General features: G+C 42.9%; 34 protein-coding genes, 2 pseudogenes and 1 riboswitch. Of the genes and pseudogenes, 30 read left to right on the plus strand and 6 right to left on the minus strand.

Features of this window, described 5'->3' with window-relative positions; genetic code table 11:
- Positions 1-167: 167 nt before the first annotated feature.
- Complete coding sequence (locus FTU39_RS11580) at positions 168-362, minus strand: DUF3565 domain-containing protein (RefSeq protein WP_070155853.1); 195 nt, start codon at positions 360-362, stop codon at positions 168-170.
- A 116-nt stretch (positions 363-478) separates the two neighbouring features.
- Here FTU39_RS11580 and gshB point away from each other — a divergent pair, with 116 nt between their 5' ends.
- The 8 genes from gshB (at position 479) to lpxC (ending at position 9838) form a co-directional block, all read left to right on the plus strand.
- Positions 479-1423 carry a glutathione synthase gene (gshB, locus tag FTU39_RS11585; RefSeq protein WP_180052209.1) on the plus strand — a complete coding sequence of 315 codons (945 nt, stop codon included), beginning with the start codon at positions 479-481 and terminating at the stop codon, positions 1421-1423.
- Between the two features lie 319 nt (positions 1424-1742).
- Positions 1743-2846, plus strand: coding sequence for an undecaprenyldiphospho-muramoylpentapeptide beta-N-acetylglucosaminyltransferase (gene murG / locus FTU39_RS11590; RefSeq protein WP_096901644.1), 1104 nt, complete (start codon positions 1743-1745; stop codon positions 2844-2846).
- A 3-nt stretch (positions 2847-2849) separates the two neighbouring features.
- Positions 2850-4298: a UDP-N-acetylmuramate--L-alanine ligase gene (gene murC, locus FTU39_RS11595; protein WP_096901645.1), complete on the plus strand. Its 1449-nt coding sequence runs from the start codon at positions 2850-2852 to the stop codon at positions 4296-4298.
- A 56-nt stretch (positions 4299-4354) separates the two neighbouring features.
- The gene (locus tag FTU39_RS11600) at positions 4355-5284 is read left to right on the plus strand and encodes a D-alanine--D-alanine ligase (protein WP_004974232.1); all 930 of its coding nucleotides are present in this window, start codon (positions 4355-4357) and stop codon (positions 5282-5284) included.
- 2 nt (positions 5285-5286) lie between these two features.
- The gene (locus FTU39_RS11605; protein WP_004974235.1) at positions 5287-6141 is read left to right on the plus strand and encodes a cell division protein FtsQ/DivIB; all 855 of its coding nucleotides are present in this window, start codon (positions 5287-5289) and stop codon (positions 6139-6141) included.
- Positions 6142-6208: 67 nt separating this feature from the next.
- Complete coding sequence (ftsA, locus tag FTU39_RS11610; RefSeq protein ID WP_004974236.1) at positions 6209-7471, plus strand: cell division protein FtsA; 1263 nt, start codon at positions 6209-6211, stop codon at positions 7469-7471.
- Positions 7472-7630: 159 nt separating this feature from the next.
- On the plus strand, positions 7631-8812 hold the full coding sequence (gene ftsZ, locus FTU39_RS11615) for a cell division protein FtsZ (RefSeq protein ID WP_004974238.1): 1182 nt from the start codon (positions 7631-7633) through the stop codon (positions 8810-8812).
- 123 nt (positions 8813-8935) lie between these two features.
- Positions 8936-9838, plus strand: coding sequence for a UDP-3-O-acyl-N-acetylglucosamine deacetylase (gene lpxC, locus FTU39_RS11620; protein WP_004974240.1), 903 nt, complete (start codon positions 8936-8938; stop codon positions 9836-9838).
- Positions 9839-9935: 97 nt separating this feature from the next.
- On the opposite strand, the gene FTU39_RS11625 is transcribed toward lpxC, so the two are convergent.
- On the minus strand, positions 9936-10376 hold the full coding sequence (locus FTU39_RS11625; protein WP_004974242.1) for a DciA family protein: 441 nt from the start codon (positions 10374-10376) through the stop codon (positions 9936-9938).
- A 106-nt stretch (positions 10377-10482) separates the two neighbouring features.
- On the opposite strand from FTU39_RS11625, the gene FTU39_RS11630 reads away from it, so the two are divergent.
- The 10 genes from FTU39_RS11630 to recJ all read left to right on the plus strand — a co-directional run bounded on the left by FTU39_RS11630 (position 10483) and on the right by recJ (position 24234).
- Positions 10483-11166 (plus strand): M23 family metallopeptidase, encoded by a 684-nt coding sequence (locus tag FTU39_RS11630; protein ID WP_096901653.1) that lies wholly within the window; start codon positions 10483-10485, stop codon positions 11164-11166.
- Positions 11167-11534: 368 nt separating this feature from the next.
- Positions 11535-14237, plus strand: a complete 2703-nt coding sequence (gene aceE, locus FTU39_RS11635; protein ID WP_180052210.1) for a pyruvate dehydrogenase (acetyl-transferring), homodimeric type — start codon at positions 11535-11537, stop codon at positions 14235-14237.
- Positions 14238-14239: 2 nt separating this feature from the next.
- Positions 14240-16240, plus strand: coding sequence for a 2-oxo acid dehydrogenase subunit E2 (locus tag FTU39_RS11640; RefSeq protein ID WP_180052211.1), 2001 nt, complete (start codon positions 14240-14242; stop codon positions 16238-16240).
- A gap of 98 nt (positions 16241-16338) precedes the next feature.
- A riboswitch (yybP-ykoY riboswitch) is annotated at positions 16339-16498 on the plus strand.
- Between the two features lie 72 nt (positions 16499-16570).
- On the plus strand, positions 16571-17146 hold the full coding sequence (locus FTU39_RS11645) for a TMEM165/GDT1 family protein (protein ID WP_004974251.1): 576 nt from the start codon (positions 16571-16573) through the stop codon (positions 17144-17146).
- 185 nt (positions 17147-17331) lie between these two features.
- Positions 17332-18129, plus strand: coding sequence for an MBL fold metallo-hydrolase (locus FTU39_RS11650; RefSeq protein ID WP_004974253.1), 798 nt, complete (start codon positions 17332-17334; stop codon positions 18127-18129).
- A gap of 106 nt (positions 18130-18235) precedes the next feature.
- The gene (locus FTU39_RS11655) at positions 18236-18601 is read left to right on the plus strand and encodes a YkgJ family cysteine cluster protein (protein ID WP_004974255.1); all 366 of its coding nucleotides are present in this window, start codon (positions 18236-18238) and stop codon (positions 18599-18601) included.
- A 328-nt stretch (positions 18602-18929) separates the two neighbouring features.
- On the plus strand, positions 18930-20396 hold the full coding sequence (gene guaB, locus FTU39_RS11660; RefSeq protein ID WP_004974257.1) for an IMP dehydrogenase: 1467 nt from the start codon (positions 18930-18932) through the stop codon (positions 20394-20396).
- 120 nt (positions 20397-20516) lie between these two features.
- Entirely contained in the window at positions 20517-21848 is a 1332-nt protein-coding gene (glmM, locus tag FTU39_RS11665; RefSeq protein WP_131261207.1) for a phosphoglucosamine mutase, read from the plus strand.
- A gap of 12 nt (positions 21849-21860) precedes the next feature.
- Positions 21861-22517 carry a pyridoxamine 5'-phosphate oxidase gene (gene pdxH, locus FTU39_RS11670; RefSeq protein ID WP_096901662.1) on the plus strand — a complete coding sequence of 219 codons (657 nt, stop codon included), beginning with the start codon at positions 21861-21863 and terminating at the stop codon, positions 22515-22517.
- 13 nt (positions 22518-22530) lie between these two features.
- Positions 22531-24234 (plus strand): single-stranded-DNA-specific exonuclease RecJ, encoded by a 1704-nt coding sequence (gene recJ / locus FTU39_RS11675; RefSeq protein WP_180052212.1) that lies wholly within the window; start codon positions 22531-22533, stop codon positions 24232-24234.
- Positions 24235-24292: 58 nt separating this feature from the next.
- Here the strand turns inward: recJ and FTU39_RS11680 are convergent.
- The 3 genes and pseudogenes from FTU39_RS11680 to FTU39_RS11690 all read right to left on the minus strand — a co-directional run.
- Positions 24293-24799: pseudogene (locus FTU39_RS11680) on the minus strand (putative porin); the annotation flags it as partial.
- 1 nt (position 24800) lies between these two features.
- Positions 24801-25763: an IS30 family transposase gene (locus FTU39_RS11685; protein ID WP_131261203.1), complete on the minus strand. Its 963-nt coding sequence runs from the start codon at positions 25761-25763 to the stop codon at positions 24801-24803.
- Positions 25764-25928: 165 nt separating this feature from the next.
- Entirely contained in the window at positions 25929-26705 is a 777-nt protein-coding gene (locus FTU39_RS11690; protein ID WP_004974263.1) for a putative porin, read from the minus strand.
- Between the two features lie 571 nt (positions 26706-27276).
- On the opposite strand from FTU39_RS11690, the gene prfB reads away from it, so the two are divergent.
- The 5 genes from prfB to FTU39_RS11715 all read left to right on the plus strand — a co-directional run bounded on the left by prfB (position 27277) and on the right by FTU39_RS11715 (position 32010).
- Positions 27277-28372 (plus strand): peptide chain release factor 2 gene (gene prfB / locus FTU39_RS11695; RefSeq protein WP_180052213.1). Its coding sequence is split into 2 segments (ribosomal slippage): positions 27277-27348 and positions 27350-28372, totalling 1095 coding nucleotides; the frame shifts between segments, so codons are not numbered across the junction.
- A gap of 157 nt (positions 28373-28529) precedes the next feature.
- A complete protein-coding gene (locus tag FTU39_RS11700) occupies positions 28530-28829 on the plus strand; it encodes a helix-turn-helix transcriptional regulator (RefSeq protein WP_019837093.1) in 300 nt (99 codons plus the stop codon).
- Positions 28830-28849: 20 nt separating this feature from the next.
- Positions 28850-29929 carry an alkene reductase gene (locus tag FTU39_RS11705; RefSeq protein WP_131261202.1) on the plus strand — a complete coding sequence of 360 codons (1080 nt, stop codon included), beginning with the start codon at positions 28850-28852 and terminating at the stop codon, positions 29927-29929.
- An 84-nt stretch (positions 29930-30013) separates the two neighbouring features.
- Entirely contained in the window at positions 30014-31294 is a 1281-nt protein-coding gene (locus FTU39_RS11710; protein ID WP_167846399.1) for a 3-deoxy-D-manno-octulosonic acid transferase, read from the plus strand.
- 2 nt (positions 31295-31296) lie between these two features.
- A complete protein-coding gene (locus FTU39_RS11715; RefSeq protein WP_154320190.1) occupies positions 31297-32010 on the plus strand; it encodes a 16S rRNA (uracil(1498)-N(3))-methyltransferase in 714 nt (237 codons plus the stop codon).
- On the opposite strand, the gene FTU39_RS11720 is transcribed toward FTU39_RS11715, so the two are convergent.
- Positions 31984-32970 (minus strand): mechanosensitive ion channel family protein, encoded by a 987-nt coding sequence (locus FTU39_RS11720; RefSeq protein ID WP_131261199.1) that lies wholly within the window; start codon positions 32968-32970, stop codon positions 31984-31986. The two genes, FTU39_RS11715 and FTU39_RS11720, sit on opposite strands and share 27 nt — an antisense overlap.
- Positions 32971-33438: 468 nt before the next feature.
- Here FTU39_RS11720 and acs point away from each other — a divergent pair, with 468 nt between their 5' ends.
- The 7 genes and pseudogenes from acs to FTU39_RS11750 form a co-directional block, all read left to right on the plus strand.
- Entirely contained in the window at positions 33439-35382 is a 1944-nt protein-coding gene (gene acs, locus FTU39_RS11725) for an acetate--CoA ligase (protein WP_104852713.1), read from the plus strand.
- Positions 35383-35575: 193 nt separating this feature from the next.
- Positions 35576-37036 (plus strand): DUF3375 domain-containing protein, encoded by a 1461-nt coding sequence (locus tag FTU39_RS11730; RefSeq protein WP_180052214.1) that lies wholly within the window; start codon positions 35576-35578, stop codon positions 37034-37036.
- A 10-nt stretch (positions 37037-37046) separates the two neighbouring features.
- Positions 37047-37880 (plus strand): DUF4194 domain-containing protein, encoded by an 834-nt coding sequence (locus tag FTU39_RS11735; RefSeq protein ID WP_179988743.1) that lies wholly within the window; start codon positions 37047-37049, stop codon positions 37878-37880.
- Complete coding sequence (locus FTU39_RS11740) at positions 37868-41245, plus strand: ATP-binding protein (protein ID WP_180043483.1); 3378 nt, start codon at positions 37868-37870, stop codon at positions 41243-41245. The genes FTU39_RS11735 and FTU39_RS11740 overlap by 13 nt, the downstream gene beginning before the upstream one ends.
- Positions 41238-41807: a DUF3322 domain-containing protein gene (locus tag FTU39_RS13880; protein ID WP_257224484.1), complete on the plus strand. Its 570-nt coding sequence runs from the start codon at positions 41238-41240 to the stop codon at positions 41805-41807. The genes FTU39_RS11740 and FTU39_RS13880 overlap by 8 nt, the downstream gene beginning before the upstream one ends.
- A 10-nt stretch (positions 41808-41817) precedes the next feature.
- Positions 41818-42435, plus strand: a complete 618-nt coding sequence (locus tag FTU39_RS13885) for a DUF2220 domain-containing protein (RefSeq protein ID WP_257224485.1) — start codon at positions 41818-41820, stop codon at positions 42433-42435.
- A gap of 76 nt (positions 42436-42511) precedes the next feature.
- Positions 42512-42609: pseudogene (locus FTU39_RS11750) on the plus strand (adenylosuccinate lyase); the annotation flags it as partial.

Consider the following 42609-nt stretch of genomic DNA (forward strand, 5'->3'; position numbering starts at 1 on the left):
CAGCTTGCTTCAAGATACTCATGATCAAGCTGTCTGAATACTTAGATGTTTTCATAGAAAATCTCCTTAAATCAAGGTTATTCGATTTTCTACTTTTAAACTCAATTATTTTTAGGGAGGATTACCGTATGAAGAGGGTATGAATAACACTGAGTATCTAAGCGTATTCACTCAGTCTCCTCCTCACACTTCTTACACTCCAGCATCACCCCCAACTTTTCCTTGCGCCCTTGCTCTGTGATTACCCACGGGCGGTTTTGCCACGGTGGATTATGCCGCACATGCTGCCCATGACCGCAGGCCAAATCTGCGACCCAATCATTTTCTTCATCTAAATGAAAACCAATAATCGCTTGTTGCATCGCATACTCCTAAGTGCATGATGATCGTGGATAAAGCGTTACGAAAATTGCAGCAAAACCAAAGCCAAACTCCGCTATACTTTTGCTTATTCAATTCTTCAAAAGAGCACCGAAATATGCGCGTACTTGTTGTGATGGATCCCATCGAAAGTGTCAATTTGAAAAAAGACTCAACCATGGCGATGTTATGGGCGGCAAGCCGTCGTGGGCATACCTTGGGCTATGCATTACAGCAAGACTTATATATTGATCAGGGCAAGGCATTTGGTCTGATTGCATCGCTCAAAGTCTTTGAAGATTATAACCATTATTACGAATTGGGCGAAAAACGCAAAGAATCCTTAGCTGATTATGATGTCATTCTCATGCGTAAAGACCCGCCTTTTGACATGAATTTCGTTTATACCACATATATTTTAGAGCAAGCTGAACGCGAAGGCGCATGGATCATCAACAAGCCGCAAAGCCTGCGTGACTGTAATGAAAAGCTGTTTGCGACTCAATTCCCAGAACTACAAGTTCCGACATTGGTCACTTCACAACAAAGCCTGATTCGTGAATTTATTCAGCAACATGGTGATGTGATCGTTAAACCGCTCGATGGCATGGGCGGCATGGGAATTTTCCGTTTGTACCAAGATGGGGTCAATATTGGCTCAACCATTGAAATTCTGACCAACAACGGCACTCAGCCAATCATGGCGCAGCGCTATATTCCAGAAATTGTAGATGGTGATAAACGCATCCTCATGATCAATGGCGAACCTGTGCCTTATTGCTTGGCGCGTATCCCACAAAATGGCGAAGTGCGCGGCAATTTAGCTGCAGGTGGTTTAGGTGAAGCACGTCCATTGACTGAAAATGACAAGGCCATTGCAGCCAAAGTCGGGCCATACTTACGCGAAAAAGGCCTGGTTTTTGTCGGACTAGATGTGATTGGCAACTATGTCACTGAAATTAACGTGACCAGTCCAACTTGTATTCGTGAAATTGACGCACAGTTTGGCACATCTATAGCCGATGATTTATTTGACGTACTCGAAGCAGGTCGTCCCAACTAAGTTTGGGCTTTATGCTCACTGTATCAATACAAAAGCCGTTTTCTATTTGAAAGCGGCCTTGTTTTTAGAGACGTGGATACAAAAAACAACTTAAACACTTTGCAAAATAGATCAATCAAAGCAGGTAAAATTGAATAAAACTTAACATTTTCCGTAGATTAATAATAAAACTAGTTTAAACTTGAAAATCTGTAGAAAAAAACAATCAAGCACTTGGTGAAAAAAAGTAAATAACCTTTAAAGCCCATGCGTTTGTGATTACAATTGATAGCTTATACAAGATTTTTATTTGCCTTATTTTGAGTTGAAGAATTAAACCGTGACTGACGCACAGCAACAACAGCCTAAACATGTCATGATGATGGCCGCAGGTACAGGTGGACATGTTTTTCCCGCTTTGGCCGTCGCAAAACAATTACAGCAACAAGGGATTCAAGTGTCATGGTTGGCGACCCCAACGGGCATGGAAAATCGTCTGCTTAAAAATCATAATATCCCAATTTACCAAATTAATATTCAAGGTGTACGTGGCAACGGTTTGATCCGTAAACTGGCTGCACCATTTAAAATTTTAGGCGCAACGCTCAGTGCTGTGCGTTACATGAAGCAATTAAAAGTTGATGCTGTTGCAGGTTTTGGTGGTTATGTGGCAGGGCCGGGTGGCTTGGCAGCACGTGCTTTGGGTATTCCTGTGCTGATTCACGAACAAAATGCAGTTGCGGGTTTTACCAACACTCAATTGTCACGTGTGGCAAAAACCGTGTGTCAGGCTTTCCCAAATACCTTTCCAAACAGTAACAAAATTGTCACCACAGGCAACCCTGTTCGTGAAGAAATCACTGCGACCTTAAGCCCTGCATGGCGCTATCAGGAACGTGAAAAAGCAGGCTTGCCAATTCGTATTTTAATTGTGGGTGGTTCACTAGGTGCACAAGCCTTAAATGAATGTGTACCTGAAACGTTAAAGCAACTAAATGTCGCTTTAGATGTTTATCATCAATGTGGGCAAAACCATGCCGAAGCGACGCAGGCACGTTATGCACACAAGCCTGACCATTTACAGGTTGAGGTACAGCCTTTTATTGAAGATATGGCCAAAGCCTATAGTGATGCCGATTTAATTATTTGTCGTGCGGGCGCACTCACGGTAACCGAGGTCGCGACTGCAGGTGTTGCAGCAGTATTTGTACCATTGCCTAGTGCGGTGGATGATCACCAAACTGCCAATGCCAAGTTTTTAGCCGATCTTGGTGCAGCAAAAATCTGTCCGCAAGCCAGCATGACACCTGAAAGTTTAACAACATTATTAACCCCGTTAATGAATCGTCAATTGTTGTCTGAAATGGCGGTCAAAGCCCGTCAGCAGGCGCAGCCTGATGCAACTCAACACGTGGTTCGTCTTATTCAAGCATTGTTCGAGTAAAATATGTCTCCATCTACACCCGCTGATCAAGCGAAAAAATTAATCAAAGTGCCTGAAATGCGCCGTATCAAACACATTCATTTTGTGGGTATTGGTGGCGCGGGGATGTGTGGTATTGCCGAAGTCTTGAAAAACCAAGGCTATAAAGTGTCGGGTTCAGACATCAAAGCTTCAAAAACCACAGCGCAATTAGAAGAAAACGGCATCAAGGTTTATATTGGGCATGCGGCAGAGAATATTAAAGGCGCCAATGTGTTGGTGGTGTCTACTGCAATTGACCCAGAAAACCCAGAAATTAAAACAGCAATTGACACCCGTATTCCTGTGGTGCGTCGTGCTGAAATGCTGGGCGAGTTGATGCGTTACCGTCATGGTATTGCAGTCGCGGGTACACATGGTAAAACCACCACTACCAGTTTAATCACCTGTATGTTGGCCGAAGAAAACATGGATCCAACTTACGTGATTGGTGGTTTGCTAAACCGTACTGGGGTCAATGCAGCATTGGGTGCTAGCCGTTATATCGTGGCAGAAGCCGATGAATCTGATGCATCGTTCTTATTCCTAGAGCCAATGGCGGCTGTGGTGACCAATATTGATGCCGACCACATGGACACCTATGGTGGTAGTTTCGATACCTTAAAAGATACCTTTATTCAATTTTTGCACAAACTGCCATTCTACGGTTTGGCTGTGGTGTGTGGTGATGATGCCAATATTCGTGAAATCATGCCGCGTATCGGGCGCCCTGTATTGACCTATGGTTTTAATGAAGACAACGATATTCGTGCCGTTGATGTTGATCAAGACGGTATGCGCACACACTTTACTGTACTGCGTAAAGACCGCGAACCGTTACGCGTGACGGTGAATCAACCGGGGCTGCATAACGTATTGAATGCCTTGGCTGCAATTGGAATTGCCACCGATGAAGGCGTTTCTGATGGTGCAATTTGCCGTGCTTTAGAAGGCTTTAGCGGTGTCGGTCGTCGTTTCCAAGTACAAGGTGAGTTTGCGGTAGCAGACGGCAATGTGAAATTGGTAGATGACTACGGACATCACCCGAAAGAAGTGGAAGCCACCATTAAAGCTGCGCGTCAAAGTCATCCTGATCGCCGTTTGGTGATGTTGTTCCAGCCACACCGTTTTAGTCGCACCCGTGACTGTTTTGATGACTTTGTGGAAGTGTTGTCACAAGTCGATCAATTGTTATTGCTCGATGTTTATCCTGCGGGTGAAAAACCAATTGTTGGCGCAGATAGCCGTACTTTGGCACGCAGTATTCGTTTGCGTGGTCAGGTTGAGCCAATTTTGGTCGATCCAAATGACGGCAACCTACCGAATATTGTGAAACAAGTGTTACAGGCCAATGACTTGTTATTGACCCAAGGTGCAGGTAATGTGGGGGCGATTTCAATCGAGCTTGCACAAAACCATTTATATTTAAAATAATCACAACCTGTGATGTTTGAATTTGATCGACCAGTTTAAAGTTTAAGGATATAAACGTGTCAAATGCTTCAAAGTTCGGCAAAGTTGCCGTGTTATTGGGTGGAAAATCTGCTGAGCGTGAGGTTTCTCTAGACAGCGGTCAAGCAGTACTCGAAGCACTGCTACGTTCTGGGGTCAATGCAGAAGCATTTGATCCACAAACACGTAGCGTGACCGAATTGGTCAATTATGATCGTGCCTTTATTGTGTTACACGGGCGCGGTGGTGAAGATGGTCAAATTCAAGGTGTTTTGGAATGGTTGAATATTCCATACACGGGTACGGGCGTGCAAGGTTCAGCCATTGGCATGGACAAAGTGAAGACCAAGCAAATTTGGCAAGGTTCTGACTTGCCAACTGCGCCATATCGTATTGTTAGCAAAGATTCCAATATTGAAGACGTGGTTGCCGAATTGGGTTTACCACTCATCATCAAGCCTGTACATGAAGGTTCAAGTATTGGCATGAGCAAAGTCGAAAAAGTAGAAGACTTTGCCGATGCTGTAGCGAAAGCAACTGCACATGACGCTATTGTTATGGCTGAAAAATGGATTACAGGACGTGAATTTACCATCGTGCTGTTAAATGGTCAGGCTTTACCGATTATTCGTTTAGAACCACCGAAAGATGTGGCGTTCTATGATTATGAAGCCAAATATCAACGTAATGATGTGCAATACGGTATTCCGTGTGGTTTAAGCACTGCCGAAGAGCAACAGTTACAAGCTTTGGCATTACGTGCCTTCCAAGCCGTGGGTGCAAGTGGCTGGGGTCGTATTGATGCCATGCAAGATGAGAACGGCAATTTCTGGCTATTGGAAGTGAATACCGTGCCGGGAATGACCAGCCACTCTTTAGTTCCGAAAGCGGCAAATGCAGTCGGCTATAGTTTTGATGAGCTGTGTGTGGCAATTTTGGCACAAACCCTTACAGGTGAAGCACACTAAATATGGCTCAACTTCCTGCATCCTTGCGCCGTAAACGGGCAGCGATTACCTCGATTCATGACAAACCGCCAACAGCCAAAGAAAAGCTGATTCATTTTGGCGGTTGGGTAATGCTGTGCGTTGCGGTGCTCGTGTTGGCAGTGGGTGCGTACGGGCTATACAAAGTCATGACCGATGCACAAATTGCCAAGCTAGATGTAGTGGGTACACGTTCAGATGCGGAACACCGCCAAGTGATGACGCATGTGAACCCTGTAATGACCAAGAACTATTTCACCTCTGACCTAGAGCAAATCCGCGATACCGCTTTGGAGTTGTCTTGGGTAGATCGAGTGGTGGTTTCACGTGCGTGGCCGAATGCTATTCGTGTGCGGGTTATGCCGCGTCATCCAATTGCACGTTGGGGGACAGGTCGTTTGCTCAGTGACAGCGGTGAAGTCTTTACCGAGGTCACGCCACAAAATAATCAACATTTACCGTTATTACACGGGCCAACGCATCAATCTAAAATGATGATGCGTCGTTATAATGAAATTAACCAATTATTCTTACCCGTCAACGATCGTTTAAAAGAACTATATTTAACAGAACGTATGACGTGGTTTATGCAGTTTGATTCAGGTCTACGTGTTATTGTAGATAAAGATCAAACCATGAGTAAGCTGCAGCGCTTGGGGCATCTTGCACAAAGTGATTTGAAACCTGTATGGTCTAAAATATCCGCCATCGATTTGCGTTATCGCAATGGTTTAGCCATTCAATGGAAAAACTCAATTCCGCCAAAAATTGCAAATGGTCACTTTGTTGTAACGATTGATGACACAAGCATTGCAGAGGGAATAAGAGCAAAGCCATAATATTGGGCTTTAAAAAAATAGAGGCATTAAGCCATAAATTAAACATACTGGTAATGGTAGTGAATAAATGAGTGAAGCTGTTCCCTCGGTTGTTGCGATTGACATTGGGACGCACAAAGTTTCAGTTTTGATTGCTAAGGTCCATGCGCCAGACAATATCCAAGTCATTGGTATGGCCACCGCACGTAATCGAGGCATGAGTAAAGGAAAAATTGTCAGTCTCGATAAAGTGATTACTGCAATTAAAAATGCCGTGCAAGAAGCAGAAGATATGGCGGAATGCCGTGTGCATTCGGCATGGATTTCTATTCCTAGTGCAGAACTAAAAAGCTTTTATGCTTCAGGTCGCACACCTATTGAAAGTAGTGATCACACCATTACCACCAGTGAAGTGGTACGCGCATTGGACTTGGCCAAAGCCAGTCACCTCACCTCAGACCATTATTTGGTGAGCGCAGTACCACTCGGTTTCGATTTAGATGATTCGGGTGAATGGGTACAAAACCCAATTCGTATGTCAGCACATAGCATGACGGGGCATTATCAATTGATGATGTTGCCTATTAGCACCATGCAGAATTTAGACCGTGCTTTAAAAGGTGCCAATATTGGTGTCGAAAAAATGGTGGTGTCAAATTTAGCCACTGCAGAAGCCAGTCTGCTTAAAGATGAAAAAGAATACGGTGTGTGTCTGGTAGATATTGGCGCAGGTACGACCAGTATTGCAGTTTATTTAGATGGACGTTTGGCCTTGGCACACACTTTGCAGCGTGGTGGTGAGCATGTCACCCGCGATATTGCAGCGGTGTTACAAACCACAACTGAAGAAGCTGAACGGATTAAGCTATTGTATGGCTGTGTAGATATGAAAGTGGTCAAACCTGATCACATGATTCAGATTCAGGGCATTGATGGGCCGCAAACCATTAGCCGTATTGAACTGGCGGAAATCATTATTGCGCGTTATGAAGAAATTTTTGCACAAATTCGTCAGGAACTCGAAAAGAGCGGTGCCATTCATGGTTTATATCATGGTGTGGTTTTGGCGGGCGATGCCTCACAAATTGAAGGCATGATCAGCTTGGTACGTCGTATGTTGGGTGTTTCGGCACACTTGGGGAATCATCCTTCACAAGTTTATGCCGATGAACCGCATCAGGCCGCCTTACGCCGTTCACAATATGCAACAGCTTCAGGCTTATTGCTTTATAGTCAAAACTATACTCAAGACACGATTGTAGAACATGAAGACCCTGAAACCTTATCGGTTTGGGGGCGTGTCGGACGGGCATGGTCTGGCTTGAACGAAAAGTTAAAATCTATTTTTTAGTTGAGTTTTTTGGGAATATTGTTAGGAAGTTGTACGGATCATCACTGGTACTTGACAAGCCAGAAGTTGAACAGCATTCTTAAAAATAATTTTTATGAAGATCAAGGCAGTATACGGGCTTAAGTGACTGCCAATAACGTATTAGGAAATCTAAAGGTCATGGCCTCATTTGAATTTATAGATGATCAAACCGATAGCAACGGTCAAGCCCGTTTCACTGTGTTTGGTGTGGGTGGTGCAGGTGGTAACGCTGTGCAGCACATGCTTGAGTCGGATATTCAGGGTGTAAAATTTGTTTGTGCCAATACGGACAAACAAGCATTGGATCGCATGAATTCGCAATTCAAAATCCAGCTAGGTGAGCAAAGCACACGTGGTTTAGGCGCGGGCGGTGATCCTCAAGTGGGTCAAACTGCAGCGGAAGAAAGCCGCGAGCTGATCTGTCAGCAACTTGAAGGCACAGACATGGTGTTTGTGACTGCAGGGATGGGCGGTGGTACAGGTACAGGTGCTGCGCCAGTTGTGGCTGAAATTGCCAAAGAAATGGGCATTTTGACTGTTGGTGTGGTGACTACGCCATTTAACTTTGAGGGTAAGCGTCGCTTACTTTCTGCGGAAAAAGGGATTGCGGCATTAGAACAGCATGTAGACTCTTTAATCATTATTCCAAACCAGCGTTTAATGAAAGTTTACCGCGACATTTCAATGAAAGATGCGTATAAAAAAGCCGATGACGTTTTGTTGAACGGTGTACGCAGTATTTTTGATTTGGTGGTACGTCCAGGTCACATCAACCTAGACTTTGCTGACTTGAAAACTGCGATGAGTACGCGCGGTTATGCGATGATGGGTGTTGGTTCAGGTCGTGGTGAAAACCGTGCGCGTCAAGCGGCTGAACAAGCGATTCGTAGCCCATTGCTCGATAGCGTAACCATTGCCAATGCCAAAGGCTTGTTGATTAACGTAACGGGTGGTGATGATGTGACCTTCGGTGAAATCGAAGAGATCATGGACGTGATTCATCAACTTTCAGATACCGAACAAACCCAAGTATTCTACGGTACGGTATTTGATCCTGAAGCGCGTGACGAAATTAGCGTGACTGTTATTGCTACTGGTTTAGCGCGTAACACAGGCGATACACCAGAGCCTGCAAAACGCACCGTGACACAAACCACTTCTGCAGCACCAACAGCGGCAGTAGAAGAAGATGATGTGCCTGCAATTCAGCGTCAGCAGGCAGAAACTGCGCCTGCAATTAGTGCGACAACAACATCAGGCTCTGCGCGTCCAACGCCAATGAGTATTCAAGACTATTTGAAAAATCAGCAGCGTAAATAAGCCAAGATCCTCAATTTCATTGTGTGATCGGGAAAAGGCAGTTTTAAACTGCCTTTTTTGTTTTTTATCAATGGCTAAATATGCTAACGTATAGCGGTTTTAAAATTTAGATGAATTGAGAACATGCTGAAACAACGTACCCTACAACGTGTCGTCAAGGCGAGCGGTATTGGTCTGCACAGTGGTCAAAAAGTATTGATCAACTTTGTGCCGCATCATGCCGATGGGGGAATTGTGTTTCGTCGTATCGATTTAAATCCGCCTGTCGATATTCCAGCCGATGCCATGCTGATTCAAGAAGCATTTATGTGCTCGAATTTGGTTCAGGATAATGCCAAAGTTGGCACTATTGAGCATGTTATGAGTGCAATTGCAGGGTTGGGCATTGATAACTTGATTATTGAAGTGTCTGCCTCTGAAGTGCCCATTATGGACGGCAGTGCAGGGCCTTTTATTTATTTGTTGATGCAGGGTGGTTTAAAAGAACAGGATGCTGCGAAAAAGTTCATCAAAATTTTAAAACCTGTAGAAGCTTTAATTGACGATAAACGTGCGGTGTTCAGTCCGCATGAAGGTTTTCAGCTCAATTTCACCATCGACTTTGATCATCCTGCCTTTAAAAAAGAATATCAGTCTGCCACCATCGATTTTTCTACAGAAACCTTTGTCTATGAAGTCAGTGGCGCACGTACTTTTGGCTTTATGAAAGATTTGGACTATTTAAAAGCCAATAATTTGGCTTTGGGTGCGAGTTTAGATAATGCCATTGGGGTAGATGATACAGGCGTGGTCAATGAAGAAGGTTTGCGCTTCTCGGACGAGTTTGTACGGCATAAAATTTTAGATGCTGTGGGGGATTTGTACTTGCTTGGACATCAAATTATTGCCAAGTTTGATGGTTATAAATCAGGACATGCCTTAAATAATCAGTTATTACGCAATGTTCAGAGCGATCCAAGCAGTTATGAAATTGTAACATTTGATGACATAAATTCTTGCCCGATCACTTTTGTGCATGTGACATAAGTCATTGTCTTTTCTTACTACGTTATAATGTAACAACAATAATATGTGAATTTCATCACAAATTTGAGCACGAGTTTTTGGTGTTTTCTGCAAACAATTATTTTTTATTGCTTGCCAAACGTAACAAAGCTTGGCTAAGCTTAGGGTCGCTCACAAAGTCAGCAGCACCTCGTAACATATCTTGAGTTTCTGGACTAAGTGTTCTTAAAGGCTTTTCGCTTTTTGGGGGCGTTTGAGATTCAACTCTTAAACGAACTTGAATTTTTTGTATGTCTTTCAGTTCATGCAGTTGTGACAGTTGAGTAATGTATTGCTTTTGCAAATAAGCAAGTTGACTGACCATCGCTTGATTCGTTCCAGTAATGGTTAAGACACCTTGTTGATAACAAACCACCTGCCATTGCTCTGGTTGCGGCAGTAAAGGTTGAATAAGTTTGCCAAGTTTCTGCCATGCAGCAACTTGGGTTGAGAGAAACGTTAGGTTTCCTGTTTTTATGTGTTTTCTTGTTTGTTGAAAGAGATTCACAGGTTCGGACATACATCATTCCTTCATGTTTATGCCCTAATCTTATGCGCTCCTTTCAGTAGATATCAAGGAAGAGATCACAAGGAACTTCAAGTAAGAACAGTTAAGAGGTTTTTTTATGCATTCGCGCCGTATTTTATTAGCGTTTTCACTGGCAGCTTCGGCAGCATCTGTCGCATTTGCTGATTTAGTTGAGTTAGATTCTCAAAATTCATCGACTGATCGTATTGAGCAATTAACCCGCACCTTGTCACAAGGTTCTTATACAGAAACACAAGACATTGATGTTCCTGCACAAACGCAGATGACCGTTAAGCTTCGTGAAAAGACTACAGAATTAAACAATGCGTCTTTAGCAAAAAAATACGGTACCAATACCAGCACCCGTTTTGCTTCTTCAAATCCTTATGCTTGGTTAGTGTCACATCCATTACCAAATGCACGTATTAGCTCGAACTATGGCGGTCGTGTCATGAGTGGTCGTGCTGAAAACCATTCAGGCTTAGACCTTGCTGCACCAAGCGGTACTCCAATTTATGCGACTGGCCCAGGTATTGTGACCAAGTCAGGCTGGGGCACAGGTTATGGTCAATATGTAGAAATTAACCATGGCAATGGTTATATCACGCGCTATGCACACGCTTCACGCTTAATCGCACGTGTAGGTGACCGCGTTGAAGCAGGTGAACATATTGCCAACGTAGGTTGTACAGGTCGTTGTACAGGTCCTCACTTACATTATGAAGTAGTGAAAGATGGTCAACGTAAGAACCCTTCTACCTATTTAGCAATGTTGCCGTAATGTTTTGGCTAGAAATTCATGCTCTAGCCACACTCACTGTAAACTACACGCGAACTACAAATTAAAACATGAAATTAAAGCGGCAAAGGACGCTTTTCTTTATACTCACGTTTTAGCTTTTAGCGAAATCTAGTGAGACATTTCAGACATCAACTTATCACCTAAAAAAATAATAACACGCAGTATCTGCTTTATTGTATAAAAAACCGCCTAAATTGGCGGTTTTTTGTTACTTGCTGTAAGAAAGTGTCAATCACTATTTATTTTCTAAATAGTATGCAGGATACGCATTTAAGATTAGCCATATCTACTAAAGTCTAAATTATGATACATATAAAGCATACGATTAGGCTTAGGAATAGTGAATTATGGCGTTTTACGGTGATACGGACTCACAAGAAACCCAAGAATGGCAAGACGCCTTTGATGCTGTGTTACAACATATGGGTACTGAACGGGCAGCATTTTTACTCGAAAAACTGTACCAACGTGCAATTGCAAAGCATGTACCCATTCAGCGATTAAATACTCCTTACCTCAATACCATTTCAGTGGAAGAACAACCTGCCATGCCAGGCGATCAGGATATGGAGCGTCGTATTCGCGCCCTGATTCGCTGGAATGCGTTGGCAATGGTATTGCGTGCCAATAAAACAGGTGATGATTTAGGTGGTCACCTTGCAAGTTTCGCATCTTCAGCCACATTATATGATGTTGGTTTTAACCATTTCTTCCGTGCCAATAGTGATCATTTTGGCGGTGATATGATCTACTACCAAGGTCACTGTGCACCCGGTATTTATGCCCGTTCATTTTTAGAAGGGCGTTTAACCGAAGATCAATTGAATAATTTCCGCCGTGAAGTGGGCGGTAACGGTTTACCTAGCTATCCACATCCTTATTTAATGCCTGACTATTGGCAGTTCCCAACGGTATCGATGGGTCTGGGTCCAATCATGTCAATTTATCAGGCACATATTCAAAAATATTTAATGAACCGCGGTTTAATTAAAGAAGAAGACCGTAAAGTCTGGGCATATCTAGGCGATGGTGAAATGGATGAGCCAGAAAGTTTGGGTGCAATTTCACTGGCAGGTCGTGAAAAGCTAGATAACCTGATTTGGGTGGTGAACTGTAACTTACAGCGTTTAGATGGCCCTGTACGCGGTAACGGTAAAATCATTCAAGAACTTGAGTCGTTATTCCGTGGCGCAGGTTGGCGCGTGATTAAAGTGGTCTGGGGGCGTCATTGGGATGCTTTATTGGACAAAGACGACACAGGTGCATTAAGAGCCATCATGGAAGAAGCGGTGGATGGCGATTATCAGCGCTTGCAAGTGAAAGGCGGTGCATACGCCCGTGAGAAATTCTTTGGTAAATATCCTGAAGCCAAAGAATTAGTCAAAGATTTAAGCGATGAAGATATTGATAATCTGAACCGTGGCGGTCACGACCCGTACAAAGTATTTGCGGCGTATGCAGAAGCGACCAAAGCTAAAGGTCAGCCAACGGTCATTTTAGCCAAAACCGTCAAAGGTTATGGTTTGTCTGATGAAATTGAAGCGGTGAACAAAACCCACCAAATCAAAAAAATGCAGTTGGATTCTTTAAAATATGTACGTGACCGCTTCAACTTGCCATTTAGCGATGAGCAACTTGAAGAAGTGCCGTTCTATCGTCCAAGTGAAAATTCGCCTGAATTGAAATATATGAAAGCGCGTCGCGAAGCGTTGGGTGGTTATTTGCCTGCGCGTCGTAAAGACAGCGAAGCTTTACAAATTCCTGAATTATCAGTTTTCGATTCAGTCTTGGCAGGTTCAGGTGGCAAAGAACAATCGACCACTATGGTGATGGTGCGTTTGATTTCTGCCCTGCTCAAAGAAAAAGCCATTAAAGACCGTGTGGTACCCATTGTACCCGATGAAGCACGTACTTTCGGTTTAGAAGGCATGTTCCGTCAACTGGGTATTTATGCCGCACATGGGCAAAAATACACCCCTGAAGACCAAGAACAATTGATGCATTATCGTGAAGCCAAAGACGGTCACATGCTGCAAGAAGGCATTAACGAAGCAGGTGCAATGAGTGCTTGGGCAGCTTTGGGTACCAGTTATTCGACCAATAACTTACCAATGATCCCAATGTATATGTATTACTCCATGTTTGGTTTCCAACGTATTGGGGATATTGCATGGGCGGCAGGTGATGCACAGGCGCAAGGTTTCTTGTTGGGTGCCACTGCAGGACGTACCACACTCAATGGTGAAGGCTTGCAACACCAAGATGGTCACTCGCATATTTTAGCCAATACCATTCCAAACTGTGTGTCTTATGACCCATGTTTTGGTTATGAGCTTGCCGTGATTGTGCATGATGGTTTGCAGCGCATGTATGTCAATCAGGAGCGCGTGTTCTATTACCTCACTGTAATGAATGAAAACTACGAGCATCCTGAAATGCCACAAGGTGTGGCAGAAGGCATTAAGCGCGGTATGTATTTGCTGCAGGAAGATGAAAAAGCCACGGTTCAATTGCTGGGTTCAGGCGTGATTTTGCGTGAAGTCATCAAAGCGGCGAAAATCTTGCGTGAAGAGTATCAAATCCACTCGAATGTCTACAGTGTGACCAGTTTTAATGAATTGGCGCGTGATGGTATGGCGTGTGAAGAATACAACCGTTTGCATCCATTGGCTGAAGAAAGCAAAGAGCCGTGGATCTCACAACAGTTACGTGGCAAAGATGGCATTGTCGTGTCTGCTACCGATCACATGCGCGCCTATAGCGAGCAAATTCGCGGTTACTTGCCAGACAATCGTCCATTTGTTGCCTTAGGTACCGATGGTTATGGTCGTTCCGATACCCGCGGTAACTTGCGTAGCTACTTTGGGGTCGATGCAGCACATATTGTGGTAGCCACCTTGAAAAAACTGGCTGATGAAGGCGAAGTCGATGCGCGTTTGGTCAAAGATGCAATCTCGACATTTGAGTTAGATACAGATCGTCCTGTCGCGTGGGCACCGCAAGCGGTTCCTGAAGTACAAGCGGTTGCTGACTACAAAGAGGAGCACTGATCATGCAAATTCAAACGCCTGATATTGGTGTCGATAAAGCCACTGTTGCAGATATTCTTGTTAAAGTTGGCGACACGATTGCAGTTGATGACAGCATTGTCCTGTTGGAATCAGACAAAGCTTCTGTTGAAGTACCCAGCACCGCTGCAGGGGTAGTGAAAAGTATTTTGGTACAACAAGGCGATGAAGTGACTGAAGGTGCGGTGCTGATTGAGCTAGAAACAGAAGCTCAAACCGCAGTTGCTACAGAAGTTGCTGCACCGCAAGCCGAAGTGGACGCGGCACCGAAGCAAGATGCTGAACCAGTGGTCGCTGCAGCACCAAGCTCAGCGACATCAAACACTGCGCAAGAAGTAGATGTACAAGTACCTGACATTGGCGTGGAAAAAGCCGTTGTTGGGGAAATTTTAGTACAAGTGGGCGATGCGATTGATGTGGATCAAAGCATTATTGTGGTGGAGTCGGACAAAGCTACAGTAGAAGTGCCAAGTACGGTGTCGGGTACAGTTACCGCTATCCAAATCAATACGGGTGATACCGTAAAAGAAGGTGTGGTGATTCTGAAAGTGAAAACCGCCGCTGCTGCAGTCACACAGGTGGAAACACCTCAAGTGGCATCAGCAGAAGCGGCTGCTGCAACAGCGAGCGCAGCAACTGCATCTGCACCACAAACAACAGCATCAGCACCACAAACAACAGCATCAGCACAGGTTGAAGTCGCAGTGCCTGATTTAGGGGTCGATAAAGCCACAGTGGCAGAAATTTTGGTACAAGTGGGCGATACGGTTGCTGCTGACCAAAGTTTGATTGTGGTGGAATCAGACAAGGCTACGGTAGAAGTGCCAAGTACTACTGCAGGCGTGATTCAAGCGATTCATGTAGAATTAGGACAAAGTGTTGCGCAGGGCAATGCATTAGTGACGATAGTAACTGCAAGCGCAGCTGCACCAACAGCAGTTGCAGCAGCTCAAGTTGCCTCTGCACCAAGTACATCGCCAGCAGTCAGTGCTGCATCTACAGCACAAAGCACGACAGTTGCAGCAAGCGCGCATACGAATGTAGACAAATTGAGTAAGGCGCAACATGAAGCCAATGCAAAAGTGTATGCAGGCCCTGCTGTGCGTAAACTGGCACGTGAGTTGGGTGTTGTTTTAGCAGATGTAAACGCCACTGGCCCACATGCGCGTGTACTCAAAGAAGACTTGAAGGCTTATGTCAAAGCGCGTCTTACTGCGCCGCAGACTGTTCCTGTCGCTGCTACAACACAGCAAGTTACAGGTTTGCCAAAGCTACCTGACTTTAGTGCATTTGGTGGTGTGGAAGAAAAAGATTTGACGCGCTTACAACAAGTGTCAATTCCGCAATTGTCCCTGAACAATTACATCCCACAAGTCACGCAATTTGATTTGGCCGATATTACCGAGCTAGAAGCGTGGCGCGGTGAATTGAAAGCCAACTTCAAAAAAGAAGGTGTCAGCCTGACCATTTTGGCGTTCATTGCCAAAGCAGTAGCGCATTTGCTGAAAGATGAGCCATATTTCGCTGCGCATCTGGCAGACGATCAAAAGTCTGTGCTGCTGCGTAAAGAAATCCACATGGGCATTGCGGTGGCAACCCCCGATGGTTTAACCGTGCCTGTACTACGTAATCCAGATCAGAAATCGATTAAACAAATTGCGATTGAACTGGGTGAGTTGAGTCAAAAAGCGCGTGATAAAAAGTTGTCGCCTAAAGATTTACAAGGTGCAAACTTTACCATCACCAGTTTAGGTTCGATTGGCGGTACGGCATTTACGCCGTTGGTGAACTGGCCGCAGGTTGCGATTTTGGGTATTTCACCAGCGACCATGCAGCCTGTCTGGAATGGTGAAGGCTTTGATCCGCGCTTGATGTTGCCATTGTCATTGTCGTATGACCATCGGGTAATTAATGGCGCAGATGCAGCACGTTTTACCCATAAACTGACCCAGTTGTTGGCAGATATTCGTAGCTTGCTGCTCTAAACTCAGAAAAGCTTTATAAAACCCTGCTGCGGCAGGGTTTTTTGTCACTGCCGTTATTCGGCTAAATTTGCTTAACCGCAGTATTCCGTTTAGAATAGCTGTACTTCATTGGGGAGTAGCCGCTTTTTACTAATTTCTGTTTCAACTGAATGCAGTAAAAAGGTGATGGTCAACATATTTGTTCCACAGAACATGGTCATCATAGCAAAGAACCAAGTCTGCTTTTTCAAGCTTTCTTTTGTTGGCAAGACCTTTGATTTATCACTCTGCAGATTTTGGCTAGCAGGAGGGATAGGTCATTGGTATGTGTGCTAGCCAGAGAAAAACATCATGTATGAATTCCTCATCTCGACTGCCATTGTCGCCTTAGCCGAAATGGGTGATAAAACCCAACTATTGGCTTTATTACTCGCGGCACGTTTTCGTAAACCTGCTCCAATCTTGGTTGCTATTTTACTGGCAACACTCATTAACCACGGACTTTCTGCAGTTTTAGGGCAGTGGATTACCACGGTACTTAGCCCAGAAATTTTATTGTGGATTTTGTCTTTAGGTTTTATTGGCATGGCGATTTGGATGCTTATTCCAGACCAGCTAGATGATGAAACTGAAAGCATCAACAAGTGGCAAAAATACGGTGTATTTGGCGCGACCTTTGTATTGTTCTTTTTGGCAGAAATTGGCGATAAAACTCAAATTGCCACAGTGGCTTTAGCCGCACGTTATGACAGCGTGTTTTGGGTCATGCTTGGAACCACTTTGGGGATGATGCTGGCCAATGCACCTGCGGTATTTATTGGCAATAAATTAGCGACCCGATTGCCAATTGCTTTAATTCATAAAATTGGTGCACTGATTTTCCTAATTATTGGTGTGTCGACTTTGGCGCAACATTATTTATTCTAAATTATTCATTAAAATGCATAAATCTTGAGCAAACTGCTCGGGATTTATTTATGTGAATGGTACTGCAATTCACTGATATTTCAGATAATCTGAGCCATTTTATTTATTGTAACTTTCCATAAATAGCTATATGTTATTCAATGATAGAAAATCTATTTTTAAAATGAAAAAATTGGGGATTGGTTATGGCATTTGACCGTACAACATCGCAGGTCTTATTTGATAATGGGACACATAAATGTATTAGTTTTACCAGTTTGGTCAAAGGTGAAGGTGTTCAGGCCAACCAATTTCTGATCATTGATAATAACCGTGCCGCAGTGCTAGACCCGGGTGGCGACCTGACCTATGTACCACTGACCATGGAATTAAACAAATATACCCGTTTGACCAATCTTGACTATGTCATGGCATCGCACCAAGACCCAGACATCATCACTTCAATGCCACGTTGGTTGGTCTATACCGAAGCAAAAATCGTAGCATCAAAATTGTGGGCGCGTTTCTTGCCGCACTTAAGCTCATCTTTTATGAGTGATCGTATGAAAGGCAACTGGCTAGATCGTTTGGTGGAACTGCCAGATGAAGGTCAGGCAATTCCTTTGGGCGAGTCTAAAATTATTGCTGTGCCTGCGCACTTCTTGCACTCTGTTGGTAATTTCCAGTTTTATGATCCTATCGCCAAAATTTTATTTTCTGGTGATATGGGTGCGTCAATGGTGGAAGATGCTTCAATTCCATTGACTGATTTTGCTGCGCATATTCCTGCGATGAAAGGCTTCCATCAGCGCTATATGTGTTCCAATAAAGTGATTCGCCTCTGGGTGAATATGGTACGCACCATGGACGTTGAAATGATTGTGCCGCAACACGGTACGCCATTTGTGGGCAAAGAACAGGTGAATCAATTCTTAGACTGGATTGAAACACTGGAATGTGGCGTCGATTTGATGGACGAACACGTTTTTAGCTGCCCTGAATAAGCGACAAAAAAAGCTGAAAAAACTGTAAAAAAAACTTGAGTGCAAAAACAACTTTTTTTAAGATTTTCGCCCAAAAACGATTTTTTTGATGACGAGAACTTAACGAATGTTGTCTCAAGTACCTACAGCAGATGCCTGCTTAAGCTGCGGCGCGTGTTGCGCTTATTTCCGTGTTTCATTTTATTGGGCTGAAGGCATGAATATGCCTGAGCACTACACGGAACCAGTAACAGCAGTCTATTCATGCATGTGTGGTACCAATCAGAGTCAGCCGCGTTGTGTCGCTTTAGAAGGTGAAGTTGGACAGCAAGTGAGCTGCGGGATTTATGAATTACGCAGCAGCTCTTGTAAAGAAGTGCAAATTGCCGATGATCAATGCAATAAAGCACGTCGTGCGCATAACATGATTCCATTTGTGCAAGTCGATCCAGCCATTTCTGTGAATGATGATGACTTCGATCAAGTGGTTTAATGGTGCTTTAAGTTGTTGATCGCAATCCAGATTGAAAAAGCAAAGCTGCGGCTTTGCTTTTTTTTACGGCTAATTTTGGATAAATAGCCAATCATGGTTCACATTGAAGCGGCTTTATCTGCCTGAAAAATGAAACATCGCAAGTTTTAAACCTGCACGGCTAAAAAGCAAACTAAGGATGAAAACTTCAATTTTTAGATGAAAATTACCGATTTTTTCATGTCGCATCCCCCAGAAGGGCAGAATAAAAAATATTTCTTAGAGAACAAATGAAATTTGTGCCCAGATTTGTTTATAATGGCTCACGGAAATTACCAGTGAGACTGTTATGCTGACCATCGTTCAAGAAGCGTTAACCTTCGATGATGTCTTATTACTCCCTGCCTATTCTACTGTTCTCCCAAAAGATGTCTCCTTAAAGACACGTTTTACGCGCGGCATTGACCTGAATATTCCTTTGGTTTCAGCAGCAATGGATACGGTGACTGAATCTCGTATGGCAATTGCGATGGCGCAAAACGGTGGTATTGGTATTTTGCATAAAAACATGGACATCGTTGCGCAAGCAGCCGAAGTGCGCCGTGTGAAAAAATTTGAAGCGGGTATGGTGAAAGACCCAATTACCGTAACGCCTGAAACTACAGTACGTGAATTGATTGCGCTGACTCAAGCCAACAATATTAGCGGTGTACCTGTGGTAAAAGATGGCAAAGTTGTCGGTATTGTGACAGGACGTGATACACGTTTTGAAACCAACCTTGAGCAACCTGTCAGCAACATCATGACAGGTCAAGATCGTTTAGTGACAGTACGCGAAGACGAATCTAAAGAAAACATTCAAGCTTTATTGCAACAGCATCGTATTGAAAAAGTCTTGGTGGTGAATGACCAGCAGGAATTAAAAGGCTTAATTACGGTCACTGATTTCCGTAAAGCAGAATTGTATCCAAACAGCTGTAAAGATGACTTAGGTCGTTTACGTGTGGGTGCTGCAGTGGGTACAGGCGCAGAAACACCAAGCCGTGTAGAAGCATTGGTTGAAGCAGGTGTCGATGCGATTGTGGTTGATACTGCACACGGTCACTCTGCAGGCGTAATTGAGCGTGTACGTTGGGTAAAAGCTAACTATCCACAAGTTCAAGTAATTGGCGGTAACATTGCAACTGGCGATGCTGCTTTGGCATTGTTAGATGCAGGCGCAGACGCAGTGAAAGTGGGGATTGGCCCAGGTTCAATCTGTACCACACGTATTGTGGCAGGTATTGGTATGCCGCAAATCTCTGCAATTGACGCTGTTGCCAATGCATTGAAAGAACAGATTCCATTAATTGCCGATGGTGGTATTCGCTTCTCTGGTGATATGGCCAAAGCGATTGGTGCAGGTGCAAGTACCATTATGGTGGGTTCATTGCTTGCTGGTACTGAAGAAGCACCGGGCGAAGTTGAATTCTTCCAAGGTCGTTACTACAAAGCATACCGTGGTATGGGTTCATTGGGTGCAATGGCGGGTGCAACAGGTTCTGCAGACCGTTATTTCCAAGACTCGAAAGCAGGTGCAGAAAAACTTGTACCAGAAGGTATTGAAGGTCGTGTACCGTACAAAGGCCCAATGGGCAACATCGTGCATCAGATGATGGGTGGTTTACGTTCATCTATGGGTTATACAGGTTCTTCAACCATTGAAGATCTACGCCAAAATGCTAAATTCGTGAAAATTACTGCAGCAGGTATGCAGGAATCTCACGTGCATGATGTGACGATTACTAAAGAAGCGCCGAACTATCGCGTTGGTTGATATTTAGTAGCATTTTCAAATAAAAGCCGTCATCAATGTGACGGCTTTTTCATTTTTGGTGTAAAGTAACTCGCAGTAAAAAAGTGATGATAAAGATCACCCCTAAGAAGTGAGAACAATATGAGTTATTTTGGTACAGACGGCATTCGAGGGAAGTTTGGAGAGTTACCAATTACACCTGATTTTGCATTAAAACTAGGTTTTGCAGCAGGTAAAGTTTTAAAAAAACACACCAAAAAAAATAAACCTATTGTGGTATTAGGTAAAGATACACGTCTTTCAGGCTATATTTTAGAAGCAGCATTACAGGCAGGTTTAAATGCCGCAGGTGTCTATGTGCATTTGCTCGGTCCATTGCCTACGCCCGCTATTGCGCACTTAACCCGTGCCCTGCATGCCAGTTTAGGCATTGTGATTTCAGCATCGCATAATCCGTATTTTGATAACGGGATTAAATTTTTCTCGGGCGAAGGGAAAAAGCTGCCAGATGCCTTGCAAGAAGAAATTAACCAAGAATTGCAGCAAGAATTAAAAATTGATGATACGGCCAACTTGGGTAAAAGCGTTCGTGTTAAAGATGCCAATGGGCGTTACATCGAGTTTTGTAAATCGACCTTTCCATATCATTTAGATTTAAATGACCTCACCATTGTGGTCGATTGCGCCAATGGTGCTGCCTACAATGTTGGCCCTGCGGTATTCCGTGAATTAGGTGCGAAAGTGATTGCCATTCACAATGAGCCAAATGGTTTAAACATCAACGAAAATTGCGGCTCAACCCATCCTGAAAGTTTGCAAAAAGCAGTGCTTGAGCATCAGGCGGACTTGGGTGTTGCATTTGATGGTGATGCAGACCGTGTGATTTTGGTGGATAGTCAAGGCAAGCAAATTGATGGTGACCACATTTTATATATTCTTGCCACACAAGGCTCGAAAAAACCTGCAGGTATTGTTGGGACGTTAATGAGCAATATGGCGCTGGAATTGGCGTTAGAAAAAGCCCAAGTACCATTACTCCGTGCCAATGTCGGTGACCGTTACGTGCTACAAGGTCTGGAAGAAAATGGCTGGGTTATTGGTGGTGAGCCATCGGGGCATATTTTGACTTTGGACAAGAGCACCACAGGTGATGCAATTATTGCTGCCTTGCAAGTGTTAACGGTGATGGTCGAACAAAATAAAGCCCTACATGAATTGGTGGCAGATTTTAAACTGTTGCCAAATGTGCTGGAAAACGTGCGCTTAGCAAATATGTTTGATCCGTATACCGTTCCTGCCTTGGTGGAAGAGTTTGACCGTGCTACGGAACAGCTGAAAGGTCGTGGACGCTTATTGATTCGTAAATCGGGCACTGAACCTGTGATTCGTGTCATGGTGGAAGGTGATGATTTGGCTGAAGTGAAGGCAATGGCGAAAGATTTAGCAGATGCTGTACGTCGTCATGCCGTCTAAAGGGAGTAAATCGTGAGTGATTTAATTAAAGATTTAAGTGAGCTGCGTTTAAGTTACCAAAAAGGTGAATTGCTAGAAGCACAGGTCAGTGCCAATCCGCATATTCAGTTTTTGAATTGGTTTAACCATGCCTTAGAAGCCAAGCTGCATGAACCGTATGCGATGTCATTGGCGACTGCCAATGCGCAAGGTCGTCCGCATGTGCGTACTGTGTTGCTGCGTGGAGCCACCGAAGCAGGCTATGACTTTTATACCAATTATGACAGTCAAAAAGGGTTGGATTTAGCGGCCAATCCTTATGCTGAATTGTTATTTTACTGGCCTGAACTGGAACGTCAGATTCGTGTCAGCGGTTATGTCGAAAAAATTGATGAGCAAGAATCGACAGCGTATTATCACAAACGCCCACGTGACAACCAAATCGCTGCGCATATTAGCACTCCGCAAAGTGGTGTGATTGCCAGCCGTGAAGAACTACAGGCGCGTTTCCAAGACTTGCATGCCCAAGTGGGCGATCAATCTGAATTGCAAAAACCTATATTTTGGGGCGGTTACCGCTTGCAGCCTGATTATTACGAATTTTGGCAAGGCCGTCCGAACCGTTTGCATGACCGCTTAGCTTATGAAAAAATTGAAGGTGAGTGGAAACTACAACGCTTGATGCCTTAAATCACTGGAAATTATGTCAAAAATTCTAATAAAGCAAAGACCTTTACTTACACGCCCTGAAAACTTTCAGGGCGTCTCTACATTTGTTGCCCAAATTTTAGCGCGCCGTGGCGTTGCGTCTGAGCAGGAGCTGGAACTTAAACTGAAGCACTTGCTTGCTCCAAGCATGAAAGGTCTACCAGAAGCAATTCAGCTGATGGATCAGGCGATTGATCAGCAGAAAAAAATTGTAATTGTGGGCGATTACGATGCCGATGGCGCGACCAGTACCACACTTATGATTTTGGCATTGCGCGAAATGGGCGCACACGTGCAGTATTTAGTACCTGACCGTTTTAAATATGGTTATGGCTTAACCCCCGCCATTGCCGATTTGGCTTTTGAGCGTTATGCACCTGATTTATTAATTACGGTAGATAACGGAATTTCCAGTCATGAAGGTGTGGAGCGTGCGCAAGCTTTGGGGATGCAGGTCATCATTACCGATCATCACCTCACAACGAAAGCCACCCCAAATGCAGAGGCTGTGGTCAATCCAAACCAATTGGGTTGTGATTTCCCAAGTAAAGCCTTGGCAGGTGTGGGTGTGGCATTTTATGTGTTGGCGAACTTATCCAGTCAGCGTAAAAAACAGGGCAAATCTGCTGCAAATTTAACGCAATATTTAGATTTGGTGGCTTTGGGCACCTATGCCGATGTCGCTAGTCTGGATTATAACAACCGTATTTTGGTGGATGCAGGCTTGAAACGGATACAGCAGAATTTATGTCGTCCTGGGATTAGCGCATTGCTGGATTTGGCAGGACGTGAACCCGCACAGCTCAAAGCGCAGGATTTGGGTTTTGTCTTGGGGCCACGTATCAATGCTGCAGGGCGCATGGAAACGATGGATATTGGAATCGAGTGTTTACTGGCAGCGGATATGCAAAGTGCTTATGCTTTGGCGCGTCAGTTAAATGCTTTGAATCAGGAACGCCGTCAGGTTGAAGGGCAAATTAAACAGGATGCGCTGGCAGAGTTGGAAAAGCTGCAGTTAGATCAAAGCGATTTACCGCATGCCTTGATCATGTTTGAAGAACATTGGCACCAAGGTGTAATTGGAATTGTTGCAGGACGCTTAAAGGAACAGTTTCATCGCCCTGCGATTGTATTTGCTGCCGATGAAGATGGTGAGCATATTAAAGGCTCTGCCCGTTCAATTGAGGGGATTCACATACGTGACACTATAGAATTGGTTGCAGAACAATATCCACATTTGGTTAGTCATTTTGGTGGGCATGCAGCTGCGGCAGGTTTGACCATTAAAAAGGCGCACTTTGCAGAATTTAAACAGGTCTTTGAACAGATCATTGCGCAAATGGATGCAGATTTATTTCATGCTGTGCTGTGGACAGATGGTGAATTGCCGCAAGAGGCTTTTCATTTACACACGGTGGATTTATTGCAGCAGTTGGCACCGTGGGGACAGAAATTTCCGCAGCCAGTGTTTGAAGGGCGGTTTAGAGTAGTCGATTTTAGATGGTTGAAGGACAGTCATTTAAAATTGCGTTTGGCATTGGACAATGGACAAGTGGTTGATGCGATTGCGTTTGGTGCTAAAGATAAATTTGAATTTAACCCGATGCGGGATGATGTGCGTTTGGTTTATGAGTTAGAGCGCAATGTGTTTAATGGCAATGTGAGTTTGCAGTTGCAGATTGTGCATTTGGAGCAGTAATCCAAATAAAAAAATCCGCTCAAATTTGAGCGGATTTTTTTGCTTTTAATGTAAGGGATTAGAAGCGGAATGTACCATTGATGCCGTAAGAGTCCGCACCATCAGTTGTCGTGTAATTCACACCTACAGCAAATGCTGGGGTAAAGAATTTTTGTGCACGTACATTAAAGATAGTATCAAAATCTTCTTCTGTTGAATCTGCAAAAGAAACACCAACGCTTAAAGTTGGGTCGATATAAAGGTCTGCACCTAGACGATATACTGTTTCATCTGCAAAATAGGTTGCACCTTCAAAATTAGTATAATAGTTACCAATTTGAGTGACATATTTTGCGCGAAGTGTTGCAATAGTATCATCTTCAGCAGTCCAAACATTTGTAAAGCTGTTGATAAAACCGATTTGGCTTGCTTGGATTGGGTCAATATTTTCTTTTGCAACACCAGCTGCTAATAACAAACTATTGATTGGTAAATAACCCACTTCCAGTGCATAACCTGTGTTGTCTGCCGAGATCGAATCTTCATCATCTTCGATTGTAATTTCAGAACGGTTTAATTTGGCGGATTCAAGCGGCAAGTGCAACAGTATAAAAACCAGACATAACTTCACTCGGTGTATACCAACCTAGGGTTTTTCTAGGACGATGGTTGAGTGCAAATTCTATCTGCTCTATTTGTTCGTTTGACACGTCATCAAACGATGATGATTTTGGCAGATATTGCCGGATTAAACCATTCGTATTTTCATTTCTAGCTCGCTGAATAGACTTGTAAGGATCAGCAAAATACGTCTCTATGCCAGCATCAGTAATTCTTTTGTGTTCGGAAAATTCTTTGCCATTATCAAATGTCACACTATAAGCATGGCTCATTTGTAAACGATCTAATGCACAAGTAATCGTTTTAGAGGATTCTCTCGTTGACCCTAAATGAACAATATGTACATACAGGCTCTTTCGATCAACGAGAGTCAATAAAGCACCTTTATGATGTTTACCAATCACCGTGTCACCTTCGAAATCTCCTAAACGTTGTCGTTGATCAATGACCTGGTCTCGGTAGTGAATACTTGTTTTATCAATGATTTGCCCCCTACGATCCGTGTTTTTGTAACCGCGTTTTCGATATTTCTTCTGATGCCTTAAGTGTAGATGAAGTTTACCACCTTTTGATTTATCTTGATAAATGTACTGGTAAATCCACTCATGTGAAGGTACATCCAGCCAACCGCGTTGTGTTAAAGCACCTGAAATTTGTTCTGGTGACCAGTCCAAACCAATCAAATAATCAATATAAGCGAAGGCAAATGCTGTCATTGATGATGAAGGACGGTACCGTCTTTGACTTGCAAATTTAGCTGCCTGTTGAGCTCTATATCCACGTTGCCCAGTATTTCTTTTTAATTCACGGTAGATGGTTGATCGTGAACGTCCTAACTCCCGAGCAAGGGTAGCGATTGAACTTTTACTTTTCAAAGTAGCATAAATTTCGTATCTTTCATCTTGAGAAAGTTGGGTGTATTTCTTCATTGTGTGCTTTCCAATTGCGGGTTGAAAAAGTCTAATGATTCTATGAATACACCTAACTTTTTCAACTAACTACAAATGTGTTGCACTTGAGATTTGAATCTGCGGGGCGTAAAAAAGCACCCTTCCGAAGAAGGGTGCTATTTGAGTAAGGAATTAGACTTAAGCTTAGAAGCGATATTTCGCAGCGACACCAAAGCGGTTGTAGTCAGCATTACCAACTTCACCAAAGCCTACACGACCTTCCAAACTGACTTGTGGTGTAAAGAATTTACGTGCACTCACACCAAACTCATCATTATCGTTGATATCGTTGCTGTAATAATCGACACCTACACTTAGCGTTTTATCAATGAAGTAATCCGCAGCAAGATTGTATTCATCGAGATCACCAAAAGCAGCACCTGCTTCAAGGTTGATGTCTTTACCATTCGAAAGTGTAGTTACGTATTTAGCACGTAAAGTCGGGTCTACACCATCATCACGGTCATTATCCCAACCTTTAAGACCTGCTGCGATTAACAAGCCTGGTGCTGGTAAATAACCAACTTCTGCACCATAGGTGGTTAAATCATTGTTTAGGTCATCATTGTCTTTCAAGTCATGACCGCTCACATTACCACTTAAGTAAAAGTCTGAATTCGGTACAAAGTACTCTGCACCTACGCCGTAAGTATGCGCTTCATTGTCGCCAACTTCGTCATATTGGTATTTGGCATTTACGTTGCTAGCACGATCAAGGAACGCTGCTTCTGCCAAAGGTGCATTACGGGTTTGTACAGGGTTAAAGTAATAAGTACCATCTACACCGAATGAACCGCTTGAACTGCCGTTGTCTGGATCAATCAGTCCTGCTGATGCACCAATTTCAGCTTGATATGCGTTCGCAGTACCAGTGATAGCCAAAGCTGAAAGTAGGGCTGATGCGATTGCTAATTTTTTCATGGAAAGTACCCCTCTGAAATCTGGTTAACAGTTAAACTTTTTGTTACAGCTTTTAGTCTAGGCGAAAAAAAATCAGCGTCAATCACAGGAAAGTTACCGCATTGTTTCAAGCGTAAGTTTGTGTAATTTTTTTTATTTAAGTGATTGAAATAAAAATGAAATAATTAAATGTTTTGTTTTATTAAAACTATGTAGGTTTTGTGAATTTTACTAAATTTGATCATTAAATCATCAAACTTGTTTCATCTTTGTTTTATTTGGCGGGTTGAAGCAATTGCCATACACCACTTTTTAAGCATGTTTTCAGCTGAATGTGTCAGGCAAAACATTAGCGCGATAGATCAGCCATTAAGATAAATATCCGTGTTAATCGTGCATGCTATTTTAGGTTGGATATCATCAGGCTTTCACTTTAAAAGTTTAAAGCGATCTTTATTTTTAACCACATTTAGCATTCAACTTATAAAAGCTGAAAAGTTATGCTGGAATTTACAGCAGGATAGAAATGCCAGAACATGTCTGTGCTACAATTATCAGTTAATAAGCTTCATTGTTAATTGAGAGAATTTACGTGGAAATTAATCCTTATCTAAACCAATTAAAAGACTTGAACGAACGTGGTCAAATACTACGGGGGTATCTTTGACTACGATCTGAAAAAAGAGCGTTTAGAAGAGGTTCTCCGCGAGTTAGAAGATCCTGCAATCTGGAATGATCAAAGTCGTGCGCAAGCCATGGCCAAAGAAAAGGGCGAGCTTGAAAACGTGATTCATGTTCTAGAAGGTTTGGCGACCCAGTTAGAAGATGCCCAAGCCATGCTGGATTTAGCCGTTGAAGCCGATGATGAAGATTTATTGGTGGATGTGCAGTCTGAATTGACTTCTGCAGAAGAAGAACTGGCGAAATTAGAATTCCGCCGTATGTTCAGTAATCCAATGGATCCAAACCCATGCTATGTTGAAATTCAGGCAGGTTCGGGTGGTACAGAAGCACAAGACTGGGCATCGATGCTGTTGCGTATGTATATGCGTTGGATTGAACGTCACGGCTTTAAAGCAGAATTGATGGAAGAGTCGGATGGTGATGTAGCAGGGATTAAATCTGCGACTATTCGCGTTGAAGGTGAATATGCGTATGGTTGGTTGCGTACCGAATCGGGCGTGCATCGTTTAGTGCGTAAATCGCCATTTGACTCAGGTAACCGTCGTCATACGTCATTCTCTGCGGTGTTTGTTTCGCCAGAAGTTGATGACAACATTGAAATTGATATTAACCCTGCCGATGTTCGTACCGATACTTACCGTGCTTCAGGTGCGGGTGGTCAGCACATTAACAAAACTGACTCTGCGGTACGTTTAACCCACGCACCTACAGGTATTGTGGTGGCATGTCAGAACCAGCGTTCGCAACACGCCAACCGTGACCATGCGTGGAAACAGTTACGTGCTAAGTTGTATGAACTGGAAATGAGTAAACGTAATGAGGCGGCTCAAGCTTTAGAAGACTCGAAGTCTGATATTGGTTGGGGCAGCCAAATTCGCTCTTATGTATTGGATGATTCACGTATTAAAGACTTGCGTACAGGCGTGGAAACTTCAAATACAGGTGCGGTTTTAGATGGTGATTTAGACAAGTTTATTGAAGCCAGTTTAAAGCAGGGTCTATAAGTTACGGTCTGTAAGATCCTAATGAGCCTGCCCAATTCAGTGAAGTTGCTTAAAAAATTATATAAATCGTAAAAAAACGATATTAATATCGAAAAAATACGATATATTAAAAGCAGCTGCTGAATTGGGCTTATATTTACGAATATGTGTCTGAATGATGGATGTCGATTTAATCTTTAAAGCCTTAGCCAATCCTACCCGTCGGCAAATTTTAGAATGGTTAAAAGCACCAGAACAATTTTTGTCGGTAGATGAGTGTGGCGACTTTAAGCGTGGCGTATGTGCAGGACACATTGAGCGTTTGGGCAACGTGTCGCAATCGACCATGTCAAATCATTTATCGGTACTGCAACAGGCAGGTCTTATTCGTGCAGAAAAATATGGACAATGGTCGTATTTTTCTCGTAATGAAGCACTCATTCAGCAATATGTCGAATATTTAAAACACTCACTTTAACTGTGAGATTAGAGGCAAAAATGGCTGAATTAGACTCTCCTTTAGTTTTGGGTGATCTGCATCTAAAAAACCGTGTGGTGATGGCACCTTTAACCCGTAGCCGCGCCAGCGATGACCGTGTTCCAACGCCAATGATGGCAGAATATTATGCACAGCGTGCCAGTGCAGGTTTGATTCTTTCAGAAGCAACGGTAATTTCTGAAGAAGCCAATGGTTATTTAAATACCCCAGGATTGTTTACCGATGCTCAAGTGCAGGGTTGGAAACTCGTTACCGATGCCGTGCATGCCAAAGGTGGTTTGATTGTGGCGCAACTGTGGCATGTAGGTCGTGTTTCACATCCAAATTTACTCAATGGCGCAACACCAGTATCGGCAAGTGCGGTACAACAAGCGGGTTATGTCAGTTTGTTGCGTCCTAAACGTGAATATGTGTTGCCACGTGCCTTAGAAATTGCAGAAATCCACACCATTACCGAGCAATATAAACAAGCCGCCATCCGTGCCAAAGAAGCAGGATTTGATGGGGTAGAGTTGCATGCAGCCAATGGTTATTTGATTGATCAATTCCTGCAAAGCAAAACCAACCAACGTGACGATGAATACGGTGGTTCGGTTGAAAATCGTGCGCGTTTCTTGTTAGAAGTGATGGACGCCTTAATTGAAGTCTGGGGCGCAGGTCGAGTCGGTGTGCATTTAGCACCACGTGGCGATGAGCACGACATGGGAGATGATGATCCACGTGAAACCTTTGGCTATGTCATGCAGCAATTGGGGCAGCGTAAAATCGCCTTTTTCTTTACCCGCGAATATTTAGCCGAAGACAGCATTTCCCAAGAAATGAAAGTACGTTCAGGCGGTGTGCCATATATCGCGAACATGCGTTTAAGTCGTGCTGATGCCGTGGAATTATTGGCTTCGGGCAAGGCCGATGCGGTGTCATTTGGTAAGGCGTATATTGCCAATCCAGACTTGTATGAGCGTTTATTGGCAGATGTACCTTTAAACGAACTCAAGCTGGAAAACATGATTGGTACAGCCGTTGCAGAAGGCTATATCGATTATCCAACTTTGGCGGAAACACAACACGCTGTAGAATAAAAGCCAGTATAGCGCCACATGCAATTAACATGCGCGTGTGGCTCTGTTATATTTTGCCGATAATCTTTCTTTGGGGCGCATCTTTTGGCTACTCCATTTTGGTATAACGCAGCCTTGGCGCTGTTAAAACCGATTTATCAGTCACGTATTCGTAAACGTGCCGAACATCCTGAGCAATTACAACAAGAACTGCTTGAGCGTTTTGGCCCATTTCAGCCTGCTAAAAATTTACATGCCATTTGGTTTCATGTGGTGTCGGTGGGAGAAACCAATGCCGCGCAACCTCTAATTGAACATTATTTAAAAGCGGGGCATCCTGTTTTAGTCACCAATACCACCAAAACAGGGCAGGCACGCGCCAAATCATTATTTTTAAAAGCACCGTATTTAGATTTATTTCAAGCTGTGTATTTACCTGCCGATCAGGTACATTTAATTCGTGAGTTTTATCAGAAATATCAGCCTAAATTATTGGCACTGGTCGAAACAGAATTGTGGCCTAATTTGATTGATCAGGCGCAGCATTTTCAAGTCCCGTGTTTGTTGATTAATGCGCGGCTTTCGGAAAAATCGGCCAAAGGTTATGCCAAAGTTAAAGGATTAACTCGCGGCATGTTGCAAAAATTGCAGCAACTTTTGGCGCAAGACCCTGCCACACAGCAGCGTTTTATTGCATTGGGGATGCCTGCCGAGCGTACAAAAGTGGTGGGTAATATTAAATTTGATATTACTGCACCAGAAGATTTTGTAGAGCAAGCCGCGCAGTTGCAACAGACATGGCAATTGGTACATCGCAAAATTATTACCCTTGCCAGTACCCATGCGCCTGAAGAACAGCAATTATTGACTGCACTGAAACCTTATTTCGCACAGCATCCTGAACTGTTATGTATTGTTGTGCCGCGCCATCCAGAGCGTTTTGATGAAGTGGCTATGCAGGTACAAAAACTGCAACTTAATATGCAGCGCCGTAGCTTGGCTGAAGCGATTCAACCTGAAACACAAGTGTATTTAGCCGATAGCATGGGTGAAATGTGGTTGTGGTACGCCTTAAGTCAGGCCTGTTATGTCGGTGGTTCGCTGAATGAACCTGGCGGTGGGCATAATATTTTAGAGCCTTTGGCCTTAAATGTCGCCACGGTATTGGGCAAAAATTATTTTAACTTTCAAAGTATTGTGGATGAGTTTGTTGCAGCAGAAGCCGTGTATGTGGTCGAAAATGCTGAACAAGCTGTAAATACGTTAACGCAATTGTTGTTTGAACCTGCGTTACGTGCACAGCTGAATCAAAATGCTCAAGTGATTATGTATAAAAATCGTGGCTCTTTGACTGAGCATATTCACGTGATTAATCAGTATCTTTAAATATGAATATCGTTTTGCTTGACCCTCGGCAGACCACAAATGAAGTGTGGTCTATTAGCGCCCAGCGCCAAGTGCAGCATTTACACACGCATGTCGGTGTACAAGTCGGTGACACCTTGAAAGTCGGGATTCGCGGTGGCAAGCGTTATTTGACCGAAGTGGTGGACGTTAGTGAGCAGCGGATTCAAGTCAAAGCCCTGTATGAAGAAGCTGTACCGAAAAAACTGCCTGTGACCCTGATTGTGGCTTTACCACGCCCTAAAGTATTACGTCGTTTAATTATGGATAGCGTGACGCTAGGTGTGGAAAAAATTATTTTACTGCACAGCTATCGAGTCGATAAAAGCTATTGGCAAACGCCTTTTTTACAGCAGTTGGATCAATATGTGACGTTGGGTTTGGAGCAAGCAGGCGATACCATTGCACCTGAGATCCAACTTTATAAACGCTTTAAACCCTTTGTGGAAGATGTTTTGCCCGGTTTGATTTCTGCCGATTGTTCTGCTTATGTGGCGCATCCTTATACCGATCAAGCTATGCCACATGCCATCCAACATCCATGCAGTATTGTGATTGGCCCAGAAGGTGGATTTATTCCCTACGAAATTGATTTGCTCGAAAAAAACGGCTGCCAAGCGCGGCACTTGGGCAACCGTATTATTCGTACTGAAACTGTGATTGCTTATGTTTTAGGGCGTTTGTTTAGTGCGGGCTGAATCATCTTCATTGACTGCTGCATCACCACGATAAACTTTCACTTCCTGCACAGGATAAGGAATCGAAATGTGATGTTCGGCAAACGCGGCAATCACCCGTTCCTGCACTTCACTGATGGATGCTGAAGTGGTGGTTTCCGTCGTATTTACCCACCAACGCACATTTAAATTAATCGAAAAATCGGCCAAGGCAGTGACATTGACGCTAAATGCAGGTTGGCTCAAGATTTTTATGTCACGGTCTAAAATGGCCAAAATAATATCTTTGGCTTTTTGTACGTCATCTTCATAACCAATACCGACCACAAACTCGCAACGACGACGGGTATAAGCCGTATTGACCGTTACGGCACTGGTATACACCGTAGCATTTGGAATCACGATTCGACGCCCATCGGGAGAGCGCAGGAAGGTGGCACGAATCTGAATATCTTCTACCGTACCTTCCATATTATTCACGATGATGTCATCACCAATTTTAAATGGTTCTCCAATCAAAATGAGCACACCCGATAATAAATTCTGGAAAATATCTTTAAAAGCAAAACCAATTGCCACGGAGCCTAGACCTAAAGCACTCATCAGTTGGCTTGGGGTAAAACCTGGAATTGCAATCACCATCGCAATTAGAAAACCAAAGAAAATAATTGCAGAGCTACCGACCCGATTCAGCACCAAAACCAAATTTTGTCGGGTATAGGAACGATTGTTCAGGGTCTTGCGAATAAACCATTTAAACAGTCGGGCAAGCAGCCAAAACAGAATCAGCACCACGGCTGCAATCATCAAATACGGCACACGTTCCCAAAATCCTTCCATAATTTTGTCGATGGTGGAGTAGGCGTCATTGTACTTGGCCGTATGATTGATCACGGTTTGCGTGGTTTTTTCAGTGGCTTCCTGCAACAGCTGACTGGTGTTTTCAGAAACTTCACTGAGTGAGGGTTTGGATTCTGCCACGATAATTCCGAATTCAAAATGAAGCGACTATTTTGCCTGAAAAACTCAATTTGGTTAATGAGCAATGCTTACTTGCCAGTATTTTAGACAACTTGGATAGAAGTGATGAGCGTACTATTTTGTAGCATTTAAACTGCGAGTTGTATGTGGTTTTATCTGTAAGACAGGGTCGCAGGTATGAATGATTGGCTGCGTAAAAAAATGTTAATACTCACGGTTATTAGACGATATTTTCTTTAAAAATAATGCAATGCGCAGTACAGTGGAATGTAAACCTGAAAGTATGAATGCAAGAATATGGCATTCGATCAACGCTTTGGCATGCTATTGTTTGTATAAAATTTATGCGACTAAAGCCGAATGGTGAGCCATAAAAAAGAAAGTTCATACTGTGAATATGCAGAAATAATAATCAATAACGTGGCATACATCTCGTGATGAGATGCAAGAACATCAAGGAAGTAGCAGATGAAAGACGTATATCCTGTTCCAGATGAATTTAAAAAGACTGCCCGCACCACTGAGGCAGAATATTTTCAACGCTATCAACAATCTATAGATGACCCTGATACTTATTGGGCAGAGCAAGCCCAACGCTTAGATTGGATTAAACCTTTTACTCAAGTCAAAAATACCAACTTTGACCCCGAGCATTTTAAAATTGAATGGTTTGCCGATGGGCAACTGAATGTCAGTGCCAATTGCTTAGACCGTCATTTAAAAGAACATCCGCATAAACCTGCAATTATTTGGGAAGGAGATCATCCTTCTCGACATAAAGTGGTTTCTTTTGCTTCCTTGCATGATGAAACCTGCCGTTTTGCCAACGTACTGAAAAAGAATGGGGTGCAAAAAGGGGATCGGGTGGTGCTGTACATGCCAATGGTTTCCGAAGCTGCGATTGCCATGCTGGCCTGCGCGCGAATTGGTGCAGTGCATTGTGTGGTTTTTGGCGGTTTTTCTCCCGATGCTTTGGCTAGCCGAATTGAAGACTGTCAGGCCAAGTTAATTGTCACTGCAGACTCGGCCATGCGTGGTGGCAAGCCAATTTATTTAAAAGCCAATGTTGATGCCGCTCTAAAAGTAGCAGGTACCGACTGTGTGCAAAATGTGATTGTGGTGCATCGTACAGGGAATCCGATTGAGATGTTACCTGAACGCGACTTGTGGTATCACATGGAAATTATGTCGGTCAATGACATCTGCCCACCCGAGCCGATGAATGCCGAAGATCCACTATTTATTTTATATACCTCGGGTTCGACTGGAAAACCCAAAGGCGTTTTGCATACCACAGGCGGTTATTTGACCTATGTGAACAGCACGTTTCGAGAAGTCTTTGACCTGAAACAGGATGATGTGTTTTGGTGTACCGCAGATGTAGGCTGGATTACAGGGCATTCTTATGTCTTATACGGGCCATTGTCGAATGGTACATCTACCGTGATGTTTGAAGGGGTGCCGAACTATCCAAGCTGGGCGCGCACAGGGCATATTGTCGATAAACACAACATCACCATTTTATATACCGCGCCGACTGCCATTCGCGCCATGATGCGAGAGGGAGATCGTTTTGTACGTGAAAGTGACCGCAGCAGCTTGCGTTTACTTGGTTCAGTCGGTGAGCCAATTAATCCTGAAGCATGGAACTGGTATTACAACGTAGTAGGTGAAGGACGTTGCCCAATTGTAGATACATGGTGGCAAACCGAAACTGGGGGCATATTAATTTCAGCATTGCCGGGTGCAACGCCACTGAAACCCGGTTCGGCAACCCGCCCATTATTTGGCGTGCAACCTGCTATTGTCGATGCCGAAGGTAATGAACTGGAAGGCGCGACCGAAGGCAATTTAATTATGAAAGATTCATGGCCAGGGCAAATGCGCGGTATTTGGGGCGACCCTGCACGTTTTATTGAAGCGTATTTTTCGACCTATCCGGGTGCGTATTTTACAGGAGATGGTGCACGCCGTGATGAAGATGGCTATTACTGGATTACAGGGCGTGTGGATGATGTCTTGAATATTTCGGGGCACCGTTTAGGTACTGCGGAAATTGAAAGTGCCCTAGTAGCGCATGAAGCTGTGGCTGAAGCGGCAGTGGTGGGTATGCCCCATGAGATTAAAGGACAGGGGATTTGCACCTTTGTAACTTTGCAAGTTGGTACACCCGAGTCAGAGGAATTGCGTGAAGAATTAGTCAATTGGGTTCGCAAAATTTTGGGGCCTGTGGCAACGCCTGATGCGCTGCATTGGGCACCTGCTTTACCTAAAACCCGTTCAGGTAAAATTATGCGCCGTATTTTGCGGAAAATTGCAGCGAATGAATTGGATAGTTTAGGAGATACTTCGACTTTGGCTGAGCCGCAAGTGGTGGAGCATTTGATTGCAACGGTGTATGGGGAGAGGTAGGTTAAGGTTACTGTCACTGTACACAAAGAAGTTAGATAAGGTTTGTTTTTTTATTTTTTTCGATGAAGTAAGGTGATTGTTTATATCATCTTACTTTATGCGACAACTCGTGTCGTCTTGCTTGGTAATTTGCTTGGGTGATTAAAAAATAACTGTAGAATAAATAACCATCATACAGATGATGTGGAATGGCATGAATATTCTAGGGTTACAGGCCAAGTATCGGCGTTTATATCATGAAAACTCAATTTGGAAATTATTAAGAGCAGATAACGCACCACATATTTTAGCGTTCATTGTTGACTTATTTGCAGAACAAAATGAAGTCCCTTATGGCCGTGCAAGAAATGTCTTGGATGAGTTGATTAAATCTAGTCGTGAGCAGGGTATTTGGCAGACAGAAAATAATGCAGCGCATTATTTAAATCATTGGATTCATTCAGGCTGGCTCAGAGAAATAGATGGCAAGCTGAGTAAAACGGATATTAGCGAAACCGTATTACGTTTTTGTCAGGGCTTGGATGAGCGAGCAACCCATACCACAGCATCACATTTAAGAATTGTGCAGGATGCGGTTCGTGATTTTGTGGTCGCATTGAGTGAAAATATTGAAGAACGAGTGGAGTTGCTCGAACAAAAAAAATTAGTGATTCAAAATGAAATAGATGCTTTGTTGGCGGGTGTTGTTACACAATTAGAAGAATCAGAACAAAAAGAAAGAATACGAGAAATTTATCAACTTGCTTCCATTCTTACAGGCGATTTTAGACGGGTCGAAGATGAGATTCGTCTACGAGATAAAGAGTTGCGTCTAGATATGATTAGTGGTGCTTATTCACGTGGAGAAGTATTGCTGAGCTTAATGGAAAAAGAGCAGTTGCTTGCTCAAAGTGATGCAGGCAGTGCTTTTGATGGGTTTTGTCAATTACTTCAGGATCAAGATCGTTCTACTGAGTTTAGAGAGCAGTTACGCAGTATTTTGAATCATCCTATTGCACAACAATTAAGCGAATCTCAACGTAAATATTTAGGTCAGTTAATGCGTGAGTTAGGACGCGAAAGTAGCCGAGTTTTCCAAGTCCGACGTCGTACAGAAGAAGGTTTGAGAGCTTATATTGAAAGTGGTGCAGCATTGGAAAACCGTTTGATTGATCAGTTTCTGTCGGAATTAGAAAAAAATGCAGTGGCGTTGTTGCAATCAGAGTGTGATTTAAAAACAGAAGTACAAGTAGATTTAGCCGTGGGTTCCATTCAGCTGAATTCGCCTGAAAGTCTTGCTTTAAAAAGTCCCACAGAACATATGGATACGCGTAAGGTCGAAGAGCAACAAAACAAGACTGAACCTAGTGATCAGATGCTGAAGTACTTAGACAGTGTACGGGTTCGTGCTGTTGCTGAAAAAGTATATCAAACGCTCGCACAGAAAGGGGTGATGAGTATTGCCCACTTAACACATGAACATCCTTTACAAGCGGGGCTTGAAGAACTTGTTGCTTATTTGCGTATAGCAAAAGCCATTAAAGCACCACAAATGCAGCATACCGAGCAAGTTGAACTTAAGGATCGTTCAGGTGTGCATTTGCAGGCCAGTATTCCAGTGTATTACTTGAGTGCAGATTTATTTCCCAAAAATATAGATGAGTTGGCGCTTTAAGGAGATCGAGATGCAATCAGAAAATAAGATACAACAGCATGACAATTTCTTTGAAATGGTACGCAGACCATCTTCAAATTCAGAAAAAAATATAGATATACACGCTAATCAGCCTGTAGAAAATTTGTCCCCTACAGCTCGAGCAGAGGTACAACATGCAGATAATCAAACAGAGATGGAGCATGCTCAGGATCGTGATACAGATGCGCTTATGCCACATGTAGCCCGACGGGTATTGGTCTATCTCATGCGTCAAGGGGTTATTCTTGCAGCAGAAAACTTAAAACTTTTTGATTTATTGTGCCGATATGAAGCGGAAATTCGTAGACATTTGGCAGAGGTTTATATCCAGTTGGTTTTGGATGCCAAGCAAGGGGTGGCTTATATCATCAATCTCAAAAGTATTCAGGATGAACAGGAAGATGAGAACCAGCCTTTGGATGATTTTCCTGTACTGATACGAAAACGAACTTTGACTGTATATGACACCTTAATTTTACTTATTTTGCGGAAGTATTATCAGGAGCGGGAAACTGCGGGTGAGCAAAAAATTATTATTGATGTTGAGCGAATCCAGAGCAGTTTAATTCCATTTATTCCTTTAACGAATCATGACAGCAAAGATCGTAAAAAGCTAAATGCAGCATTAGAAAAATTTATTGAGAAAAAAGTATTAACGGGACTGCGTGGTGAAGAAGGGCGTTATGAAATTACGCCAATTATCCGCTATGTCGTGAATGCCGAGTTTTTACAAAGTTTATTATCTGAATATCAACAATTAGCAGCAAAGGCCAAGTTGCAGCAATCCGAACAAGAATATGGAGAATCATCATGCAAGAAATGACCCTCTCAACTTTATTTGCACAAGGCCAAATTCGCTTGTCAGAAATTTCAGTATTTAACTGGGGCTCCTTCCATAACTTGCATACCGCACGTATTGATCCTGAAGGGACACTTATTACGGGAGATAATGGTGCAGGTAAATCTACCTTTATTGATGGTTTAATGGCATTGTTACAACCTGCAAGTAAAGCTAGTTTTAACGTAGCAGCTGCGCAGGGCGATCGCTCAGACCGTACATTACTCTCTTATATGCGTGGTAGTTTTGGTTCAGAACATGATGGGGCTGGAACGCGAGTAAAAAATAAGCGTGAAAAAGCAGTGACAACAGCATTAAGAGCGCTATATACCGCTGATGACGGTTCGATGATTACTTTAATTGGATTGTTTTGGGTTGGACAAGGTCAACATTCGCTGAGTGAAGTGAATCGTTTATATATGATTGCAAGTCGTAATGTGCAACTGACTGAAGTGTTAGAAAAATTTGCAGACGGTAATACTCGCCAGCTAAAACAACATTTTAATCCTAAAACAGATGCACGCGTGCATTATTTTGATAGCAAATTTGAAGACTATCAGGAGATGTATCGTAAATATTTATTTATGGATAATAAAAATGCACCTGCGTTGTTATCACGTGCTTTAGGCTTAAAGAAAATTGATGATTTGACTAAATTAATTCGCGAGTTGGTTTTAGAACCAAGCCAGGTTCGTGCTTTGGCACAGACTGCAGTAAATGAGTTTGCTGACTTAGAGGCAAACTATAAGCATTTGGTAGATGCGCGTGAACAAGTCCTACATTTACAGAAATTACCTGAGTTAGCTGTTCAAATAACAGCGTTAACTCTGCAACTGAATAATCTACAGCTCGAAAAACAAGCTTTTCCTGCATATTTAGGTGAATTGTATGTTCAGTTTTGGACTGAAAAAATACATCAGCTGGAGCAAGAGATACAGCGATTACATACGCAGTTTAAGCAATTAGAACAACAAGAACATGATGCGGAAAAACGACAAGAGCGCTGCCATGAAGACTATTTACAAGTAGGCGGTAATCGGATTGAAAACTTACAAAAAGAGCTAGAACTGATACAGCGTCAGTTAAAGCAATTAACCATAGAGGCATCGCGCTATCAGGAAGATGCTCAGCAATTACAATTGCAAGATGATTTAACCGAGCAAAATTTAATTGATAACCAAAAAATAGCCCATGAGCAGCTTCTAAATATTGGGCAAGAGAAAACCCAACGACAAGATGAGTTTGCTCAAGTCAGTAGCAAATACGCACAAACGCAACAGCAACTGAAAGAAACTCAAAGCGATATTCAGGAAATAGAAACCAGACCTAATAGTAATATTCATGATGTACATTTATTGCGTTTAAGAGATGAGCTTAGACAGCACTTAGATTTTGATGAACATGAATTAATGTTTATTGGTGAGCTCATTGATGTAAAAGAGGCTGAAAAAATCTGGCAAGGCGCAATTGAACGAGCATTAGGTGGTTTAAAAACAACGTTATTGGTGCCGAAAGATCGTTATTCGATGGTCACTCAATGGGTGAATGCGCGTCATAATAAAACCCATGTGCGTTTACAGGTGATCCATCTTGATGCTACAGAAAGTGTGTATTTTAAAGAAAATGGTTTTCTGCGGAAATTGGTTTGGCGAGAGCATCCATATCGTGATTGGTTAAAACAACATCTGCTTCGCTTTGATCTGCAATGTGTGGCAGATACAACAATCATGAATACAACGCCTTTTTCTATGACACAACAGGGCTTAATTCATCGTGAGCAAGGTCGTTTTGAGAAAAAAGATCAACAGCGGATTGATGATCGAAAAATTTGGTGTTTGGGATTTTCCAATACTTCACGTTTAAATTTATTAAAGCATGAAGCGAAACAACTTGAGGTACAGTTGGAACAGTATGCCTTGAGTGTTGCACAATCGCGTAAGGTGTTAGATCAGGTAACACAGCATAAGAGTTTGTGGGAGCGAATGTTACGTTACCAATGGGATATGATAAATATTCCTTATTGGACAGAGCGCCAGCAACAGACCAGCAATGACTTGCAGCATTTACAACAGGCAGATACCAATATTGAACAAGCTCGACAACGTTGGGAGCTTGCAAAAGAGGAATTAAAACAACTACAGGAACAGAAAGGGCAGTTACAACACACTTGGGGGCAACTCAAACAGAAACTCAGTGATGCAGAAAAACAACAACAACAAGCGCAAAAGGCAGCAAACCAAGGTGTCCCAGAACAAGCCAGAGAACTGTTGCTACAGCGTATAGGAGAAACACCTCGGTTGGAGGATGCTTATCTTACTGCTGTGGAAAAAGAGCTAGAGCGTTTAATTGAACATACCAGCAACCAAAATACCTCAGCAAAAAATAGCGCAACGTACATTATTGGTCAGTTTCGTGGCAAGGATAAATGGTCACATATTGCATTACAACGTGAATGGGCAGTTGGTTTGGCCGCATTGGATGATTGCGTTGCCTATTTTCATGAACTAGAAAAGGAAGGTTTGCCTGCCTTAGTTGAACAGTTTGAACAGCGTCTGCAAAAACATACCATGCAGTCTTTAAGTGTGATTCAGAATCGCCTTGAGGCAGATAGAGAAGAAATTACTGACCGTATTGCCATAATTAATCAGGTTTTACGGCGTACAGAATTTAAGTCTGGCAGCTATCTAAGACTAGGATACAAAAAGGAAAAGTATCCACACGTCATAGATTTTGAGCAAAAACTAAAATGGGTCGTATCTAGTATTAATAGTATTGAATATGAACAACGTTTTAAAAAGTTAGCTGAATTAATTTCTATTTTAGAAAAAGCGAGTAACTCGGTTACAGCGCATACTTTTGAAAGCCAGCGTTTACTTGATCCTCGTCATCAAATGTCTTTCTATGCAGAAGAAGTCGATTTGGCTACAGAAGAAATACGAGATGTTTTGGAGTCATCGAGTGGTAAATCTGGCGGAGAAAAAGAATCATTTGCTGGAACCATTGTGGCAGCGAGTTTGGCTTATGTATTAACACCAGACGGCTATGATTATCCAATCTACAGTACAGTGTTTTTAGATGAAGCTTTTTCAAACACAGCTGAAGCGGTTAGTCGTCGAGTACTCAAAGTATTTAAGGCGTTGAAAATTCATGTCAATTTAATCACACCTTATAAAAACTTGAATTTAGCGCGTGAGTCAGCACGTTCTTTATTAATTGCCGAGCGTGATATTGAGAAACATGAAAGTCATTTATGTGAAATTACTTGGCAGGAAATTGATGAAAAAATGGCGCAAAAACAACAGCAACTGCATAGAGAGGCACAACAGTTTGGGGTGCAGTTAGATGCCTAAAATTGAGAAGTGGGGATTACTTCCAAATACCGTTTTGGGTATTTTGCATAAAAAAGAATGGGAAAATCGTCGAAATTTAAAGCAGCGGTTGTTAAATCAACGTCCTTTTCCAATCGAAATTTCACTGAAAGTGCCCACAGACCAACAAGCTAGAGATAATTTGGGTCATTTTCATGCTTTTTTTAAAGCGTGGACAGATTTTGCTTATCCTGAACTGGTTGAATGGCAAGAACGGCAGTATCGACAACTTTCAGAACAACGTGTTCCAGTAAAGTTACGAATTTTTTCTTTACAGCAGCTTACTGAGCTTTTAGGAACAGAGCAACAACTTGAAAACTGGTTGGATAAAATATCCAGCTTTTTGAAGCAGTCTTTTGTGCATGATCGTCATCAGCACCGTTTATTTCAAACTTTAATTCATCATTTAGAGCAGATAGAACGCTATAGCCAACAAGAATGGCAATGGTTGATTCAGCTGATTGAACAGCTGAAACCGAATATGGGGGGCAGGGCTTTATTTAAGGGCCTTGCCATTAAGCGCTGTAAACACGAAGTTTCTTGAGCAGAACTTATTGCTGACGGAGGCAATTTGCAATGTACTTTATGATGATGAGATCGTACTGGCTGGAGGGTTGTTGGCATGGCTAGATTGCTTAGATAGCCCCAAAGGTTGGTTGACGATCAAACCCGTCTGCCCAAATGTGCAGGAAAAATTGGGAGGACTCCCCGTTTTTCAATTGTCCACAGAGGTGCTAGATCAATTTGAGTTACCTGCGGAACGAATAATTGTAGTTGAAAATATTCAGTCAGGTTTAGCGTGCCCTTACTTGGAAAATAGTATTGTGGTTTGTGGTGGGGGTAAAAATATTACATGGATGAAGGCCAAGTGGTTACAGTATAAACAGGTTTTTTATTGGGGAGATATCGACTCTGAAGGTTTAAATATTTTAAGTATGGTTCGGCAAAAAATTCCACACGTGATTGCTTTAATGATGGATGAAGCCACAGTGTTACAGTTCCAAAATCATATGGTGGATGAACCAGACTCTATTTTTAGTGAGCCACAATATCTCACTGCTGACGAGTTAAAATTATTTCATGATTTGCGTGCACAGACATTTAAAAATAGGCGTTTAGAGCAAGAGCGCATTTCGGTTGATTGGGTGCATCGTTATTTAGAGTTACTTTGAAAATTAATTTGATTGATAATAAGGGGTGAACCGTACCGGGTTTGTCAGAGACCAACTTTCTTGAGAGAATGTTCCAATGACAAAACCAAAATATACCCCTGAAATCAGAGAAAGAGCGGTTCAATTATTGATTGAATCTGAAAAAGATTATCCTTCTACTTGGGCTGCAATCAC

The organism is Acinetobacter sp. YH12099 (genome assembly GCF_013419195.1).
GTDB classification, from domain to species: domain Bacteria; phylum Pseudomonadota; class Gammaproteobacteria; order Pseudomonadales; family Moraxellaceae; genus Acinetobacter; species Acinetobacter towneri.

What these genes read in the sequence shown, in the direction of transcription:
- FTU39_RS11640 (WP_180052211.1), top strand. Translation starts at nt 14,240, where the DNA reads ATGCAAATTCAAACGCCTGATATTGGTGTCGATAAAGCCACTGTTGCA.
- recJ (WP_180052212.1), top strand. Translation starts at nt 22,531, where the DNA reads ATGTCAAAAATTCTAATAAAGCAAAGACCTTTACTTACACGCCCTGAA.
- FTU39_RS11645 (WP_004974251.1), top strand. Translation starts at nt 16,571, where the DNA reads ATGTATGAATTCCTCATCTCGACTGCCATTGTCGCCTTAGCCGAAATG.
- ftsA (WP_004974236.1), top strand. Translation starts at nt 6,209, where the DNA reads ATGAGTGAAGCTGTTCCCTCGGTTGTTGCGATTGACATTGGGACGCAC.
- FTU39_RS11705 (WP_131261202.1), top strand. Translation starts at nt 28,850, where the DNA reads ATGGCTGAATTAGACTCTCCTTTAGTTTTGGGTGATCTGCATCTAAAA.
- acs (WP_104852713.1), top strand. Translation starts at nt 33,439, where the DNA reads ATGAAAGACGTATATCCTGTTCCAGATGAATTTAAAAAGACTGCCCGC.
- FTU39_RS11700 (WP_019837093.1), top strand. Translation starts at nt 28,530, where the DNA reads ATGGATGTCGATTTAATCTTTAAAGCCTTAGCCAATCCTACCCGTCGG.
- FTU39_RS11690 (WP_004974263.1), bottom strand. Translation starts at nt 26,705, where the DNA reads ATGAAAAAATTAGCAATCGCATCAGCCCTACTTTCAGCTTTGGCTATC.
- FTU39_RS11605 (WP_004974235.1), top strand. Translation starts at nt 5,287, where the DNA reads ATGGCTCAACTTCCTGCATCCTTGCGCCGTAAACGGGCAGCGATTACC.
- guaB (WP_004974257.1), top strand. Translation starts at nt 18,930, where the DNA reads ATGCTGACCATCGTTCAAGAAGCGTTAACCTTCGATGATGTCTTATTA.
- FTU39_RS11730 (WP_180052214.1), top strand. Translation starts at nt 35,576, where the DNA reads ATGAATATTCTAGGGTTACAGGCCAAGTATCGGCGTTTATATCATGAA.
- ftsZ (WP_004974238.1), top strand. Translation starts at nt 7,631, where the DNA reads ATGGCCTCATTTGAATTTATAGATGATCAAACCGATAGCAACGGTCAA.
- FTU39_RS11735 (WP_179988743.1), top strand. Translation starts at nt 37,047, where the DNA reads ATGCAATCAGAAAATAAGATACAACAGCATGACAATTTCTTTGAAATG.
- glmM (WP_131261207.1), top strand. Translation starts at nt 20,517, where the DNA reads ATGAGTTATTTTGGTACAGACGGCATTCGAGGGAAGTTTGGAGAGTTA.
- FTU39_RS11650 (WP_004974253.1), top strand. Translation starts at nt 17,332, where the DNA reads ATGGCATTTGACCGTACAACATCGCAGGTCTTATTTGATAATGGGACA.
- FTU39_RS11630 (WP_096901653.1), top strand. Translation starts at nt 10,483, where the DNA reads ATGCATTCGCGCCGTATTTTATTAGCGTTTTCACTGGCAGCTTCGGCA.
- FTU39_RS11655 (WP_004974255.1), top strand. Translation starts at nt 18,236, where the DNA reads ATGTTGTCTCAAGTACCTACAGCAGATGCCTGCTTAAGCTGCGGCGCG.
- gshB (WP_180052209.1), top strand. Translation starts at nt 479, where the DNA reads ATGCGCGTACTTGTTGTGATGGATCCCATCGAAAGTGTCAATTTGAAA.
- FTU39_RS11685 (WP_131261203.1), bottom strand. Translation starts at nt 25,763, where the DNA reads ATGAAGAAATACACCCAACTTTCTCAAGATGAAAGATACGAAATTTAT.
- aceE (WP_180052210.1), top strand. Translation starts at nt 11,535, where the DNA reads ATGGCGTTTTACGGTGATACGGACTCACAAGAAACCCAAGAATGGCAA.
- FTU39_RS11580 (WP_070155853.1), bottom strand. Translation starts at nt 362, where the DNA reads ATGCAACAAGCGATTATTGGTTTTCATTTAGATGAAGAAAATGATTGG.
- FTU39_RS13880 (WP_257224484.1), top strand. Translation starts at nt 41,238, where the DNA reads ATGCCTAAAATTGAGAAGTGGGGATTACTTCCAAATACCGTTTTGGGT.
- lpxC (WP_004974240.1), top strand. Translation starts at nt 8,936, where the DNA reads ATGCTGAAACAACGTACCCTACAACGTGTCGTCAAGGCGAGCGGTATT.
- murC (WP_096901645.1), top strand. Translation starts at nt 2,850, where the DNA reads ATGTCTCCATCTACACCCGCTGATCAAGCGAAAAAATTAATCAAAGTG.
- FTU39_RS11715 (WP_154320190.1), top strand. Translation starts at nt 31,297, where the DNA reads ATGAATATCGTTTTGCTTGACCCTCGGCAGACCACAAATGAAGTGTGG.
- FTU39_RS11740 (WP_180043483.1), top strand. Translation starts at nt 37,868, where the DNA reads ATGCAAGAAATGACCCTCTCAACTTTATTTGCACAAGGCCAAATTCGC.
- FTU39_RS11625 (WP_004974242.1), bottom strand. Translation starts at nt 10,376, where the DNA reads ATGTCCGAACCTGTGAATCTCTTTCAACAAACAAGAAAACACATAAAA.